General features: G+C 42.5%; 63 protein-coding genes and 3 pseudogenes (1 of these 66 cut by a window edge). 24 read left to right on the forward strand and 42 right to left on the reverse strand.

Features of this window, described 5'->3' with window-relative positions; genetic code table 11:
- From A3712_RS15220 to A3712_RS15230, 3 genes are all read right to left on the reverse strand, one after another.
- Nucleotides 1–1,175, reverse strand: a 1,175-nt coding sequence (locus A3712_RS15220; RefSeq protein WP_331710897.1) for an FUSC family membrane protein, incomplete at its 3' end; no start/stop codon positions are given.
- A 375-nt stretch (nt 1,176–1,550) separates the two neighbouring features.
- Nucleotides 1,551–2,249, reverse strand: a complete 699-nt coding sequence (locus tag A3712_RS15225; RefSeq protein ID WP_231891821.1) for a nitroreductase family protein — start codon at nt 2,247–2,249, stop codon at nt 1,551–1,553.
- Nucleotides 2,250–2,276: 27 nt separating this feature from the next.
- Nucleotides 2,277–3,260: a zinc-binding dehydrogenase gene (locus A3712_RS15230; RefSeq protein ID WP_063524119.1), complete on the reverse strand. Its 984-nt coding sequence runs from the start codon at nt 3,258–3,260 to the stop codon at nt 2,277–2,279.
- A 118-nt stretch (nt 3,261–3,378) separates the two neighbouring features.
- On the opposite strand from A3712_RS15230, the gene A3712_RS15235 reads away from it, so the two are divergent.
- The 4 genes from A3712_RS15235 (at nt 3,379) to A3712_RS15255 (ending at nt 7,675) form a co-directional block, all read left to right on the forward strand.
- Nucleotides 3,379–4,272, forward strand: a complete 894-nt coding sequence (locus A3712_RS15235; protein ID WP_063524120.1) for a LysR family transcriptional regulator — start codon at nt 3,379–3,381, stop codon at nt 4,270–4,272.
- Between the two features lie 564 nt (nt 4,273–4,836).
- Nucleotides 4,837–5,580 (forward strand): hypothetical protein, encoded by a 744-nt coding sequence (locus tag A3712_RS15245; RefSeq protein WP_063524122.1) that lies wholly within the window; start codon nt 4,837–4,839, stop codon nt 5,578–5,580.
- Between the two features lie 431 nt (nt 5,581–6,011).
- On the forward strand, nt 6,012–6,419 hold the full coding sequence (locus tag A3712_RS15250; RefSeq protein WP_063524123.1) for a LexA family protein: 408 nt from the start codon (nt 6,012–6,014) through the stop codon (nt 6,417–6,419).
- Nucleotides 6,419–7,675: a Y-family DNA polymerase gene (locus A3712_RS15255; RefSeq protein WP_063524124.1), complete on the forward strand. Its 1,257-nt coding sequence runs from the start codon at nt 6,419–6,421 to the stop codon at nt 7,673–7,675. Before A3712_RS15250 ends, A3712_RS15255 begins: the two co-directional genes overlap by 1 nt.
- Before the next feature lie 80 nt (nt 7,676–7,755).
- Here the strand turns inward: A3712_RS15255 and A3712_RS15260 are convergent, their stop codons facing one another.
- The 26 genes from A3712_RS15260 to A3712_RS15385 form a co-directional block, all read right to left on the reverse strand.
- A complete protein-coding gene (locus tag A3712_RS15260; RefSeq protein WP_063524125.1) occupies nt 7,756–8,709 on the reverse strand; it encodes a ParB family protein in 954 nt (317 codons plus the stop codon).
- Between the two features lies 1 nt (nt 8,710).
- Complete coding sequence (locus A3712_RS15265; RefSeq protein WP_063524126.1) at nt 8,711–9,958, reverse strand: ParA family protein; 1,248 nt, start codon at nt 9,956–9,958, stop codon at nt 8,711–8,713.
- Between the two features lie 367 nt (nt 9,959–10,325).
- Nucleotides 10,326–10,553 (reverse strand): hypothetical protein, encoded by a 228-nt coding sequence (locus A3712_RS15270; protein ID WP_063524127.1) that lies wholly within the window; start codon nt 10,551–10,553, stop codon nt 10,326–10,328.
- Nucleotides 10,554–10,871, reverse strand: a complete 318-nt coding sequence (locus tag A3712_RS15275) for a hypothetical protein (protein WP_063524128.1) — start codon at nt 10,869–10,871, stop codon at nt 10,554–10,556.
- Nucleotides 10,872–10,937: 66 nt separating this feature from the next.
- Complete coding sequence (locus A3712_RS15280; RefSeq protein WP_063524129.1) at nt 10,938–11,465, reverse strand: glycosyl hydrolase 108 family protein; 528 nt, start codon at nt 11,463–11,465, stop codon at nt 10,938–10,940.
- 17 nt (nt 11,466–11,482) lie between these two features.
- Nucleotides 11,483–12,448 carry a contractile injection system protein, VgrG/Pvc8 family gene (locus tag A3712_RS15285; RefSeq protein WP_063524130.1) on the reverse strand — a complete coding sequence of 322 codons (966 nt, stop codon included), beginning with the start codon at nt 12,446–12,448 and terminating at the stop codon, nt 11,483–11,485.
- Entirely contained in the window at nt 12,439–12,648 is a 210-nt protein-coding gene (locus A3712_RS15290; RefSeq protein ID WP_063524131.1) for a hypothetical protein, read from the reverse strand. The genes A3712_RS15285 and A3712_RS15290 overlap by 10 nt, the downstream gene beginning before the upstream one ends.
- A complete protein-coding gene (locus A3712_RS15295) occupies nt 12,623–13,042 on the reverse strand; it encodes a phage tail protein (protein WP_063524132.1) in 420 nt (139 codons plus the stop codon). Before A3712_RS15295 ends, A3712_RS15290 begins: the two co-directional genes overlap by 26 nt.
- Nucleotides 13,042–15,831, reverse strand: coding sequence for a phage tail tape measure protein (locus A3712_RS15300; RefSeq protein WP_063524133.1), 2,790 nt, complete (start codon nt 15,829–15,831; stop codon nt 13,042–13,044). Before A3712_RS15300 ends, A3712_RS15295 begins: the two co-directional genes overlap by 1 nt.
- A gap of 126 nt (nt 15,832–15,957) precedes the next feature.
- Nucleotides 15,958–16,488 (reverse strand): phage tail assembly protein, encoded by a 531-nt coding sequence (locus A3712_RS15305; protein ID WP_063524134.1) that lies wholly within the window; start codon nt 16,486–16,488, stop codon nt 15,958–15,960.
- Between the two features lie 59 nt (nt 16,489–16,547).
- Nucleotides 16,548–17,015: a phage major tail tube protein gene (locus A3712_RS15310; RefSeq protein WP_063524135.1), complete on the reverse strand. Its 468-nt coding sequence runs from the start codon at nt 17,013–17,015 to the stop codon at nt 16,548–16,550.
- Nucleotides 17,016–17,025: 10 nt separating this feature from the next.
- Nucleotides 17,026–18,171, reverse strand: coding sequence for a hypothetical protein (locus A3712_RS15315; protein WP_063524136.1), 1,146 nt, complete (start codon nt 18,169–18,171; stop codon nt 17,026–17,028).
- Nucleotides 18,171–18,371: a hypothetical protein gene (locus A3712_RS15320; protein WP_063524137.1), complete on the reverse strand. Its 201-nt coding sequence runs from the start codon at nt 18,369–18,371 to the stop codon at nt 18,171–18,173. The genes A3712_RS15315 and A3712_RS15320 overlap by 1 nt, the downstream gene beginning before the upstream one ends.
- Before the next feature lie 109 nt (nt 18,372–18,480).
- The gene (locus tag A3712_RS15325) at nt 18,481–18,714 is read right to left on the reverse strand and encodes a phage tail assembly chaperone (protein WP_063524138.1); all 234 of its coding nucleotides are present in this window, start codon (nt 18,712–18,714) and stop codon (nt 18,481–18,483) included.
- A 16-nt stretch (nt 18,715–18,730) separates the two neighbouring features.
- Entirely contained in the window at nt 18,731–19,501 is a 771-nt protein-coding gene (locus A3712_RS15330; RefSeq protein WP_063524139.1) for a hypothetical protein, read from the reverse strand.
- 98 nt (nt 19,502–19,599) lie between these two features.
- The gene (locus tag A3712_RS27850; protein WP_063524140.1) at nt 19,600–20,880 is read right to left on the reverse strand and encodes a hypothetical protein; all 1,281 of its coding nucleotides are present in this window, start codon (nt 20,878–20,880) and stop codon (nt 19,600–19,602) included.
- 366 nt (nt 20,881–21,246) lie between these two features.
- On the reverse strand, nt 21,247–21,567 hold the full coding sequence (locus tag A3712_RS15340; protein ID WP_063524141.1) for a hypothetical protein: 321 nt from the start codon (nt 21,565–21,567) through the stop codon (nt 21,247–21,249).
- A 7-nt stretch (nt 21,568–21,574) separates the two neighbouring features.
- Nucleotides 21,575–22,489 carry a hypothetical protein gene (locus A3712_RS15345; RefSeq protein WP_063524142.1) on the reverse strand — a complete coding sequence of 305 codons (915 nt, stop codon included), beginning with the start codon at nt 22,487–22,489 and terminating at the stop codon, nt 21,575–21,577.
- Complete coding sequence (locus tag A3712_RS15350; protein ID WP_063524143.1) at nt 22,489–23,232, reverse strand: hypothetical protein; 744 nt, start codon at nt 23,230–23,232, stop codon at nt 22,489–22,491. The genes A3712_RS15345 and A3712_RS15350 overlap by 1 nt, the downstream gene beginning before the upstream one ends.
- On the reverse strand, nt 23,229–23,975 hold the full coding sequence (locus tag A3712_RS15355; protein WP_063524144.1) for a phage tail protein I: 747 nt from the start codon (nt 23,973–23,975) through the stop codon (nt 23,229–23,231). The genes A3712_RS15350 and A3712_RS15355 overlap by 4 nt, the downstream gene beginning before the upstream one ends.
- Nucleotides 23,959–24,951, reverse strand: a complete 993-nt coding sequence (locus A3712_RS15360; protein ID WP_063524145.1) for a baseplate J/gp47 family protein — start codon at nt 24,949–24,951, stop codon at nt 23,959–23,961. The genes A3712_RS15355 and A3712_RS15360 overlap by 17 nt, the downstream gene beginning before the upstream one ends.
- On the reverse strand, nt 24,948–25,274 hold the full coding sequence (locus A3712_RS15365; RefSeq protein ID WP_063524146.1) for a hypothetical protein: 327 nt from the start codon (nt 25,272–25,274) through the stop codon (nt 24,948–24,950). Before A3712_RS15365 ends, A3712_RS15360 begins: the two co-directional genes overlap by 4 nt.
- 9 nt (nt 25,275–25,283) lie before the next feature.
- On the reverse strand, nt 25,284–26,012 hold the full coding sequence (locus tag A3712_RS15370) for a phage baseplate assembly protein V (RefSeq protein ID WP_082856248.1): 729 nt from the start codon (nt 26,010–26,012) through the stop codon (nt 25,284–25,286).
- Nucleotides 26,013–26,051: 39 nt separating this feature from the next.
- A complete protein-coding gene (locus tag A3712_RS15375; RefSeq protein ID WP_063524148.1) occupies nt 26,052–26,498 on the reverse strand; it encodes a hypothetical protein in 447 nt (148 codons plus the stop codon).
- A gap of 121 nt (nt 26,499–26,619) precedes the next feature.
- A complete protein-coding gene (locus tag A3712_RS15380; RefSeq protein WP_063524149.1) occupies nt 26,620–26,901 on the reverse strand; it encodes a hypothetical protein in 282 nt (93 codons plus the stop codon).
- A 245-nt stretch (nt 26,902–27,146) separates the two neighbouring features.
- Nucleotides 27,147–27,761: a hypothetical protein gene (locus A3712_RS15385; protein WP_063524150.1), complete on the reverse strand. Its 615-nt coding sequence runs from the start codon at nt 27,759–27,761 to the stop codon at nt 27,147–27,149.
- Between the two features lie 432 nt (nt 27,762–28,193).
- On the opposite strand from A3712_RS15385, the gene A3712_RS15390 reads away from it, so the two are divergent.
- On the forward strand, nt 28,194–28,763 hold the full coding sequence (locus A3712_RS15390; protein ID WP_063524151.1) for a helix-turn-helix domain-containing protein: 570 nt from the start codon (nt 28,194–28,196) through the stop codon (nt 28,761–28,763).
- A 472-nt stretch (nt 28,764–29,235) separates the two neighbouring features.
- On the opposite strand, the gene A3712_RS15395 is transcribed toward A3712_RS15390, so the two are convergent.
- Entirely contained in the window at nt 29,236–30,060 is an 825-nt protein-coding gene (locus A3712_RS15395) for a hypothetical protein (protein WP_063524152.1), read from the reverse strand.
- 387 nt (nt 30,061–30,447) lie between these two features.
- On the opposite strand from A3712_RS15395, the gene A3712_RS15400 reads away from it, so the two are divergent.
- Complete coding sequence (locus A3712_RS15400; protein ID WP_063524153.1) at nt 30,448–30,630, forward strand: hypothetical protein; 183 nt, start codon at nt 30,448–30,450, stop codon at nt 30,628–30,630.
- Between the two features lie 648 nt (nt 30,631–31,278).
- Here A3712_RS15400 and A3712_RS28720 read toward each other — a convergent pair.
- The 3 genes and pseudogenes from A3712_RS28720 to A3712_RS28350 form a co-directional block, all read right to left on the reverse strand.
- A pseudogene (locus A3712_RS28720) lies at nt 31,279–31,797 on the reverse strand (metal-dependent hydrolase).
- Entirely contained in the window at nt 31,794–32,537 is a 744-nt protein-coding gene (locus tag A3712_RS15410; RefSeq protein ID WP_063524154.1) for a hypothetical protein, read from the reverse strand. Before A3712_RS15410 ends, A3712_RS28720 begins: the two are co-directional and overlap by 4 nt.
- An 11-nt stretch (nt 32,538–32,548) precedes the next feature.
- Complete coding sequence (locus A3712_RS28350; RefSeq protein ID WP_231891822.1) at nt 32,549–32,776, reverse strand: hypothetical protein; 228 nt, start codon at nt 32,774–32,776, stop codon at nt 32,549–32,551.
- 1,767 nt (nt 32,777–34,543) lie between these two features.
- Here A3712_RS28350 and A3712_RS15420 point away from each other — a divergent pair.
- The 4 genes from A3712_RS15420 to A3712_RS27420 all read left to right on the forward strand — a co-directional run bounded on the left by A3712_RS15420 (nt 34,544) and on the right by A3712_RS27420 (nt 38,158).
- Nucleotides 34,544–35,590, forward strand: a complete 1,047-nt coding sequence (locus A3712_RS15420; RefSeq protein WP_063524155.1) for a replication initiation protein — start codon at nt 34,544–34,546, stop codon at nt 35,588–35,590.
- Between the two features lie 130 nt (nt 35,591–35,720).
- A complete protein-coding gene (locus A3712_RS15425; RefSeq protein ID WP_063524156.1) occupies nt 35,721–36,365 on the forward strand; it encodes a recombinase family protein in 645 nt (214 codons plus the stop codon).
- 521 nt (nt 36,366–36,886) lie between these two features.
- A complete protein-coding gene (locus A3712_RS15430) occupies nt 36,887–37,990 on the forward strand; it encodes a Fic family protein (RefSeq protein WP_063524157.1) in 1,104 nt (367 codons plus the stop codon).
- Between the two features lie 24 nt (nt 37,991–38,014).
- Nucleotides 38,015–38,158 carry a hypothetical protein gene (locus tag A3712_RS27420; RefSeq protein ID WP_157618773.1) on the forward strand — a complete coding sequence of 48 codons (144 nt, stop codon included), beginning with the start codon at nt 38,015–38,017 and terminating at the stop codon, nt 38,156–38,158.
- 1,628 nt (nt 38,159–39,786) lie between these two features.
- Here A3712_RS27420 and A3712_RS15435 read toward each other — a convergent pair.
- Nucleotides 39,787–40,065, reverse strand: a pseudogene (locus tag A3712_RS15435) (IS1-like element transposase); the annotation flags it as partial.
- A gap of 1,496 nt (nt 40,066–41,561) precedes the next feature.
- The gene (locus A3712_RS15440; RefSeq protein ID WP_063524183.1) at nt 41,562–41,831 is read right to left on the reverse strand and encodes a hypothetical protein; all 270 of its coding nucleotides are present in this window, start codon (nt 41,829–41,831) and stop codon (nt 41,562–41,564) included.
- Between the two features lie 208 nt (nt 41,832–42,039).
- Here A3712_RS15440 and A3712_RS15445 point away from each other — a divergent pair, with 208 nt between their 5' ends.
- Together A3712_RS15445 and A3712_RS28360 are read left to right on the forward strand one after the other, a co-directional pair.
- Nucleotides 42,040–42,675, forward strand: a complete 636-nt coding sequence (locus A3712_RS15445; protein WP_063524158.1) for a recombinase family protein — start codon at nt 42,040–42,042, stop codon at nt 42,673–42,675.
- Nucleotides 42,676–42,813: a hypothetical protein gene (locus A3712_RS28360; protein ID WP_231891825.1), complete on the forward strand. Its 138-nt coding sequence runs from the start codon at nt 42,676–42,678 to the stop codon at nt 42,811–42,813. It abuts the gene before it with no gap.
- On the opposite strand, the pseudogene A3712_RS28725 reads toward A3712_RS28360, so the two are convergent.
- Both A3712_RS28725 and A3712_RS15465 read right to left on the reverse strand, forming a co-directional pair.
- Nucleotides 42,814–42,999: pseudogene (locus A3712_RS28725) on the reverse strand (helix-turn-helix domain-containing protein); the annotation flags it as partial. It lies immediately after the preceding gene.
- Between the two features lie 988 nt (nt 43,000–43,987).
- A complete protein-coding gene (locus A3712_RS15465) occupies nt 43,988–44,857 on the reverse strand; it encodes a LysR substrate-binding domain-containing protein (RefSeq protein WP_063524162.1) in 870 nt (289 codons plus the stop codon).
- 106 nt (nt 44,858–44,963) lie between these two features.
- On the opposite strand from A3712_RS15465, the gene A3712_RS15470 reads away from it, so the two are divergent.
- From A3712_RS15470 to A3712_RS15480, 3 genes are read left to right on the forward strand one after another with little or no spacing between them, the layout of a single operon-like run.
- Nucleotides 44,964–45,290, forward strand: coding sequence for a carboxymuconolactone decarboxylase family protein (locus A3712_RS15470; RefSeq protein ID WP_063524163.1), 327 nt, complete (start codon nt 44,964–44,966; stop codon nt 45,288–45,290).
- Nucleotides 45,290–45,694: a tautomerase family protein gene (locus tag A3712_RS15475; RefSeq protein ID WP_004739426.1), complete on the forward strand. Its 405-nt coding sequence runs from the start codon at nt 45,290–45,292 to the stop codon at nt 45,692–45,694. Before A3712_RS15470 ends, A3712_RS15475 begins: the two co-directional genes overlap by 1 nt.
- A complete protein-coding gene (locus tag A3712_RS15480) occupies nt 45,691–46,188 on the forward strand; it encodes a DUF4865 family protein (RefSeq protein ID WP_063524164.1) in 498 nt (165 codons plus the stop codon). The genes A3712_RS15475 and A3712_RS15480 overlap by 4 nt, the downstream gene beginning before the upstream one ends.
- A gap of 163 nt (nt 46,189–46,351) precedes the next feature.
- On the opposite strand, the gene A3712_RS15485 is transcribed toward A3712_RS15480, so the two are convergent.
- Entirely contained in the window at nt 46,352–46,639 is a 288-nt protein-coding gene (locus tag A3712_RS15485) for a putative quinol monooxygenase (RefSeq protein ID WP_063524165.1), read from the reverse strand.
- Nucleotides 46,632–46,871: a DUF2798 domain-containing protein gene (locus A3712_RS15490; protein WP_063524166.1), complete on the reverse strand. Its 240-nt coding sequence runs from the start codon at nt 46,869–46,871 to the stop codon at nt 46,632–46,634. Before A3712_RS15490 ends, A3712_RS15485 begins: the two co-directional genes overlap by 8 nt.
- Before the next feature lie 86 nt (nt 46,872–46,957).
- Here A3712_RS15490 and A3712_RS15495 point away from each other — a divergent pair, with 86 nt between their 5' ends.
- The 4 genes from A3712_RS15495 (at nt 46,958) to A3712_RS15510 (ending at nt 49,540) form a co-directional block, all read left to right on the forward strand.
- Nucleotides 46,958–47,815, forward strand: a complete 858-nt coding sequence (locus A3712_RS15495; protein WP_063524167.1) for a LysR family transcriptional regulator — start codon at nt 46,958–46,960, stop codon at nt 47,813–47,815.
- Nucleotides 47,816–47,861: 46 nt separating this feature from the next.
- A complete protein-coding gene (yqfB, locus tag A3712_RS15500; RefSeq protein WP_063524168.1) occupies nt 47,862–48,176 on the forward strand; it encodes a N(4)-acetylcytidine aminohydrolase in 315 nt (104 codons plus the stop codon).
- A 65-nt stretch (nt 48,177–48,241) separates the two neighbouring features.
- Entirely contained in the window at nt 48,242–48,628 is a 387-nt protein-coding gene (locus tag A3712_RS15505) for a hypothetical protein (RefSeq protein WP_063524169.1), read from the forward strand.
- 354 nt (nt 48,629–48,982) lie between these two features.
- Nucleotides 48,983–49,540 (forward strand): nucleotidyltransferase family protein, encoded by a 558-nt coding sequence (locus tag A3712_RS15510; RefSeq protein WP_063524170.1) that lies wholly within the window; start codon nt 48,983–48,985, stop codon nt 49,538–49,540.
- A gap of 188 nt (nt 49,541–49,728) precedes the next feature.
- Here the strand turns inward: A3712_RS15510 and A3712_RS27425 are convergent, their stop codons facing one another.
- From A3712_RS27425 to A3712_RS15525, 3 genes are all read right to left on the reverse strand, one after another.
- Nucleotides 49,729–49,917 (reverse strand): hypothetical protein, encoded by a 189-nt coding sequence (locus tag A3712_RS27425; protein ID WP_157618774.1) that lies wholly within the window; start codon nt 49,915–49,917, stop codon nt 49,729–49,731.
- Between the two features lie 36 nt (nt 49,918–49,953).
- Entirely contained in the window at nt 49,954–50,547 is a 594-nt protein-coding gene (locus A3712_RS15520) for a cysteine dioxygenase (RefSeq protein WP_063524172.1), read from the reverse strand.
- 452 nt (nt 50,548–50,999) lie between these two features.
- The gene (locus A3712_RS15525; RefSeq protein WP_231891823.1) at nt 51,000–51,320 is read right to left on the reverse strand and encodes a helix-turn-helix domain-containing protein; all 321 of its coding nucleotides are present in this window, start codon (nt 51,318–51,320) and stop codon (nt 51,000–51,002) included.
- A 131-nt stretch (nt 51,321–51,451) separates the two neighbouring features.
- Here A3712_RS15525 and A3712_RS15530 point away from each other — a divergent pair, with 131 nt between their 5' ends.
- The 5 genes from A3712_RS15530 to A3712_RS15550 all read left to right on the forward strand — a co-directional run.
- Nucleotides 51,452–52,150, forward strand: a complete 699-nt coding sequence (locus A3712_RS15530) for a hypothetical protein (protein ID WP_063524173.1) — start codon at nt 51,452–51,454, stop codon at nt 52,148–52,150.
- An 861-nt stretch (nt 52,151–53,011) separates the two neighbouring features.
- On the forward strand, nt 53,012–54,130 hold the full coding sequence (locus A3712_RS15535) for a hypothetical protein (RefSeq protein WP_063524174.1): 1,119 nt from the start codon (nt 53,012–53,014) through the stop codon (nt 54,128–54,130).
- A 52-nt stretch (nt 54,131–54,182) separates the two neighbouring features.
- Nucleotides 54,183–55,262 (forward strand): HBL/NHE enterotoxin family protein, encoded by a 1,080-nt coding sequence (locus A3712_RS15540; RefSeq protein WP_063524175.1) that lies wholly within the window; start codon nt 54,183–54,185, stop codon nt 55,260–55,262.
- A 53-nt stretch (nt 55,263–55,315) separates the two neighbouring features.
- The gene (locus tag A3712_RS15545) at nt 55,316–56,134 is read left to right on the forward strand and encodes a hypothetical protein (RefSeq protein ID WP_063524176.1); all 819 of its coding nucleotides are present in this window, start codon (nt 55,316–55,318) and stop codon (nt 56,132–56,134) included.
- Nucleotides 56,135–56,477: 343 nt separating this feature from the next.
- Nucleotides 56,478–56,911, forward strand: the 5' portion of a protein-coding gene (locus tag A3712_RS15550; RefSeq protein ID WP_063524177.1) for a DUF2913 family protein. 148 nt of this gene lie beyond the right edge of the window; only the first 434 of its 582 coding nucleotides appear in the window; the start codon lies at nt 56,478–56,480; its stop codon lies off the right edge, out of view.

Genomic DNA, 56,911 nt, shown 5'->3' on the forward strand with positions numbered 1-56,911 from the left:
CACTTAAGCTCATTAGCGCAAGAAGCGAATTCATAGTACTCCGCAATCCCTGCGCCAAGCGCGAACATCAAACCTACACGGGTAATATGACGCCAAATCGGATTGCCTCGGCTTGGCAGACGAAAGGACAATTCGAACGGCTGCACTTCAAAAGAGCGTTCATAAGCGGGTTCATTAAGCTCAATACGACAGGAAATGAGCTTCACTGCGTATGCCCAATAACGAAATCGGGGTTGGTCTTCGAGCTTCACCGCTTCAATCAAGTCATTCGCTTCTTGCGCTAATGAGCTTAAGTGCTCCATCTCTTCATGCGTGTTATGCAAAAGCTGTTTGGCTTTGTGTCTTAATCTTTGCTGACAATGTTGACTCCAAACTAATAACAAGTCTCGTTTTTGCTTACTTGACTGAAATTGGCTTAATAGATCTGGATTATTTGTATGGCTGCTTAGTACTACTTCAAACGTATCGATAGCGAGAAACAAAGCTTGTCGGAGCGAGTTAGCATCTTCTTGTTTAGAGCGAAAAGATTCGGATTGAAGAGCCTGTTGGAACAACTCGATTAGTTGGTATTTTAGGCGCCTTTTTGGTGCTCCATTTTCGTTTCCTAACAAGAATTCTTGACGATATTGGATGTAGTCTGCCAACGTTTCGTAAATCGCGGATAGACACACGCGCAACGCATAGTGCCTCCATAAGGCAAACCAAAGCCAGCTAAATAATGCAAAAGCAAGAGGTCCAAGCACCAACATAGGGTACAAGCTTAAAGCTGAATTGGAATTATGAAGTGACAGGCTGACGACAGCGATCAGGAGGCTGGACATCCCTAGCCGTCCCCAAAATGGGCCATTTACCGCAGCGCTGGCAAGTAAGGCACCAATTGCGCCATAGGTCAACCATAAAGGTAGCCCGCTGATCAGCAGAACGTAACTGACGGCCAGAGTCACTCCCCAAGCGGTTGCTGTAATAGCAAAACGTGTCCAGCGCCTTGGACCGGCTGCGTCAAGACCACTAATTAAAGCTGCTGGCATAGTCATGAGAGCGGTCATTGCGATACTGATTTGATTAGACAACACCCCTAAACCGAGAAATAGCACAATGGCACTGGTGGCGCGAAGCCCTAGGTTAATGGAAGGGGAGTACCAGATTTTACGCAAAATGGCAGGAGAAAACGTCATAGACCCTCTTTACTTGTTATATCCTATTTATTGTAACGCCAAACCTCTTCATTGTGCTGGCTTCAATCACAGATTAAAAAATTGAAGCACTGCAAACCTCTAACTGAAGTTTTCTCTAAGCTGAGCAAACAGCCAATCACTAAATAGAGTGGCTTATCGCGCCTCTAAATTCAGATAACTTTTAATAAGACAAACGCATATTAATAGCATGTGAATGAGTATTTGACCTGTGTGATAAAGGGCACTTCTGAGCTTCGAAGTGCCATCTCTAAAGGCTCTGGACAGAATGAGTTTCAGCCCGAACAGTCGCAACACTAATTTATTCAATGACTCCTTAGAAGCTTACAAAGCCAATGGTCAATACAAAATAGCACGCTAGATGATGTCATGTACCTGTTCAATCGGAAGTCGAGGTTTTCGAGACCAATTCCCCTCTAGCGCATAACCAACGGGAATGATCATTGCTGGTACTGCGGCACTAGGGAGGTTAAATTCTTTTTTCACACCATCAGGGTCGAAACCAATCATAGGGCAAGAAGCCAGCCCCATCTCATCGGCAGCTAACATTAATGCCATACTTGCAAGAGAGGCAGAACGAATGGCTTCATCACGTTGAAATTCAAGATTATCAGCATACATATTGTTGACAGCACCAATCCATCCATCAACGACCTCCTGAGGTAACACCTCACTTTCAAGAGAAGGGCGCAACGCTCGCTCAATCAGCTTTTGAGGTTCTAGAAGTCCTGAAACAATGATGGAGACTGAAGCATCCTCGACTTTTTGTTGACCGTATGAGAGCTCTTTTAAGCTAGCTTTCTTATCACTATCCCTGACCACCGTAAAATGCCAGTTCTGCAAATTAAACGCAGTTGGTGCCAGAGTGGTATATTGAATAAGTTTCTTTATTTCATCAGAGCTCATCGGCTTATTTTTATCAAAGTTATTGATGGATAGGCGACTTTGAAGGGAGTCGGTCACACTTTTTTTCTTTCTAAAAAACAAACTTTTTACCTTTGCTATGTATCTTTTTAAAAAGGCCACCACAGAAGAACTAAAATGTGTGGTGGCCAAGTATCATGATCTTCTTCTGACCGTCAATTAAGACATCTTTACAACCAACTTTCCGTTTGCCTGGTTAGCATCCATCAACGAGTGTGCTTTTCTAATATCTTCATATTCAAAAATTTTAGAAATGATTGAAGGCATTTTTCCACTAGTGATTTGTTCTGCAACCCAATCGATCGGTGATTCTTCAAGAGGAAGTTCATTACCTAGCATCCCACTCTGGAAGAAGCTTAATTTTATTGAACTTGGAAGGTCTGACATTAAGCCAAAATTTTCTATTACAGGTGCGCCTCCAAGTAAGCCGATGACTGCAACCTCTCCCCACGGACGAATAGCCTTCATTGTATCCACAACCGTTGACGCTCCCACAACTTCAAGAGCTTTATCTACACCTTCTGGGCGAAGGCTTCTTACCGCTTCACCCACATTGCCATTGTCGATAATGACACTGTCAGCCCCCATTGAGTTCAGTAACTCAGTTTTCTCTTCACTACGTGTTGTCGCAAATACTGTGAGGCCTTTTGCTTTAGCATAAGTTACCGCTGCAAGACCAACAGCTGAAGTCGCACCTCTTACAAGAATTGTTTCGCCAGATTGAATATTGAGTGTTTTGTCTAATGCTCCCCAAACGGTCGAGTAAAGCTCAGGCAAAGAGGCCAACGTTGCGAAATCAATATCACTATGAATTTTCTTTACGTTGGTTTTATTGACTGAGATGATTTCCGCGTAGCCGCCGTGGCGAGAGAACATCATTCCTCCCATCGCCGTAACCACTTTATCGCCAACCTTATAAGTACCAGATGCATCAGAAATAACCTCACCAGCCGCTTCAATACCTAGCGCAAGTTCTGGATTTAGTTGCCCAAAATGTCCTGCTCGATAATACGTTTCTGCTTTATTGAGACCAAATGCCTTCACTCTAATTTTAACTTCGCCCTCTTGTGCCATTGGCTCATTGGTATCAACGATAGTAAGTACTTCTGGAGAGCCTGTTTTAGTTGCAATAATTGCTTTCATAATCTTATTCCTATTTAATTTTTTGTGTATCGTGTCGATGAAGGCAATATTAATTCACTCAAAAACAAAGACAATACGAGTAAAATTACATAAACTATCTCATATTTGGGATAATAAAATGAAAGAAATCAATCTCAATAGCGCTAGAATTTTCATTGCGGTTATTGACAAGGGGTCATTCACCGCTGCGGCGAAAGAGCTAAACTTGCCACTAACCACAGTCAGCAGGAAAGTCGCGGAGTTAGAAAAAGAGCTAAACATTCGTTTATTAGAGAGAACGACGAGAAAAATGAGGTCGACTGAAGCTGGCGATGTTCTCTATCACTCTTTTGTACGAGCTTACGAAGAAATCAATCTAGGGTTTGACACTCTAATGAATAATGAACAGGCTTTAAGGGGAAGGATAAAAATATCAATACCGCCTTGCTTTCAGATTTTGTGGCCTTTGCTTAAGGGCTTCAAAGAGGTCTACCCCAACATTGAAATTGATTCTCTAGTCACAACTGAAAAGTTAGATCTAGTTGCAAATGGTATTGATGTTGCTTTTCGAGTTGGTGATATAAATAACCTGTCCCACGTAGTTCGCCGCCTCACAAGTTATCGTCACAAACTCGTTGCTTCTAAAAATATGGAGAAAATCAGCGACACATCTGAGCTGTATCATCAACCTTGTATTGCCTGGGGAAACCCTGGCTCAAACATCCACTGGGTTCTTGGTGGAAAAAAGGTTCGAATTGAGCCTAAAGAGATATCAAATGACTATTCTCAACTCAAATATAATCTTTTAAATGGTAAATACATTACCGAATTACCTCCGTTCTTATGTGAGGAGGGTATTCGAAAAGGAGACCTAGTGGAGATATTGCCAGACTCACCACTGCCATTACTTGACGTGAGCTTGCTCTATCCCTCCAGAAAGCAACTACCTCGCTTAACTCGATTATTTATTGAATACACTGTTAGTTACTTCAATAAACTAAATCAAGAAACTCCACAATCAGGTACCTGTTAGGTATCTGTTCAGCTTAAGGAAACAGATTTAAGAGATTGAATATTCATCGTAATCATGGACGCCAGCACCCACTAAGTCACTTTGGGCAACTTTGAGTTAAAAAAGTACTACGGATTAATACAGCCTGTGAAGCTTTTGGGCAGAACTTTCTTGGTGTACCCAATTAAATTAGAAAAGTGCGTGCTTACCCTCACAGCTCGAAGTGGATCCCCTCCATGCCTCAAAGGTTTGCATTAACCGTAATGGACATAGAACGGGCAACCAACCCAATGTGCAGCCGTATAACGAGGGTTAGGTTTGTTGGTAAGTTCATGGAAATAATAAGATTTCAACTTCATCATTTACATGTTGTAGAGAATCTACATCTAGAATCACGACTAGCGACTTTTACATGGTTGGATACCGTTGAGTTTGACCTGTCAGGTTTTGAGCGGAATACAGACGGTAAAAGTATCTGGGCATATATAATTTAAACTTCCCGAAGGGTGGAAACTTTCTTTTTAGTGAGTGTCTTACAATGTCGTGAATATAAGTAAAGATGGTTATCATCAAGGAAAACCCGTTATGATAAAAAATTATATCTTGCTCTCAACCCTTGTTACTGGCTTTGCCAATGCCGATGTACCTACTTGGTCGTTTAAAACCGATGTCAAGTTTGAATCTTCAGATAAGTTCATGTCTGTAACAGTACCAATCAATGGCAGCCTTACCACTTTCGCTTATCTACAAGATGGTAAAGAAGTGAAGCGAGGCATTAGTGTTGAACTGTTAGATGCTAGTGATAAAACCACTGATTTAGAAGTGAAAGTTCAAGATGGTGCTGGGAGTTTAATCAGTTCTACTCAGTTACTAAATGCTGCGATATGCCAAGAAAATCAAGCTAAACACGATAGATATGAAATGAGATTTATTCCTTTCAATACTGATGCTTGTAAACAATATTTCGATGTAGAGCCGAAGAAACTAGAGTCGTCTAATATCAATTCAGTATCACTACATATACCTGAAACGAAAACTAAAACTGATTGGAATATCATCAACTTTAGTTACTCAAAAAGTGCAAAGCTAAAAGATAAGCCATCATTGATTCAAATTCGCCCGCTCTGTGGGGAAACAAAAGAGCTCTGTCACTATCACTCATCAGGGTCTCCTTCTTATATCCAAAATGAAGGTATGGGATTCTCGAAGTTTCGCATTCGTGAATCAGAAACACTCACTGGTTTGACTTACTCCATATCTACGGACAAAAAAGGTGCATACAAAGAGAGTGGAGTAATTGAATTGGAGCCGATAACGTTTAATCAATAGTAGTTCTCGAGTATACCCAAGTTACCTGGCTCTAAATCAAGTATCTCGGGGCCACTTGGGTATATATCAAAGGCAAAGAAGAGTTTCCCCCCATCTTTTTAGTGCAATCACTTTCATTGTATAAGTACATGCTCATTTTACTTTTTGAACAGCCCTTATCTTCAGTGAGCCAGCCCAAAAAAACTCATAACAAGTTGAACGACACATTCTGACATCCTAACGTATGCATTGGGTACTTATGATTTGTGGTAAGCGCTCCATAGCCCCATTCCGCCCACCTTTATAAATTCATAATAAAACAATTAAATCAGTATTTTATGGTGATTAATTTATAACTAAGACTTCTTGAACAGAAAACTGACTTCATCTGACACTTGCGCTTCTGAGCATTTTTACCCATAATAATACTGTATATATAAACAGTATTATTTATGAACGTTATTCCTATTTCTGCCCGCGCCGGCATCACTGGCTTTGAGTCACCGGCTGCGGAGTACCGCCAACTTTCACTTGATTTAGATGAGTTACTGGTCGAGCACCCAAGTGCGACTTTTTTAGGGCGCGCGAGCGGAGACTCGATGCAAGGGGTCGGTATCTTCGATGGGGATATTTTGATTGTCGATCGCCACGTCGCCTTGAGTAACATGGATGTGATTGTGGCCAACCTGAATGGCGAATTCGTGTGTAAATTGCTTGATATTCAGCATCGCCAGCTGCTTTCTGCTAACCCGAACCACTCACCAGTTTTGGTCCAAGATTGCGATACCTTCACTGTGGAAGGCGTCGTCATACGTTCGATACGCTGTCACCGGGCCAGTCATTTATTGGGGCAAGGGTAATGTTTGCCCTGGTTGATGCTAATGCGTTTTACTGCAGCGCCGAGCAAGTCTTTCGCCCCGAATGGCGTGGTAAGCCTGTTGTTGTTCTGTCCAATAATGATGGTTGCGTAGTCGCGGCAAACCGTCAAGCCAAAGAGTGCGGGGTCGAGAAGTTTAAGCCCTACTTCCAGATGAAAGCACTGTGCGAGCAACGCGGCGTTATCGCGCTCTCTTCTAACTATGAGCTTTACGGTGACTTATCGAGCAAGATGATGGAAGTCATCGGCCGATTTGCTCCTGAGCAGCACATCTACTCTATCGATGAATCTTTTCTCTCTTTCGAGCGAACGGCGCTCGCGATACCGTGTCTTCGTGAGCATGGGCAAACCCTCAGAAAATCGGTGTGGCGAGAATGTCGGTTACCTGTGTGTGTTGGCATTGGACCGACGTTAACTCTGGCCAAAATCGCCAATCATGCGGCAAAGAAAATCGCTGGGTTTGATGGGGTGTGCGTGCTCGATACTTTAGTGGAACGCGAACGCGTCCTCGCTCAGCTCTCAGTCAGTGATGTGTGGGGAGTAGGGAAACGGCTGACGACTCACCTAAAACACCTTGGTATCACCACCGCGTTACAACTGGCCAAGTACCCAGCGCCATTGGCCCGCAAGGTGTTTAATGTGGAGTTGGAACGCACCGTGCGTGAGCTCAATGGCCAAGTCTGTAAACAGTGGGATGAAGCAAGAGCCGATAAAAAACAGATCTTTTCTACACGCAGCTTTGGCGAACGCATTGAAGACGAAACCTTATTACGTCAGGCGTTGTGCCACCACGCGGGCATAGCATCGCGTAAAGCAAGAAAGCAGCAATCCTTATGTAAGGTGCTAATGTGCTTTGCCTCGAGTTCGCCCTTTGATGATGCGCCCTATAACCGGCGTGTCGTCCACCGGTTCCCCTACCCGACGGCGGATGTCACGCAGATCACTCAAGTGGTTTCTGAACTCACAGCGCAGCTCTTTTCAGAAGGCGTGCGCTTTTACAAAGTGGGCGTTGGGCTATTGGATTTGGTTGATGGGAGGCAAGAGCAAGCGGACTTGTTTAACCCAGCCCCAAACAATACACCGTTAATGTCGGTATTTGATGGACTGAATCAACGTTTTGGCCAGAATACGTTATTCCTTGGCGCTCAAGGCATTGAGCAAAAGTGGCAAATGAGGCGTCAGCTTCTAACACCGCAGTACACGACATCTTGGGCAGATTTGCCTCAGGTTAAGTGCTAACTCTTTGCCTAAAAATAGTTCATTGCGGGACAACCCCCGTTGTCCCCAAAAAAAGCTCCAACCTATTATGGCGCTAAGTATCAACTCTGATTAATTTTTTCCGCGACAAATTGAACGATTTCATCGTACATCTCAGCGGGTAACCGACTCAGTTCAATCTTCAAACCACGCTTATCGCTACTACGAGAAACCTTCGCGTACTGGTTTTTGTTCTCAAAGTTCGCAATAGCTTCGGTCTTCCAAGAAATCTTAGCTTCCTTCTTCGCGAGCTTAGCTTCTATCGCTGCGAGCACGATCTTCTGTTTGTCTTCGACGTTCTCTACATCATCAAGATTAAATTTAAGTGAGTTGATAAAGCGCGAAACAGCGGTATTCTCCTTTACTAATTGCTTTTCAGCTTTCGCAAGCTTGGCATAGTAGCCATTCGGAATACCTTCACAATCTGGGAAGACCTCGATCATGCGTTGGTCGATGGCCGCCGCCGCAAAGCGCTTGCGACACGTTTCGCGACCAATGTTGAGGTGTGCGGCAAGCTCATCAATCTTAGTAAAACCTTGCTCTTGCATAATGCTTGAGTAATCTGCTCCCAACTCGCGGTAAGACAGGCGTTTAACAGACTGAGTTGTACTAATGAAAGAGATTAGGTCGGCCTGCTCAACATCCCCTTCAATCACCCATAATGGTAGGTCTTTCTTAGCTTGGAGACAGGTGAAACGGCGCCGTGAGCTATCAAGGAGCTGATAAGTGCCCAGCTCATCTTTGGTGGCGACACCTTCAGTATGTACGCCCTCTTCTTGAATGCTTGGCAAAATGTCGCGTACGGAGTCTAAAGTAAGCGATTCTTGGCAACGTGGGTTCAACGGGTGAATCGATGTTCTACTTTCCAGCTCATTGGCTTTAACAATCACACGCTCAGCAGTTGTGGTTTTTCCGCTGGCGAAAGTGAAGACTTTTTTGGGGCTTTCGGACTTTGTACGTTTACCCAATTGATTGCCTTGGTTAAAACCGGTGCGTTTATCTTGTGGTCGTAACATGTTATAGCCCCTTCGTTGCTAGTTGCTTGATTTCAGTAATGAATTGGTGATAAACGGCATTAACAGACGTCATGGCCAGGTCAAACTGCTTACCGCTGCAAATTTGCTCCGATTTTCGAATATCAAGCACGGTTCGGTTGCTTTCTGCTGCCGCAACAAACGCTTCAGAGTGGCGAATAGCGGTAGACAGTAAATGCCCTTGCGCCGCACGTAGTAGCTTATCGAATACTTTCACCTCGTGAGCACTCTTCTCGTCAAAGTTTACGGGAAGAAGCTTTGCCCACTTTAGATTTTCGCCCTGCGATGGCAGAGCTCTGAAAGTGCCCGGCATGGTAGCCATGTAATTACTGGTAGACGCAAAGTCGAATTCTCGCGGCGTGACTGGAATGAGTACCGCGTCAGCAGCTTCATTCACAGCCCATAGGATTGGCGAATTCTGGGGAGGGGTATCAATGAAAATGAGGTCGTATTCTTGTTTAAGTATCGGTAGGATTTTTTCGCGTAGCTCGCTCACCAGCTTCTGTTGACCTGCTTCATCTTGTCCCCAGTAGCTGTCAACAAAACGTTCGTCTGATGGGAATGCTGGGATCACATCAAGGTTTGGCAGATGCGTTTTGAATGGAATCGCTTTAACCAGCTCCTCATAACCCAAGTCGTTAAGGTACTGCGAGAAGTCCCCTTCAGGTTCTAAATCGGCCAGTGCAATATCGACAGCCGTCATATACACCGACTCATCATCGGCTCGGTGAATGAGGTTTTGGCCCGTTGAGCCTTGTGGGTCTAAGTCGATAACCAAGCAACGCGCATTGAGGTTAAGGTCTAAGGCTGCTGCGGTCGCTAAGGTGACAGTTGTTGTCGATTTACCAGTACCACCTTTATGGTTTTCGACAACCACAGTGGTTGGTTCAAAGCGCTGGTTGTACTTTGGAAAATCCATAAAATCCATCATGCTTGCGACATCAAAACGATTATAGAGATGGGTGCGGCCTTGAATGATAGGCGCACCAATCACGCCCTGCTCTGTCGCTTCGTCGATTCGACTATTAAACGTCACACGCGATAGACCAAAAAGTTCTTGAAGTTCTTTTTTCTTCAACGAATGGTTGTAGATCAAACGGTCAACGCTTCCTTCAATTTCAGTGTCAGTTACTTTGATCTGCATGCGCTCTTTGATAACAGCCTTAAGGTCGGCCTGTTCTTGCTGCATGCGTTCGCATACGAGTTCCAATGAATCGATGATGGTGGTCATGAAATGTCCTTAGTGCCTAAATCGCTTACAAACACTATAAAGTACTAGAAGTAAAAATTAAACCCTAAAAGATACTTTTATCCCAGTAATGGTTTAATATCTGTTTTTAGTCGCTAGATGGACGAAGGTTAACTTGAATGAGTGCTCTTTATTAGCTCCATGAGACAAAATAGATCACAAATTCAAGGTAATACGGAAGGGGGAGGCTTGTGAAACTTACTTGAAGTTCGAGATTTACTGTAATGGCAACAACGTTTATGAATGACTAGCACACGTCTTAAGCGCAAAAATATAAGTTTGTAAATTTTTAAAGCTTCGAATAGGAATATAAACACCCTCACCCTTGTCGTTGTTTGCAAGGTACCATTCAAGGTTTATCGGTGTGGGTAGGCAATTGCTTTTTGGGGAGGGTGACACGCACGCAGCCAGAAGGATGGCCGAACTCATTAGCAAAAGTCTCGTGTGGTTTTTCATTGATCTGTTTAACCTGTGCTTGTTTGTACTCTTGTTGTCGGGTCTCTCGCCATTTTTGATAACAGCTTGTGATAAATGAAAAGGCTTTCAGTAGCCCCAGAAAAGCTTGGAGATATTGCATTTATTGCGTCCGCTTGAAATGAATAGGATTGTTACTTAGTTGATTCTTGGCATGCCCACGGTTAGCTGCAATTCCCTCTAATACAGTAATGAGCCACTCGGGGGCTTTTGCTAATGTTTGAGGTTTAATGAACTGTCTCACCTGTGCCCAAATAAATCCGAGAGCGAACAGGACAAGCACCACAGCACCGTAATATTCACCGGCTGACCATCTCAGTACGCCAAAGATCAGATCAGCTTCTTCAGGAGTCAGAGTGCTGACCTCTGCCGCCACACAATTTGGTATCATTACAAGCAGTAAAAAAATTATCTTTTTCATGTATTTATCCATTTTTAGATGATTGTGGTATTTGCCTCTATATTATTAAAGACTGCTGAAAATCCATTAGTTATCGGTTGCAGCTAAACGAAGGTTTTCCGCGATTCGTTGTGACCAACCTCGCGAGAACTTGCGCCACGCCTTTGTATCGTTCATGTAATCTAAACGGTCGGCTAAAAACTTTAAGAGCACATCATTATGATCTGCGGCTTTAACTGCAGCTTCAGTTTTCTTACCATAATAGCCATCGTCCTTAGTGCCGACGGCGCGCTGCAAAAAGCGCATTGCACGCCAACAACCATGATGAATTGATGCATCAAAAAGTTGATACATCAGCGCTTTATGCAGATTGTCCCCACCAAGTTTGAGCCAAAAATCATGATAGTAGACCTCTTTAGCTTGCTCGATGCTGAGCTGTTCTATATTTAGATGCGGGTAGCTCATGGCGGAGATACCAAACTTCGTACCTTTACATTCTCCCTGGCCGACGGTTCCAGTCGTCCAGTTACCACGGTCATCGTATAGGTTTTGGTACTTACCTTCGTGACCAATCACCCTTTCGAAAGCGATCAAATAGGCTTGTGGGTATTTCATAGGTCCTCTCTCAATAATTAAGCCGGGCGAGTGGCTTCTACTTGGATGGTATAGGTACTGCGGGTACCCGACAGAGTAACGCTTTTAATCGACCAGTTACCCTTGGAGTGGAGAGAGCAAAACCCCTCTAACTTCATAGCCGATTCAGCAAATAAGCCTGGCTTCCCTCTTAAAGTGGCGCTGAATCTTTGCACGCGCCGGTTAAACTCTGAAAGTTTAGCTTCGGCACGTTGCGTCGCTTCATCTGCACTTTTAAACACACTATCTTGAATTAGGTAATAAGGTTTGTGGCCGATCTTCGCTGTGCCACTTTCTCCCGTCTCAGTGGTTTGCCATTCAGCTTTAATGCCTTTGAATCGGATATTACTGGGGTGTGCAATCTTGGCTGAACCTTTTTGAACATCCTGAGCCGAAATAATGATGGAACGCTGGACGTTACCTGCTAACGTTTTTAGACTCCCTCGCTTGCCAAACACATACATACGATCGATGGGCTTGGCGATAGCGTCGTACATCGTTGCTAATCGAGTAATAAAAGCAGAGTCAGTCTCCTCATTTTGATTCAAGTGTCCGGTTAACAGGCATGCGAGTTCTGGGCTAACGCGCACATCGTAGCCATGCGGTTCCATTACGGCTTTCACCACATCCGAGACTGTAGCCGGTGGAAAGGAGCGTCGCCTAGGTTCCTTAAAACCACTCCTATCTTCTACACTAAATTTAGCTGGAGTAAGTTGCACAACTAGCTTTACTGGATGCAAGTGTTCAGTGACCGAAGAAACTTGAAAAGCTCCCCGATGTTCGCCATCAATCGTTACGCTCCACTCACAACCGCTTTTAGGAATGTACTCTTGTAACTGGCTACCACTGAAGTTAAGAGTAAGCCTATCCGCTTTTGTACCATCATCACTGTCTGTTAATGACCAGCTGATGAGAAATGGCTTAAGCTCTGTAGCCCCCTCCCCCTTGATGCTTATTACGTCCATACCGGTATTTCTCTTGTTGCGACTTCATTAGTTTTATCTTCAATAGTCGGTAATTCAACCACTTGGCCGGGTTCTAAAAAAGGTGTAGTTTGGTTTGGATTAAGTCGATAAAACGCCTCCTCAAGTTCGTCTGAGTCCACACCAAATACACGAAAAAGTAACCGGTTAACCGTTTCATTTGGCTTTACTTGTACTTTCATTTCTCTGTCGATATTCCTTTAGCGTGAGTGTTATTTTGACGATTTGCGCTTGTCCTGAATCAATGATTTTTGTATAGCTGGTCTTTACATTACGAATGGTAAATGTCCCCCAATTTTTACCTTTACTATCCGTCGCCTGAACGACCTTATGTGCTTTGGCCATCGCACGTAACGCTTCAGCTTCGGCCTCGCCACTCCCTTTGAACGCTACGAGATTAAGCGTCCAGTTATCGAGCGGGTTGGCAGTAGGGTCTTGCCTCGGGCAGTCAATCGCATCAAAATCTGACCAACCACTAGAAGTCTCATAGGAATGGCCTTCCAGCGGATTACTTTGTTTGACACTAAAAACATGCTCGTCTAGTGCCAAATGCTCGTTAAATGCTAAATACTCCATTAATTCACCAATGAATGTTCAAAATCTTGTGTGAGGTTTTCAGAGTCCAAACCATGCTCTTGAGCAAACTGAGTGAGCGCCTGCTGTATCGCCTCCATCGTTAACATTGCGGTTTGTTCTGGGGCTTGCGCTCCAGATATCTGCACAACAGGAGAAAAGGTCACACTCGGCCTCTGAGTTTGCTCTGCTTTATGAATTTGATTACTTCTAATCTCTTCCATTTTATTGGGTAAGGGGCTCTGGTTTATCCAATGCTCCGTGGCAAGTTCTGGACTTTTCGCTTGAGCAAACTCGGGGCTGGCCACTGCTTTTGCCCCCTCAGACGCCGGTTTCTCGCTTGGTGTGCTTCCATCACCTTTAAACCAACTAAAGATGGTTGAACCAATATCTTCACCAGTAACGTCGCCAAGCATTCCTCCAATACCTGCGCCAATCACAGTTCCGATACCAGGAAGGACCATTGAGCCAAGCGCAGCACCTGCTGCTGCACCACCTAAACCACCAAGCAACCCACCGCCACGTTTTGCCGCCGCGGCTTTATCTCCACTCATTAGGTGGTTAGTAAAGCTAACGGCATCAAAGGCCATGCTGAGAGGTCGCACAAAGGAAGTCACTTTAGCCAGTTTATGAATAGGCATGCCCCACCCTTTTGCCTTGGCACTTCTTGAATCCGGCGCATGCCCACCGGGAACGCTCGAAGGTGAATCCTGAATTACACCGCTGAACAACCTCATACCTAAACTGCGTTTGCCAGCACGTCGGCGTCGTGATGATGGCCTTGCTTTTTCTCTTGCCCTGCCAGATTCGCTCACGCGAGCGCCGCCTGTCGCTCTTGCTTGACGTTCCATTGCGGCAGTGTGACGATTGGCCGCAGCCGTCGCTTTGTCTGTAGCAGACTGTTGGCTCTTTAAGGCCAATGCCTCTTTAGCGATACTCGTAATGTTTGTCGCGAATTTGATACCTTGATAAACCTTATAAGCAGCAATACCGGCCACGACTGAAGCACCTAGCCCAAGTACAGCACTGCTCGCCATTCCGGATTCGGCAATCCAATCAGTTGTTGCTATCGTTAGGTCCGTGACACCATTGTAAAAACCTCTAAGTGCAGGCCACGCCTTATCACCCAAAACAATGGCTAATTGACTGAATGCATCATTAGAGCGCTCTATATCAGCAAGCCTTGTACTGGCATTTTCTTGGTACTCTTTATTCACCGAATTTGAGCTTGCAGAAGCCGCATTCTCCTGAATTTGAGTGAGTTGCTCTGTATCCTTGAGCATCTTTGTTATCAGTGGACTCGCCTTGTCACCAAATATGGACTTGATCGCAGCAGCTTGCTCCTGTGTGTCTAACCCTTTGATACCATCGAGTACACCCAGCAAAGTAGCTGTTGCGTCTTTTGTCATACCAAGTGAAACAGACTCTGCATCAGTACCAAGCTTTTTAAAGGTGTTTTTTTGGCCATCCGTCGCTAGGAGTCCAGCGCTTAAAGCTGCGGTAATGTCCTTGACAGCTATTGTCGCCTCTTTTTTACTAGCGCCATTTGCTAAAAGGGCTCCCGACAGTCCCAATGCTTGTGACTCACTGAAGCCTGCGTTCATCATGAACTCGCCTTGGCTAGCCATAACATGCACGAGATCGCTTGCATTAACGCCGCTATTTTTGCTGTCAACCTCATTGATCATATTAGCCATATGCATGAATTTTTTTTGACCGGATTCATCATGCCTATACCCAAGTGCATTGCGTAATTTCATTCCTTGTTGGGCAGCCTGCACTTTGTCTTTTATGCCCCAAGCAGATGAGGCCATAACAGTCTCACGGGTATAAGCAACAAGATCTTCCTTGCCAATCCCCGAGTTCGCGCCAGTACCAGCAATTGCCATTATCTGTGAGCTATCCACCCCTGCTAATTCGACCGCAAGACTATTTAGCTCACGACGTAGCGCTTGTGCTTCTTGTCCTTGAGCGCCTTGATTTCCAAAATCAAAATTTCGAGCAATGGTTAAAAATGACGCATCATTGACAGCCGATTTTTTCATCATGACTGCGCCGGTCGATAAAATGGCCCCAGCAGTGGCGTTACTGCTTGGCATTGATTGCAGTACATCTTTTTTACGTTGTTGAAGTTCATTAGAGCGGCTTAGCAAGCGATTTTCACGGTCGAGTAATTGCGCCGATTTTTCGACTCTACGGTCTGCGATATCTTTAGCTTTGGGTAAATCCGTCGGGTTAATACCGACTGCTTCCAACTTACTTTCCAGCTTAGAGATTTGGCGTGACTGGTTTTTCTCTTGTGCTTTTAAGCTCGATGCTTTTTGACGTAGCCTCTCTAATTCCGCTTGTTCCTTTTTGGTGTGCTTATATTGGGCGTTTTTTTTCTTAGTCAGCTTGTATACGACCGACTCAGAACGAACTAATTTTTGTTGCTCTTTATCAGTTAAATTAATACCTTGGGCTTTTTTCCTATTCAGCACTTCTAAAGCTTTCTGGTTATTTTTTAGCGAAACGGTCTCTGCGTCCGTAAGCTTTAGATGGAGTGTTTGTTTGGCAGACAACGCTGTCAGTACTGCGCTGTTATGTGATGCTTGCTTTTGAGTCATGCGAAGCGCCGACTCTAAAGACTCGAACTGCCTAACATCACCTGCAATATCCTGTGCTGATTTCAGTTCCTTTTGTGCCTTTTTTATGGCGCCAATAAAACCTTGCTGCGCCTTATCTGCTGTCTCAATTCCAGCGACCGCTTGCGTAGCACCTGTGGTGATGCCTAATTCTATTTTTTTATCCACGCTTTACCCCTAAGTGAGCTAAAGCTAGCTCGTAACGTCGCAATGCAATTTCCGTTGTCCACTCTTGTGCATCACCAGCGGAGTAACCCGCCAGTGGAATCACGTCTAGAATGACTTCAACGCTCTCTACTGAAAGTAAGCCGCTGGTCTGATTAAAAAATGCGTTACAGCGCTCACAAGGCTTCGGTAATCTGGTAATGGCAAAGCCATAATTTCATCTTCTTCAAGATCTGTAAGGTTCGCGATAATAAAACAGGCCCGTTTGATGTCATCATTGATTTTATTGGCCATTTTGGAAAGTTTAAGGGTAGGTAGCTCGAAGGTTACTTTGCGCTCACCACTAAAATGCAGCACCACTTCTTTCGCTGTTTCATCCTGCTCTAATTGAGCCAACTGGTAGCTGGTTTGGTGGTAGAAGTCATAAGACGACTCATAAAGCGTCAGCCAATCAGGGCTTGATAGCGCATCCAGTTCATCTTGGCAAAGCCCTGTTGAGGCCATCACCAAAGCTTCTTTCTCTTCTTGGGTGAATGTGTCACCTTTCGGCTCAATCGCCATGCTTGATTCACGGCTCATTGGCTTTACTGTGACTTTACTGAGTGTTTCAATGGATTTTAAAAGCGTGAATGAACGCTCTAGGTATTCGGTTTGAGTCATACTGCCTCCACAATAAATAAAAAGGTCGCCAATTGGCGACCTTAAATAAACACAATGCGTTAGTTATTGAATTTCTTGCCACCGATCGTGTATTGACCGTTATCAATATCCACTTCGGTGAGGGTCACACCGTTTTCTTTCCATGTATGCCTCGAGATCTGTCCCGTTAAGGTAAGGGTTTGTTGTTCGCGCATCTTGTGTGATGAATACTCCACGCTGACTTCACCCGTCATCTGGTGCTCAGCTGAAAACACCTGATCTTGATTCGTGCCATTTTCATTGAAAATAATGACCGTCTTATCACCATTTTTCAGGGCCGACTTGACCACCGAAGCCATTTCACCCTTAATGGTCACCGACCACTCAGCAGCTTCGTAACCCACACACACTTTTTTGCCCATGAATGCCCCAGGCACATCAGCATATACTTTGCTGTATTTGGGTGGTGTAAAGTCTTCAATGTTGTTCGTAATTTTAATGTCGCCTGGTAGTACTAGTTTTCTGGCGAGAGTAACTCGATTAGACATATTTCACCTATTAACTGAATGATTTAACTGCGCTGTCGATGTAAACCTGTAAAATTTCATCGCTTTGGTTGAGTTCAATGATGGAGTGCTCGTTAGGACGGTAAGCGCCCCAATCAACCACAAGTACCCACTCACCATTTTTATAACGCTGCAAGTTATTGCGAGTGGTGTGGAGGTAACATTTTGCACCAATGATCTCACCATCGGCTTGCAGACTGGCGAGCCAATTATTCAACTGCGCAACACGCTGATTAAAGAAATCAAAGTCCAAGTTAGATTTCATCGTGTCACGATGTGACTTGATAAGCTCTCGACACAATTGGTTTTCAATACCAATAATATTGCCAAAACTACCATCTGCCGTACGGGTGCCTAAGAACATTAAGCCGCCATTCGGATCTCGAACCGTAAGCGCGATGCCTTTTTTATTAAGGTCTACCGCTTCACTGTTTTTATCGTTAACACGGTACCCAACCAAACGGGCGATATCGTCCAGTGGTACCGGTGCACCATTGGGTGTTTGAGAAGGTTTCACACTGCAGCGCGCTGCCATGCCAACAACAGATGGTGGAATCGTATGTCTCCAACGCTCACCACTCACATCACAACACCATACGCGTTTATGGCTCTCACCTAATTTCCCAGCATATTCCTTAGCATCCTTGGTGATAAAATCCGGTGCGTCAGTCCAACCCTCACAGTAGGTTTGGTTAGCAAGTGCCGCTAATGCGTTAGCGATTTCAAGGCCATGGAAGCCTGGTGCGGCCACATTGGTAGGCGCTTCTTTGCATCCAGCAAACGCTGCAATACCTGTTAATCGACCAGAAGGCGACACGCCACCAACGATGTTTTGTAGCGTTTCATCGGCATCTGCACCTGGTTTTTCAATGATGACGTAACAAGGCACCTGAGCGACTTCTAGAAAGTACTTCGCACTACAATAAAGCACACCGGCTGGGTTCTCTGTTGTGTCAATTTTGGCTAGGTCAGCGGTCGTATAAAGCTTGATAGGTTCGCCATAAGGAACGTCTGGATGTTTGTTGGGTGCCAACCCAATCATGCCGCCCAGTTGGTTATCCACTCCGCCCATTGGGCCTAACGGCTCACCCACTTCAAGTGAGATGCCGTTATGGTTTTGTGTTGTTGTTAATGCCATTATTGTCTCTCTTCTTTTAATACGAGATTTTTATTTCTGAGATGATACTCAGCTTGAGATGGTTTCAAGGTGACCGTTTGACCCTCTTCACGCCAGTAATAAAGGATGCGCTTTTCTCTGAGCATCACATAGTCGCGCGGGTCATTCGTTGCCTGCGTTTGGGTTGGTGCGTCTAACGCAGACGCTTTCGTTTTTGCCATTGGTTAATCTCCAAATAAAAAGCCCCGCTCAAAGGCAGGGCTCTAGGTGAAATTTAGATACAAAAAAACCGCTTTACGCGGTGTCTTTATTTCGTGCTTCTTTAACACATTAAACCGTTGGTTTAACAGGCCAAACAACATCGTCTGGGTTATCATAAGTTTGCGGAATATCACGCAAGGCTTGGCGGTAAGACCGAAAAGGTAGTGGGTCTTGCCCTATATCCATTGCAATATTTACAAGCTTATCCGCTTCTACTAACTTAGCATTACGCGTTTCTATAACCTCTACCCAACTTTCACTTACTAAACCGCGAGCAGTCACTACAAACATTTCATTTTCCATTCGCTTTTCCTTCGTTTTAAATCATTTTTTCTACTTTTCTCAGAATATCGTTTTTAGGGTTATATAACTTTCCATGCTTTTTGTTTTTCGGGAACCTGCCCACACAAACTGTTGGTAAAGCTAAATAAATCTCATCGCCTTTTTTGAAATCACTAAAAAGAAGGTCAACATGAGTGTAAGTACCAGGGTTGGTGTGATTTTTTACAATGTTTATTTGTTTCCATTGCCCTTTAGTATCTTCACCTAACCATCGAACAGCACCTGAACCTTTAATTTTGGTATACGCAAGAAAAGTCGTTACCGGGCTTTGTTTCACGTGTTGATCAGGTATATAGAAATCGTAACCACTCAAAGATTGAAACTCTTCTGACAATATCGTCATTTTTAGGATATTAAATGTCCTAGAAAAGTTACGACTACCAGAGCCAACCCCCATAAAGTCCAGAAGCTCTTGCGCTTCTGGATGTCGAGAAGATGGTTCAACAGTACTTCTAACACCAATCATTTCGACTTTAAAAGCGTCATTTCGATTGGCACCAACGCCCATACCAACCGGATATCTATTTTTAAAGCCAGAAGTATTCTCAGTAACTTCACGTGTATCAAGAAAGTCATTGTTGTAATTTAGTGCTGTGAAACCAATCATATCTCCTAGAGCATCACCAAACTCTCGAAACTCAGTTTCTGCTTTGTCAACTTTGTCATCAATCTCTTTGACTTTCCCACTCACCGTTTTTGTTAACGCCCCCACCGCTTTAACAATTTCGGCACTTTCATTTGCTTTCATATTTAATCCTTATTTAAATGTAGAACGATTTAAAATACCTCAGGTGGGTTACCCACTTGGAAAACACACCCAAGAAACGCTGGCCATTCCCCTGACAATTAAGCATAAACAGGGTTGAGAACCGGAACCGTAAACCAAATTCTGGCTGAATTTACTTCCCCATACTTGTTGAGGGCAGAACGTGCATCGAGCTGAGGTGACATTATTGATATTGCCCCGTTATTATTTGCGATCACAGAAACAACTTGGGAAGATAAATCTTGAACGACGGGGCCGATTTTGTAATACCACTCCACAACACCAGTGGAATAGGCCTCACTGAAATGAGTGATACCCGCACCTCGCAGCGCTTCTGCAAGCGCAGCTTTTGACACCACAACCTCAATCCCCGAGTCATCGTTACCGCGTATTGAAAAACCGTGAATATAAATACAACCAGAAATGAACGCCATCGAGCCGCATCCCGCGACTTTAAAAGTCGTTTTTCCAACTGAAATGGGGCTTTTACCAATCATTGAACGTTCGTAATGAGCGTCAGAGGCATTGTCCGTTGAACTAAAACCTGATTTAAAATACTTGGTAAGTGCAAATCTATTGAGATCCGGCAATGGGTTTGAATCGTTCGACTGTTTATCTTCGAGTAATTCGATTTGATGCTCTAAATCACGTAAACGTAATTCCTGTTCAATATTGAGGTGAGCATTTTCAACAAGATTTGTTGCCAACTCAGTAACGACCTCATTTTGTGTATTCCTGGTGTCCCCCAAACCTCTTTCGACCTGCTTAACGGCCTGATTTTGACGTTGGAAATTGGCTTGCGTATTGGCTTCAAATGCGGCTTGATGCGTAGCTAAACCTTCAACATTTTGATCTAACTCTTGTAACTGAAAAGTATGGTCAACCAACAAACAGTGCGTTTCAATCACGCCTGCACTTAACGTTTCAAACTCTTCATCAATCATGATGTTTAAGTTTTCGGTTCCGACGACAACCGTTAATGAATCGCTTGGTAAGGCTTCAAAGTTCATCGTAAAAGGCACAATAACGTGCGCCCCTTTTGATTTATAGGTTAGTGTTTTATTTGGTTCAGAAATAACGCCAAGCAGTGTTCCCGACTCTAACCATAAAGCGATTTCGCCAATAGGGAACTCTTTATCCCCTGAAAACTTGGCCGCCATTTGTAGTGAGGTATCGCTAACGTTGACACATTGAATAATATCTTCAATTTGTCGCTCATTACGTAACGCCTGCTGAGAAGGGCTGGGCGTATAAGACTGGTCACCCACCGATATTTTGGCAATTTTGGCTTTTATGCCTGCATTCTTTGCGCTGATACACTCAGCTAAGCCATGATGCGTAATGGTTACCGCTAATGTCATATTGTTCTCGCTATTATTTCAATTGGGGTGATTGATATGGAATAAGGGCCCAAAGAAGCGCCAAAACCCAGAGGTCTGATGCCCTAACTGGCACAATGACGATCCAATCGATACCGGTTAAATACCGAGGTTGATGCTTCCCCCTTCCTTTTCTCATGCAGTCAAACGAAACAACGGCGAGACGCAGTAAGCCAGCATGGACCAATATTGCGCTCGCTCTGGCTATACAGGCTATAGAGGCTCTATTTATCGCTCAGTTCTTTCGCTTAAAATAAAGAGCCCTACGAAAAAGTAGGGCTCAAGGTGAGATTTAGGCACAAAAAAACCGCTTAACAATAGCGGCGTACTATCAGCTTTGAAACCTAATTACTTCATTACACTGCGATACATATTAAGGGCTTGCTGATCCACAACCTTGCCACGTGCAATTTGTCGTTGCGAAAGCAGTTCTTGATATTCTTCATCACTCATTGATGTGGTATTCCCAGAGTCAACTTGATCACGATGTCGAGTCACTTGCCAATCGGTTGTATTTAAGAACTCAATATTTTTTCTATCAATCTCGGATTGACTTTCCACGACTTCACAGTCAGCAACCGTTAGGCCAAAACTAGTGAGCACTGAGTCGAGTGAATCTGCATCACACATAGCAATCAAAGAGCCATCATTTTTGTCTAATATTTTCATAATTTATTTATCCTACTGTTGTATGCTCGGGAAAGTCGCACGGCGTGAATACTGGTTCTTTAGCTGTCTCGCCAGCAGCTGTTAACATAGCTTCAGGATACATAGGCAAAGATAGGTGCGGTTTAGCAATGTAAACCTCGCATTCTTGTTCATTATTAACACCAAAACAAAATGTATTGCCTCGTACCGTCGAAACCTCAGACATATTAATAACTTTGTCCACATACAACCAACCATCAGTTCCTGCGTCAGTATCTGCCTTGGTGATCGGATTTCGGTGAGATTGTTTATTACTCGTGGTGCTAAAATAGCCAGCATCTTGCCCCATATAAAACGTTCCCGTCACTACTTTAACCCAAAGTCGAACACGTACTCGTGAAAAATGACCTAATGTATCAACACCTAATCGAATACTTTTTGACTCCTGTTTTGGCGTTGAAGTTATTTTTAATATGTGTCCATCTTTGATGCCTCCCCAGCCATCAGCTAATCCACCACGCTTATTTCGATCACCTTTATTATATCGACCAAACCAGAACGGAGTTTCATCTGTTGCGGCGTCAACCGTTTGAGCTGCGTTGGCTGGCTTGTCTTTAACATAAGGTCCTTCAAAGCCTTTTGTAAAAGGGTGTACCGCCTCGATTACAACCGATCCCGTTGACGAGAACCCCACAGGCCGACCATCGGATTCAACTGCTCGCATCAATGAGTTCTTAAAAAGATTTAAGGGTGTAGGGATGATATTTTGGACACTGTCTTTAAATTTCTGGTGCTCTTTCCACACATTAGTGACGGCATCGTTTGTTTTTTTATCAATGGCTCCCATTTTTTGTGATACCTCGTCAGCCAACTGTTGCGACGCACTCGTTTGAGCTTGTGAGGCTTTTTTTAATTCCTGTAATTCTTCGGTTATGTTTGGCATTAATGACTCTCCAATTTTCGGATTGCTTCGTTAGATTTCATGGTGTTGTTTGCTTGTCGCACTAACACGGACTGAGTATGAAGGTGCGCTTGTGTGTTGCTCATCGCAACAGCACCGAACGTTTCTTGTGTCTGCTGTTTAACAAGAGACAACGCTTTTTCTAGCTGAGATGTTGACTCGATCAATAACCCATTGAGATTTTCGATAAGGGAATCAGCCGCTAAGAGCTGGTCGTTCACCTTTATCTGGTTATGCGCTTGTTTAATTTGAACCGTTTGGCTTCGAATGAATGCAAGCGCATCACTCATCATTTCAGGCTCAATCATGATGTTTAAATTTTCGGTCCCAACGACAACCGTTAATGAATCGCTTGGTAAAGCTTCAAAGTTCATCGTAAACGGCACGATTACGTGCGACCCTTTTGCCTTATAGGTCAACGTTCGGTTGGGTTCGGAAACAATGCCAAGTAACGTTCCCGATTCTAACCATAAGGCGATTTCACCGATTGGAAACTCTTCGTCCCCTGAAAACTTGGCCGCCATTTGCAGCGAGGTACTGCTGACATTGACGCATTGAACAATGTCTTCAATTTGTCGCTCATTGCGTAGCGCCACTTGAGAAGGACTTGGTTTATAGGATTTATCCCCCACCGATATTTTGGCAATTTTGGCTTTTATACCTGTATTTTTCGCGCTGATACATTCAGCTAAACCGCGATGCGTAATGGTTACCGCTAGTGTCATGTGATTCTCGCTATGGTTTCAATTGGTGTGATTGATATGGACTGCGGGCCAGTAGATGTACCCACACTAAGCGATGTTGCTGCCTTAACTTGCGCAAGTTTCGCTTGAATCGTTAAAGGTTGGATGCTGACAGCATGAGAGCTTGAACCTGCGGCCAAACTCAGCGATGTGGATGCTTTAACTTGTGCGAGTTCGGCTTGAATCGTTAAAGGTTGAATACTGACACTGGGTGCGCTCCCCGCTGTCACACGAAACGACTGTGAGACGCGATAAGCCATAGTTAAGTCAACACTGTCTCGTTCTGACTTTACATGGTTTAAGCGTTCGATAAGACGCTCGGCTCGCTCACGATCCACGCTACGTTCAGTCTTGTTCTCAGCGGTCACATAAACGGTATACGGCACCCCATTTTCAACGTGCTTCCAATGTTTTATTTGCGCTTGATAATCCACAGCGTCGAGCGCCATCTCAATACCGGCCTTGGTACCACTGGCTTGATGCACAGCATAAGACACCTTGGTGATGGCGCGCTTCTCAGCTTCACTATCACTGAAAAACCAATCATTCACACCACGCTCAGAGGCCATCAAAGGTAATAAGTTTTGTGGGATCGTGGTTGGTGAATTGATGGTAGCCAGTGTGTTTTCGCTTTGAACTAAGGCTTTAGTACTTTGTTCGTAGCTTCGTTCAAACGTGGTTCGGTTATCTGGCAGCAGTGTATCTTGATCAATGATTTCGGACATTCACCACCACCCCTTGACAATACGGCGCTTCAAACCAGTCGCACAACACATCGTTGCCAGGGCTAATGATGCTCAGTTTTTTTACGTTGTGGTTATGAGCAATTTGATCGATGCGTGAGCGTTGAACATGGCCGCCTAATTTATGCTGTTTCTTACCATAATCGTTTAAGGCTTGAGTTAAGCCTTCTCGGTCAATCAATTGAGTAGGCGTTGTTTCTTCCCACACATCAATGGCGATTGTGTACGGTTTTATCTCTGCGGAAGCGGTAGTGATATGGTCAGATTCTTGAGCAATATCAGCACGGCTACAATAATCCAATACTGCTTTTTTTAACGCCTGATCAGCCGTGCCATCCCCAACAGGAGAAAGAATACGTATTTCTACCTCACCCGAGTTTGGTCTCAGCATTCTTGGCTCAGCATCTTTTGGACGAATCACCTCTTTAGTAGAAGTAAACTCAAAGCGTTGAACAACGACGTTGTCAGACTCACGATGCACAGTAATGAATGGGCGTTCGCCCAGCGTCATCGCATGAAATTTATAACCCGTTCTTGTTCCTGTCGTCGCCAAACCATAAGGCGCTAGACTGTAACGAAGCAAGAGCGATGCATCAGATTCCATCACTGCAGCAACCGGTGGGAAAACCGTATTATCTTCAGGTTGTATGACTTGCCGTGTTACACCTAAGCGAGACACAACCAAATCAATCATTTCAGAATCGGTTGCGGTTTCTGAAAAATTTTGCAGGTATTTGTGGTTATCATTACGTGTCTCTTGCTGCCTAAACAAAATCATTGAATCAAGGAGCAGAGCGGCTGATTCATTTGGGCTCCGGAGGCCTCGAGTCATTAACTGTGCGACCTCTGTACCGACTTCTTTCTCTGCAAAAGGGAAAAAAAAATCATTAATGAAACGTTCACGCATCGTTTCAAATGGCTCAACAGTCAGAATGTCAGGGATTTTGGTCACACTCATATTACTAGCACCTCTCTTTTTCCTTCATACGTGTAATGAATCTGAATTCGAAACCCCGTTCCATGTATTCGAACATCAACAACGGGATCTGCAATATCAGCTAAGTCGTTGGCTGGGTTAGTAATAACTCTATGAATACGGTTAATCGCTCTCATACGGTTCTGTTCGTTCGCTAACCCCATGAGCATACGATACTGCCCACCGACCTTACGGCGTTTCTCTCTCGAACCTTCTTGCGTCGTGATCGCTTTGGCTAAACGACAAGCCGCTTGCTTAGCTCCCGTCACCGTCAAGCCCGTTTCTGGGTCTATTCCCATTTGCATACTGCCCCCTTAATTGGACGGGAGTTCGGTTGGCTCCCCTTCTTTGTTCACCATATGCTTGTGAGTACTGAAAGTGACACCGCTTATAGTAGCGGCAGACAATACGGCGCCATTGCTTGACATTGAGAAAGCACCAGGAGAGTAACTCACAAGCGTAGGAGTTTTAATTTGTGCACTTACATCCAACGAACCAGTGACTTTGACATCTCCGGTTTGTGAATGCGTGCCCTTGGTTTTCGAGGTGTTGGCGGTTCGAATATAATCATTGGTTTGCATGGAAATTATATCCGCCGCCTCTACCGTAAATGATGGGGTCACGAACTTGATTGAGTTATTAGCTTCGACCAAATAATTGCCATCAAAATCAGCGGTCACTTTGAAGACATCTAAAACACTTAAACTGGTTTTTCTGGGGTCCGTATCATCAGGCAAAAATTCGGAGCAATAGGTTGCGGGTAACGCGATAGCATGAGCCTCATCAACCCCACCCGACAAATTCAACACAACCACTTGCTCACCAATACTCGGAGCTCGCCACTTAATCACCTCCCCCGACTCGAAAGCGACCCATTGGATCGGAGGAGAGACATAGTCATCTGCTGAATTCGGGGCGTAATCGATCACTGCTTTTGCGCCTTCCACAGATTTAACACGTCCCAGTCGTATTAGGTTCCTTAGCTGACGTTCCATGCCACTTACACGATGCGTTAAGTTGAGAATGGCTTGCGTTATATTCATGTTTGGAGTCCACCTATTTCAGGAACTGTTGAACGAAGCTCAATCACAAGCTTCGCTGCAAAAGTAGGTTAATCTCATATATTCAACAATATCGAGGCTTCGCCACCACTTAGAGAATAAGTGCGCTCGATCTGCACGTTCGTTTGGAACTTTGTAGACATTCGCGAGGATCCAAGCCCCTGTAACAATGAGTGATAACGTCGGGTTATTCGCTAAATATTCAAACTTGATACTTTTTAGATCCATACCAAGCGCCGACAAAATTTGCTTTCGATGAGCATAAAATCGGTGATGATTTTGCATTAACTTAAACTGGTAATGTGATACAGAGCATACGCCACCGTATCGGCTTTTCTTTTGACCCGCTTTTGACTCAATAAGAGTAATTTCAAACAGCAAATGACCAAGGTTAGGTACACCAAACACTTGGCCAACAAGAAAACACGCATCTTTAAGATGCAAGGGAGAGAGAGCGCCATGTACCATTTACTAAGCTCCGTTATCGATAAAATACCTACAATGAAAGCTAGTAACACTCGTAGGGTTATTAAAAAAAGGGAATACGGAAGACGACAAACCCACTAAGGCGCGGTAACTTCCAAGTCAGCTATAAATCTCTCTTAAAGACTTGCTGCGTGATAAATTTAATTATGTGGATATGCCCAAGCGCTCCAAATACGCCATACACCACGGTTTGGCTATAGGACATACCTTGCATCAAGCCGAGATGCCAGGAGCCAAATGCCAACGCTAAAGCAATGAAAAGCTCTGCAATAAACACCTGAGGGGAAATTTTTTCTGCTTTTTTAAGAAAGACACCCAGCCTGGCGACAATAAACACGACGACAAATAACAAAAAGCCGTCCGTCTCTTTGTTATAAGAAAACATAAATTGAAACCTGTTTAAGCTACTGTTGGAGATGAAATTTTAAAGTTTTAATCGTTCACATAATCAGCTAAATCAATTTTAACGCTGGTAAGGAACAGACCATCGTGCATAAAAAAACCCCTTTGCTAATGCGAAGGGGTTTTGTCAATTTACGAATAAAATAAGGAGTTTTTCGACCGTGGAAAAATCATACTACAACCAGTCAGGTTATTGCAAGCAAAAAGCTCATATTTGAGCTAAAAAAATTAACCAGCAACTTTATTGATACACTTTTGAGCCATGTAACACTCGTAAAACTCGCACAATGCTAGCCTATCGAAAGAGTCAAATAGAAGCGTAATGTTGTCATTATGCTTTGCATAACACTCATAGTATGTTTGTTTTTTAATCCCTACCGCCTCGAAATATGTACGATGAAGGCAATCCAAAAAATCCCGCTTGACTAGACGTAAAACCAAAATAGACAGCACTTTTTTCTGCGTTGGTTTACGGCACTTTTCTAATGGTAGGCGCTCCATAAGCGCGTTCAGTAAGGCTGGGACATGATTTAATGATGGGCTATCAGCATATCGATACAGCAACCAATTGTTCATATCGATTGGTAAGTTATTAATAACTCGTTGTATCTTCAAGTGCTCGAACACATCGTCTGAACAATTTAGCTTTGAAATGGCAGCATTTCGAGTTCCCTTAATTACCGAAGATTGATGGTGACCCTTCTTTTGGGGCTCTTTGCCATTCCTTACAAGATTGAATATCGACTTTTCTGAAAAATCAGAATTTATCTCCGGTTGATAAGTCGCAAGCGCTTCCATGATCCGTATACGTGTCGCCTCAAAAAAATCTTTTTCATCATTCATTTATCGCAAAACCCTATTTAAATGGTTAATTATCCAAAAACAAAAACTGAAAAAATGAGCACAATAGGAAAAATAAAACCTAAAAGCATCAAATTTGAGTCAAAACACTAACATCAAAAAATAAAAATGGCCATTCTTTATGCCTACGATTGCTTACTTTTGTCGATAGCTTACTAATTACGGCTAAAAAAAAGAGATAAAACACAATTTCTTTGGAAAAAAAGTACTAAAAGTCTCTTCTATGAAAACTTTTTGTCACTTTTATACCAAAAAAACTCAAAGTTAGTACTTGTAACTATCGGATGCTTTATAATTGGGAGATTGAAAAAAGTAAAAACACAACGCATTTTTTACTGCGTTGGACACATGACCTCGAGGGTCTGATTCATTAGGGTAAGGACAAGTGCCCGTTGTATTTTAATAGGAGTCAACATGCCAGAAGCACATCAGGTTTTTGCAGCAATCCGAAAGTCAAAAAAATTAAAACAGAAGGATTTCGTTGGTATTGCTAGTCGTGCAACCATTGGAAGGTTTGAACAGGGCGAAGGTGATTTACCAACCCAAGTACTTATCAAGGCTTTAGAAAAAATGAACATGTCGTTCGGTGAGTTTGTCACTCGCATGGAAATGGAAGAGACGCTTGGTTATCACACTAAAAATGTAAGTATTCGTAGCTGGACGGATATAGGAAGAGAAAATTCAGCAGAACATGGAACTATTTTTTACCCAAACGGAGCTAAATTTGAGAGTTATGCTTTAAAAGTACGGGACGCAGCGATGATATCCCCTGATTTCACTACCAATTATCCTATTGGTTGCTTCATCATCGTTGAACCCATGAGATCTGTTAATGATGATATTTTAGTTATCGTTAAAGCAGGGGGGACGTTCCATTTTAGACGTAAGTATCGTGGAAAATTTGTTCCAGCTAACAGTGAATTCGAAACCATTGATAATGGTGAAATAGTCGGTCGTGTTGTTGGCTGGGCAGGTCATGGCTAACCCTTTTTTCTTCATGTCGAACCAAGATAAATATTAACCACCGCCAAGTTTCTGATATTTTTACCAGTCGTGGTCAACTGACATTGACCACAGTTTCATCTCTCATTTTTCCTACCTCACATAAATACCCACTTGGTCAAAATAGTTCAACAATAACAAGAATTATCGGCGAGTTCTTCTTCAAGTAGTCTTCAGCTTGAGTGATTACCTCACCCCTTCTTTCTTTGGTAAGCAATTAATATATATATTAAGTATTAATTTTTTGTATTTATTGTAGATGCTTGACTTGTTGTCATTTCATGCTTGATTTATTTTAGAATAAATCAAGTATTCAACAACTTACCCACAGCTGGTATTGCCTTTAAGACTTGTTGATCTCAAATTTCCAAGGGTTTTTAATGACTAAAGAGTCAATAACGAGAGGTGGATGCACATAATCACCACCAACTAAGGTGGTAGAAAGTAGTCGACGTTAATGTGAAGTGGGAGCCTGGAGTCTACCTATACGATGGAGTTCGTTTTCGGTTATCTCATGTCGAGGACAGAAAGAGTCGTCTCTGTCTAAGCGACTTTTCAAAGACGGCGCAGAGCTGGAAGTTCGCTTTGATTGGGCGTGGCTAAAACGGCGCTGGTTTTCGCCCCCGTACCCATAATCTTGAAAACCTCGCCCAGTTCTGATTTCTTGCTTCTTCCTTTGAACTGAAGCTGCGATTTTCTTATCACGATAGTGTTTGTATTGAACAGCACTTTTTATTGATTCTCTTACCTTCTTACCCGTACCAAGAAGATCATACAATCCAATGAACACACGTTTGACTGAATTTTTTCCGTAATAACGCTTTCCGTTACCGCACTGATAATAGCCGTATCGAATATTAGAGATATACCAACCTAAGCGCTTGGCGCTCGCAATGATACCGTCTAGTGTACTACGTTCAATCCCTAGCTTTTTCATAAAGAATGCGTTTCCTGCCGGCACGACATGCCATTGGCCATCAGGTGTCCGAGACTTAGATACGATTACATTTTGAGCCTGATCGGTATAAAGCATAGCAACGCTAATAAATCTTAGGAGATTAAAATAATGGTCTGAACGTATCGATTCACAATTCGGTAGACGATCACCTCTGAAATGACTTTGTATTAGACGTTCGACAGAGCGTAAGATTCGAAAATCTCGATGCTCATCAAGCTGAACATTAAAATAGGTTTCGATAAGATTTTTATCTTCTAGCGCTTCAAATTTTGGATCGAATTTAACCGTATTTAGACTTTTTCTGAGGGACATTTTGTTCATCAATTCCTAATATTAAAAAGTATGACGGCCGGTAGATGTGCGTAAAACTATATCTGAAAATATTAAAAACGATCAAGCTAAAACTAAAACAAAGAAATGTTTAGCTGAAGTAAAACCAATAAGAAACAACAAGATAAGTCGATATCTTGTAGCTTATGGATCATTACAGCCCTACCCCATTACGCACTCCACAATCACCCACCTCAGAGACAGCCCTTCAGCAATACCTGAAAAGTTATTTTCAAAATAAAACCCCAAAAATATGTGTTATATAAATACAAAAAGCCGAATTTTAGATCTAAAGTCATTTTTTATGACGTTAGCTATAGTAAAAACACATAAACACTGTTTAAATATACAGTAATTCAATCAGGTAGGGGGGAGTAAATGAATAACGGCATAATTGAGCATTTAGAAAGTGTGGAAATCAAAGTACAACAGCTGACTGCAATTGCAACTGTCACTGGGGAAGCGGCAGAAAAAGTAGAACACGGAACATTGGCTCTTTGCTTTCAAGTTATTGAACGCTTAGGAAGAGAGTGCCTCCTCCATATAGAGCAAACAGAATAAATACGTCAACACACAATAATACGAGCCTTATACATCAAGTTTACATCATCCAAAAACGTCATGTTTTGAGATTATCTTTTAGGTACTACAATTAAAAATCAAGTGACGCCGTCACAAAAACACTAAAGCCGACTTAGTCTGTTAAACGAAACACTTCATCAAAAAATGAAAGAATTCTCGCTAAACATCAAATTTAAATGCGTTTTTATGCTCATAAACTCTGTTTTTATCATCCGAAAATCGGTTGGGGGAATAGTTAGGATAAATCTCAGCTCATATTTTGGCTCATGGCCATCAATGAAATACCTCATCATTACACTTACTGCCACTTACTAAAAATTTGGCGAATAATTACAAACGCACAGAGCTGATGTCAAAAATAACCATCAAAGAGTACGCAAGTTCAGGGAGCGTAAGTTTTGTCTTCCCCTCCGCTCCCGAAAAGCAAATATATGATAGTAAAATCATTTTTCTTTTAAGCGGTTTGGGGACAATGGGGGTTGTTTTGATTAAACATAGAATGGTGTTCTATCCAACTCTAACTCAGTAAAAATTCTTTACCCACCCTATCTTTTGACTCGATTACACGAGCGAAAATTAGCAAAACATCTGGGGACAATGGGGGTTGTTTTTTTGAAACCAACGGACTTAAATCAACCTAAATCGGTTGGTCTTCCACTCTAAAGCATCGATCAAGCCTTGCTCATACATGCCAGCCCAATCGTAAAAGAACGGCGCAAAACCTTGACCGCCCGTGATATGAGAAAGCGCAATGCAAGCAATCACTACGCCTGCAGAGATAGCGTATTCCACAGGGTCACCCGTTCTAAAGCGACCACCAAATAGATGAAATCGTCGATCACTGTAGGGAGAAAAAGGCACACCCGAAACGGTCATTGCATCGGTCAGTATATGGATGACACCTCCCTAGGCAAACGCCATCCCTAACCCGTGATAATCCCAAACTAAGGTAAAGGCGAGGGCGACCATTAACCAATGGGTGAAGACATGAGTGGGGCCTCGATGTTTAATTGGCCTGCCCGTCAGTTTATATACATACTCCATCCAATCTGGTGCGGTTGCGCCTGCAACACAAGCCGCGACATGAGGTGGCGAAAACACGGCACACAAGGCACCCGCAATTAAGGTGTGGTTGAGCCATTTCATTTGTTCACCGCCTGTGCGGTGCGCTGCGGCAACACGGCTATTTTTTGTAGATAAGTGTTTATCGTCTGACTTTGGTCCTCTTCACACATAGCCACTAACGCCAGGCGTTGCTCAACCAATGTGGCTTCATGCGTTAATACATCACGGTGGGCCGTGGCGACTTTCTCGAGCAAGGTTATCTGCTCATCAACGTTAGCAACCCCTTTGCTTACTCTTGCTTGGGATCGCGCCTCGAGAGCCAAGTAGAGCCCCATCGTTCGATAGGAATAATTGCGGCTGGCAAGCGCTTTGGTAAAAGCAGCGACCGCGCTAGCGGTCGCGGTTCTGCGCTGATATTCCCATTGGCGTTCACGCGATTGTTCGGTGGTAGAATAGAGAGGCATTTTCCCGACAATGCCAATATAGTGCTCGGAGATATCTGGCCAATCGTCATTGTCGTACTCGTCCATGTTAGCGCGCATACCAGCTACAATATCGATGTCGATCTTGAATTTACTCTTCTCTGGGTAGCAATGCAGTACCGACTCAAAGATGGTGTCTGGGTCTATCTTCGGCGCAGGTAATAGGGCAGGGACGGGGGTATTAAAATGCGGGGCATCACCGTGTAACGTCGGTAATTCGAACGGCTTAACCTCGGGTGGTAAAACGGTAGGTTCGTTCCATGGTGAGCTGATCCCCCAATCATTGGCGCTCACCATGGAAGCTCCCCCAAATAGCAGCAAAGCAAAGGCTATTTTCATTTGGATTTAGCTTAATCGGCCCGGGCTGACCTGCGGCCAGAACCCAGCATTTGTAACCCACCGACAACAGCGCCCGCTTCCCAAGCACCGGCAACCACACACATTGCGACAATAAACCAAATTAAGGCTTTGGTAGTGTCGTAGCTTGCATCGGTTAACAGGTTGGTACGTTGCGGATTTCTGCGTTCAATCACAGGGCGAACAGAAGGGGGCAATCGCCCTTCTTCGCTGGCCGTCATGATCCATGATATTACTCGAGAGCAAACATGAGCGAGCCACTTGAGCTTTTCTTCCTGTCAGTTTGTGCGCGTCGTCCACGAACAGCAATGCACCGGTGCCCAACAAATATTCAGCGAGTGCATCAGCTTTCATTTGCAAGTTGAGCCTGCGCCACTCGGTTTTGAGGTCTCGATTTTCAGTGGTTTTACGGCGCTTTTCATACCACTTAGCAACAGCTTCGTTTTCCACCCAGCTGGTCATGGGTAACAAAGTCTCAAGCAACACTGGTTGATGTTGGTTACTCCAAATCCCATCGTGCTTTTCAATGAGGCGGCTGAGCCAACGGCTTTTTCCTGAATCGTGTGCGCCGGTTATAAGTTGGCACTGGGTACGTTTGAAAGTGGACTCTTTGCGATCTTTGGACGGAGCAAACCGACGCGGAGAGTCGACGATCAGCGGTGTTATGTACGGGCTGCCGTTCTTTCTAACTCGTTTGCGATCGGTCCAAATTTTTTCATGTAACTTTGGGTTTCATCAGTAGTAATCGCGCGGGATCGACTTCAAATAAAACGTCCGAGACTCACGTGAGTTTTTCTGCACGTAGAAAAAAATTTAGATCGAAGTAAGGGGTAAACGATAGATTTGATGGATGACAGTGATATCTAGGATAATTAGTACGATTAAAACCGTCATTAAATTCGTATTTTCTTTAGACACAAAAAAGTCCTATGACGGGCTGGGTAATGACACACAGATACGTGAACATCCACCTAAAATTCATCCCATCGATAAGACCGATTTAAGTTGTAGCTTTTCAATTCTGTTTTTTTATCAAGCGCGTAGTTAGTCAGTGTATTAGTTAGGGCTGGGCATAACTGATGGCTCGCCACACCATTTGTCGGTTGGGACGTTACCCCCTTCCATTTACCCGCTGTGTTAGTTGGTTAAATCACCCTATATGATTTATCGCATCCTCATGCTCTACCACAACATAACGAATCATTACCGTTAACTTGTTTATCTCTGCAACCGCAGAACGTCTCCGTCGAGGACGAAAAGAGAATTGTCATTCATTTTTTATCACCCAATTATTTATTGTCGTTGGCGTAAGTGATCCGCATCGACCTAGGTATGAATCCTAGTAAATGAGTATTACGACTAGAAACGGCATATCTCGCTAATGACTTATCTAAATTACTCGTGTTTAGCCATATCATCGAATAAGTGTAAGGGGATCGTTTTAGGTAGTGTTGTGCGATCATCAAAGAGTGATCTACGTGCTTTGTTACATTCGGTACATGTTTGTTTGTCGTGCTGCTCGAAGATAAATCACAGCGTTTTTATGTGGATAAGTGATTGAAAGTCTGACAAATACCGGTTATTCACATTATCCACAGTATCTATAACAGTATATAACCTCTATAGGATCTATAAGGTATATAAGATCTATAGAGAGATAAAAATCCTTTATAATCATGTATATAAATACTTTCAGGTAACATGTTTTTAGTGTTATTGATCTTATTTTTAGTCTGATTGATCGTTTAATTAGTACATCGGTAACAGATTTTTAGTGTACACGATCGTTTTATTAGTGTTGGGGTCACATATTTTTAGTGTCTAAAACGTTTTTATCCCCTAAACGGGAATATTGGTCAAACAATGTTAGCATTTCTTTGAAGGTAACAGGAATTTAGTTAATTAATGCGATCTTTCTCCTTGAGGTTACGGAGATTTAGTCTTACTCTTATTTGAGACTAAAAAACTGTTACCTGAAGCTAATTACTATGACAGACCACCGCCAACTGATAACCACAGAAGACTACAGAGAGTTGCCGAACGACTTTTTTAAGAAAAGTCATGCACTTGTATTTAGTCAGCTCGGTTTGACGGCTCGTGAACACGATACATTTGCACTATTCTTATCGCGTTTGCATGAAGATCATTGGGTCGCCTATCAAGAAGGCCGTCATGTTTATGCGCCTGAATACACCTTCCAGTCTGAAGTATTGAAAGAGTGGTTTGGCTTATCTGCAAAGCAGCTATACCCAACATTAAAACCAATGGCTAAGCGCCTTTCATCCCGTAAAGTCGGTCTTATGAACGACGCTGAGCAAGAGTTTGATTTTATGCCACTCTTTAGCCGCGTTGCTTATAAGAAAGGGGCCTTGATCATGGTGCCAAACGCAGAGCTTATGGATGCATATTTGGCTCAATCGGCGGGTCATGCTCAGATCAATCATCTCTCTTTTAGAAGCTTGAAGTCAGAGCATTCTAAGCGTCTGTATAGTATTTTGTCTCGCTTTAAGAAATCTGGAATGAAACTGCATGAGCAGTCTATTGAGCAACTGCATGGATTGTTCGGCTTATTAGATGAGAAGGGTACTCTAACGAAGTCGAGCTATGGCAATAATAAGGTTTTCCTAGAGCGCTGTATCCGTAAGCCAATTGAAGAACTCTCCTCTAATGAAGAGGTAAAGAAGGAGCTCGCGTTTCTTGTCGACGAAGAATCTGGCTCATATGGCTACAAATCGCGTTATCGAGGTAAGAGTATTGTTGCTCTTGAGTTTCTGTTTGAGTGGAAGCAAAAAAGCGACAACAAAGGCGAAGCACAAGAGCGTGCTAAACTTGCTGCAGAAACGGTGCCAGACAACCCAATGTTGCTGTTGGCAAAAGAAGCATTCAACATTGTTCTATCGTATCCGGTGAATGGTGAGCTGACTGATCAACATAAATTGGCAATAGAGAGCGTGCGCATGGGGATTATCACTATGCCTTCAGACATGCAGTTTGATTCGGTCTTCTACCATCGCATGGAGCTTATGGAAAAGTAATTTCAGGTAACAAATTTTTAGTGTTTCGCTTCGAACACTAAAAATCTGTTACCTTCAGTGACACAGATCTTAAGTTTTATATACATCACCTTTGTTATGACGTCTAAGGTAATCAACCAAGGAAAGGTTCATGACAACCTATGCTTATCTACGTGTTTCCACCGACGCACAAGATACTCAAAATCAAAAGCACGGCATTCTCGAGTATGCGAACCAGATGGGGATCGCCGACATTCAATTTATCGAAGATACGGCTTCCGGGACCAAAAAGTGGCATAAGCGTAAACTGGGTCACTTGCTTCAGGAACTGACGGTTGGCGACACTATCATCTTTGCAGAGATAAGCCGAATAGCACGTTCAACATTACAGGTGCTCGAAGTACTTGAATTGTGCTCCTCCAAAAAAATCCACGTTTTCATTGCTAAGCAAAATATGCGTCTTGATGGCACTATGCAGGCAACCATCACCGCAACCGTTCTTGGATTGGCGGCAGAGATAGAACGCACCTTTATCTCCACTCGGACCAAAGAAGCGCTAGATGCTAAACGCAAGCTCGGGATTATTGGCGGAAGGCCAAAAGGCCCCGCGAAGCATCTTAAGCTCGATAAGCAAAGAGACAAAATTATCGAGTACCTGCAAATGGGTCTTACCCAAGCCGCTATCGCCAAGTTGCTTGATATCTCGCCAAGTACCTTGAGCGACTACATTCGACGTCATGATTTGCGAAATGTTGTTTCCACTAAAGGCCGTAAAGAGCCTGCGATCCCATTGTAGGTGTTCAAAAAGGTGTACTTTAAGGACACCTATCAAAAGGATCGTTTTCAGTGTTCATAAACGCCTGCTCATTGGTTGTGTGCTTGCAAAGAAAGGCGCGGCCTTGGTCTCTCACTACCTGGACAATGGCGACATTAAAGCGCTGTCTGTCGCATATTCGATACCACGATATCGGCGTTCGCAAAGATGGAAAAAAACGAAGCCCTAAAGCACTGTAACGAGGGCAGGGAGCGAGATCTAGAAGGAGGGAAGGCACCCCGACCGATTTTCTAGTAAGCAGCTTTATGAGCGTATTCAGGAGCTTGCAGAGCAGGGGATGAATAAGAACGCGATCAGTAAAGAGCAGTGGGCAGCTTAACGACTGTGTATAAGGTATTACAACCATATCATCTCTAAAAATTTATCACTTATGTTTAAGGTAACATCACTACAAAATGATTTGATTATCCCGCACATTCAAATCATAATCTGATTCGAATATGTGCATTTATCGAATCAGTTCATAATAATAAGAGGTCAATATGTGGATCTGGCAACAACGTGATTGGCCAAACTTTACTTGGGATCACATGATTATCGAACCTCGTTTACGCGATGTTCGCTTAAAGCAGGGGATATTGCTCGGTAAAATGACCACTCAATCCCAAGATGCGAATGAAACCATGCTCGACACTTTATTGGCCAACATTATCCACTCGAGTGCGATTGAAGGTGAAACGTTAAATGCATTTTCAGTGCGCTCTTCTCTGGCAAATCGACTCGGGATCAAAGAAGAACGGCCATTTCCCATCACCGAGCAGTCGGACGGGTTGGCCGAAATCATGCTTGATGCGGTGGAGAACCGAGATATCCCGCTGACGTTAGAGCGTATTTTACATTGGCATGATCGTTTGTTTCCCGCAGGCTATACTCTGCTTAATCCCGTAGTAGGAGGTCAGCTACGTGGTGAGGCGCCGATGCAAGTGGTGTCTGGACGCATCGATCGCCCGGTGGTGCATTTTGAAGCGCCAGAACGGGCAAGGTTAGATGTTGAACTCGCGCAATTTATCGAATGGTTTAATGCATCAAAACATGATGCCTCTTTTGATCCATTATTACGTGCTGCTATTACCCATTTATGGTTTGTCACGCTACACCCACTTGATGATGGTAATGGACGGATCACTCGTCTTCTGACCGATTTAGCGCTGGCACAAGCTGAACAGCAATCAGTGCGCTTCTATGCCATGTCAGTGTGTATTTTGGCTAACCGTAAAAGCTACTACGAGATCTTAGAGCATACACAAAGAGGAGATATGGACATTACGTCCTGGTTAGAGTGGTTCTTTAATACACTTGAAGCAACGTTTGCCGATGCGCTTAAAGAGATCGATCAAACTATCTATAAAACCAACTTCTGGCGTAGTATAGACCAAACCAAGCTATCGAAAGAGCAAGTAAAGGTGTTAAATCGAATGTTGGATGGTGATTTTAAAGAAGGCATTAATACCGATCGGTACCACAAAGTGGCGAAAGTGAGTAAGCCTACAGCAACGCGTCACTTAGCAGCATTGGTAGAAATGAAGTGTTTGGTCAAATCAGAGGCTGGCGGTCGCAGCACGCGTTACCATTTGCCAAAAACTTAGCGTACACCTATAAAGAACGTGGCCTTGCTCATCATTCTAGCCCTGTCTGGCCACAACCTACCCATTGCCACAAAAAGCATGTCATGGCCTAAGCGCGTGCCACTTCGTGACACAGGCCATCACATTAATATCACAACGGGCTGGGCGGCACAGCCAGGCCTTCCATAGCAAGGCCCCTTAAAAGCTCTGTGACCAACCCCAACCCCCAAGCTTAGGGCTATTAGTTCAAATTGAACATAATGTGGAATAATACAAAATAGCACGTGCCGGTTCGCCAGCAAGCTGTCGGGCACTGGGCTACTTCAAGTATTATTGGACATTATGTGTAAATTTTCACAACCGCATAAAAAGCATGCTTTAAGGCGGCCAGGCAAGCTGGCAATTGTTTATCTGCCTTGCCCAAAAACACGGGCAAAGCAGGGCAATTGGCTAACGCATCAAAACACAAACAACGTGTTTTCAAGCGGTCACGTTCAGTGGTTCGTTTGAATCTTGACTCGTGGCAAGTTTTTATGTTGCCCGTTCCGGCCAATCTATAAAAGGCGCAAGCTGTTTTATGGCGTCCCACCACATCCCCCGCCCACCCAATGCTGCGCCCCGTTCTTTGGTTTTGGAAGTTCTACGTTTGCGGTGGGCTTGGTGCTACGCGGTTTTATATTCACTTGTAATTTAATGGCGCAGCGGTGGTCGTGTCGTGGTTTGGTTTGGGGGATAAATCACGAAAATGCCCTAAGAGGTGTTTGGTAGTAATTAAACCTTCGTGAGGTCTATTTGGGGAACAAGCAAGAGGTCAACGGCGGCGCGCCCAGTTTCGTAAATTAGGGCTGTTCAAGCTACCCTAGGTGTCGTGATACATGCGATTGCTAATGTGCACGTTGTGAGAGAGCGCTTCATATATACCCCCAAATTTAAGGTAAAAAAATGCCACCTCAAGAGGTGGCCAAGTAGTCCTACTGATTTAGGTAATGCAACTATGTGCACATGTAATGCTAGTGCAAATTTTTTAAAGCGCAACTATCTAAAGGAGTAATGTTGAAGCTACTCGAAGGGGAAACAAATAAGCAGGGTATTTGCCCTGTTTCAGGGCTGGCTGAAATATGAGGTCATTCATCTGATTTGAGTGTGGTGAACTTTCGTGAGGGAGGAACGAATAGTTATCCATCGCCCAAATCCGTCACAGGAGCGCCCTGGAACTCCCCGTCAGAACATTGCTTTTGTTTTTCTTGGATAAAAAAAAAGCCACCTCATGAGAAGTGGCGAAGGTTGCGGCCAGTGTGTTAGCCTCGGAGTCGATATAAGCTTAGTTGCATATTTTCAAGATTCCAGATTTTCACTTCCTCATAATTTGAAGTGGGTCGTAAATGGAGTAGGGCAGTACGAAAACTTTCACAACGAGAAAGTTTTCGTACTGCTAAACCAAATAATTTTTAGGGCTGTCAGCAAAGCGACCTGCTGCGTAGATACTGACTACGCGCTTAAGCGAGTTACAGTACTTAAGTTAATTCACACCTTGCTAAGTTAGAAAAAACTCGACTAGAAATTGTCCAAAAACTTCTCAGGGTGATTTTTACCCGTGGCACTTTCTAACTCGAAAGTGCTCCAAAACTTGTTAGATAAAATGCTTTACACATTCTAGGGGAGTGCGTTTTCCCTACAAAACTTAATATCAAGTTCATTGATAATTTACTTACCAGCTTTGCTTTCTCTTCTGTATAGATACAGCTTATTAATTTTGAATATGGAAAGTAACATGTTTATTTCTCGCTTGTTCTCGTTTCCCATACGTACTAGAGCTAACGTTGATTTTCAAAGGCCAATTGCTCGTCCACTTCGCAAATCATTTCAATATTGGCGAGGTCGGAAGCTATCGTTGTGACTTGGTTTGGTGTGAGCTTTTTGTAGGTGCGCAGTACCGTGTTGTAGCCCACCTTTAGTAAACGCTTTGTTTCTCTAAGACTAGGGCTTTTCATAGCCACATCAGCGTTTTGTTCTTTAACCATTGGCTTGTCGGCTCCTTAAGCATAGTCGAGTTGAAATGAACGCTCGCAATCAAGGTAATAAAACAGATGAAAGCCAACAGCCCCTTAATCATGTTGTCGTATAGACTCAGATTGTTTATAAAGAGCTGGATCTTTTTTTAGGTCTTTTACTCTATGATGTGGCGTAAATAGTTCTTTTTAAAGTTATCCACTTCTACTTAGCATTAAAGATTTTATAAAATTAGATCTGCCATTAAAAAATAAAAAAAAATTGATCTGAACCATATTTAGTTTTTTTATTATTTTAATTAATGGTTGATTGTTAGGTCAATAGTTCTAATTGTGATTAAATCATGGTCGAAATAATATTTATAAATTCTAATGGTTACCTCTATGATCAATGTTTTCATTATTATTATCAGAAAATTTAATGTCTTATTATTAAGTAAGAATTCCTTATAAAAAGATGAATAGTTTATATTATCCATTAGTAATATTTGATATATCCATTCCAACTCCCTTCTAGGGAAGAGTTGGTTTTCCTCATTTTCTCATGTAATACGTATGTTGTAATCAATGGATTGATGATGAAAGAAGTCTCAGTCAAGTTATTAAACTAACAGTTACTGAATCTGAAGGAAATTTAATGATAGATATGATTTTATTTAGGGGCATCATTCATTAAATTTTTATTAAATAACCGAGGTGGGGATTAATAAATATTTCTATTAATAGTTTTTACAACCAGGATTAATGATGATAAAATTTATATTTTTCGCGCTGTGCGTTTCTAGCATTTCATATGCTAGCACTTTGGATGGGTCTGGCTCATCGATGGGATATTTAAGTAATAAATGTAAAGCTTCTCCCTCACATGATGTATGTAAAATCAAGAGATAGAATTTTTTTTATACTATTGATTTATCTAAATTTAAATTCGAATAAAATTATCATAGGTGTTTATCGAAAGTTTAGCTAGAGCTGTGACCTATGCACCCAGTATGTTCGGAAATTAAATAAGATTTTTGTAAGTTATTAACCTTTCAATAAGGAGCTGCCCAAATATAAGTTTATGTGTATATAACGATTTCTGTACAAACTCTGCTTACTCTGTTTTATTTTTTGCCCATTTTCTCAACCTCTGGAAGTGGGCCTTTTCACTTTGCTATACCGAAATTTATTCATGTTTATCTTATGCTGAAATTTTGATACTATTTTTTTTGAAAATTAACAAGCTAAAATTTCACCTATGGCAGTTATTTAGCTTTTATATCAAATTATTAGTCAGTGAAGTCTGGCAAAAAGAAAGTAGCCAGTAAAAAATGACTGATACAACGATATTACCGCTATTCATTGTTTCCACAATGTTCTTAGCAATTTCTCTATGGCCAGATTTAGTACTCATATTACATATTCTTCGACTAGTGGCTTTAAAGCTGGAGTAAGATACCAAAACTTATCTTAGGAGTAGATCGCTGCCGAAGCTCCAAACACATTTCTATCCAGTAATGAGTTTTGTGTACTTGAACGTCGGTGTTTTAAATTCTGAATGCGCACACCAAATATACCAGCACAGTAAAGCTCCACCTTTTTCAGTCTAACCAAGACAGCGCCTTCTCAAATCCCTTGGGCGTAATGTTGATATACCAATCCAAGTCCACCTTCTTACGCATGATTAGCCCACGCTCCTCTAGTGTTTTGCATGAGACTCGAAAATTGTTCGGGTGGATATCTTTTTGCAGTAAATGATTCACGGCCTGGTTGATGACCGTTGATTTACCTTCTTTCACACCTTTGGTGAACGCTCTGGCCAAACAACTCAACACAGCTTTTTGAATTTGGCTCATTCTAACTTCCGCCATCACCGCTCCCTTAATCATTGCAGCAATGATTAGATAATACCATCCTTATCCATTGTTGCAATGAATAAGGATGTGGTTATGATAATTAGCTGTGCCACTTAAGTATACTTAAATGACACTAGTAATTTATGGTAATAAAACACCATATGTCATAATATAAATGTCACACCCTATAAAGTCATAACTTAAACGTCATAGAAGGGGCATTATGTACATATTTGGATACCTAAGAGCATCAACAAGTGAGCAGGATGCAGAAAGAGCAAAAAGCATTCTTTCTGATTTTGTGGAACAAAAAGGTATGCGTGTTGCTGCTTGGTATGTTGAGCAAGAATCTGGTGCTTCACTGCAAAGACCTAAATTACTTCAATTACTCAATGATGCTAAAAAAGGGGATGTCATCATCATTGAGCAGATTGATAGACTCTCACGTTTAAATGAAGCAAGTTGGTCTAAATTGAAGGAAATGCTGTACAAAAAGGAATTGAAAGTCATCAGCCTAGACTTACCGACCAGTCACATTGCACTGGCCCCGGAAATTTCAGATGAGTTCACGAACTCAATGATCAAAGCCATCAATAACATGATGATGGACATGTTGGCTGCAATTTCTCGAAAAGATTATGAAGACAGACGCAGACGCCAAAAGCAAGGTATCGAGAAGGCTAAGAAAGAAGGGAAGTATCAAGGAAGAAAGCCAGATTTAGAGCTGCATGAAAAAATCTACAAGCTTAGAGTGGGTAACCAGATGAGCATCAACGAGACAGCCAAAATGATAGGCGTCTCAGCGAGAACCGTTGTACGTGTCGTTAAGAAGATGAATGCTCAGCGCGAAGGTGGGTAGGTGAGTATATCCTACTTAGGTTTAGGCTCTGTGATGGCAGACCAAGTGAATTGGAATAGTGAAGCTTCACCTACCTTGTCGTTGAGAGGTTGTGTCTTTGATTTTTACAGCGAAGTTACTACGACTAATGCCCAATAACTTCGCGGCTTTTGTTTGATTGCCACGAGTATGCACAATTACGGCTTTAAAAATTTCATCTTTGACCATCGCCATGACCCAAGAAACATCGGTATTTTGGGCCTTATCGAGCAACATCGGTTCAAGGTAGATTTGTAAGTGTTTCTGGATAGCCTTGTGGCTAATGATTTTATTATCTTTGTTCATTAAGTGGGAGTGGGGCTGTTGAAAGATTAAATTATCCCTCCTGACTATTGATAAATCAATTATCAAGTGGCGACCGAACAGGTGTCGTTAAATTGATTATGTGAGTGGTTGCATATATGATTTGGTAAGAGTTGCCAAATTGGAGTATGTATATGCATATATCTAATCGACCTGGGCTCATGTTTATAAAACAAGCATTAGCCCTAGAAATGTTACTTTCTAATGAAGCACTTGAGGGAGTTCACCTTGTCTGCGATTTCAAAATTCATGAGTTAGACAGTGAAATGTTGAACAAGCTAGAAGTGAGTAATTTAGAATCTATAAGCTTTTGTGATGATAAGGTTATCTACCCCATAGCGTCACAATCGAGAGGTGACTAAGTTGTGCCGATAAAGGTTTTAACTGATTTCTTCGAATAGAAAGTTCGCACAATTCCATCAGGTATGTTTTGTAATTCGTCCGCGGTGGTGGCTATCAAATTTTGCATGCAAAATTTGGAGGGGAGGGTTAGTAAAATTAGTTTGGGGCAAGACCATGATATGTTCTCCTTTAAGTTTCCATCCAAACAACGATTGCTTGAAGCTCTTCGAGGCTGCACTCTCCATCAAGAGTGACAGTTGAATTACCTTTCTCAATTTCAACGTAAGGGTTAAGAGATTTAATCTCTTCTTCATTAACATTGGAGAAGAATTTTTTTTAATATCTAGTGCATTGTTTTTATGCATAATTTCCCTCGTTAATTAGGCTAACGACAAAGTCACTTGGTAGTTAAGGTACGACAGAATCGCTTGGTGATCACACTTCACAGGTTGAATTTTTACCTGTGGCACTTTCTAGCTCGAAAATGCCCCAAAGCTTGTTAGAGCAAATACTCATTCACATCGAATTAATGTGATTTTGGATTAGTTTACCTATTGATTCAATCTGACTCAGGCTTGCTCATAATGTGGACTTTTATGTCCACAATTCTGGCAGCAATTCAATCACTTTACTTTTTGATATAGAGTGTAAGCTGTTGTTTTAATTCGTCATACAACTGTTCCTGTACTTTTTCTAACTTATATTGATTACGATCGAGGCACAACCTAAGTTTTCCAAGGTCCGGCAAACCATCCAACTTACTAATAGTATCCGGGTGACTGAAAGAAGAGCGAACCGTAACTCCTAAGCCGGCATCAACAGCGCTCCATAAGTTACTCAGACTTCGGCCAACAAAGGTAATTTTCCATGGAATCCCCTCGCGATCTAATGCTGCTATGGCTTGTTGTCTGATAATGCAAGAACCATCAAGCATGACTAGTGGTACAGGTTTAGAAATATTAATGGATTCTTTAAGATATTTATTTGCTGGCCCATACCAGTACAGTGGTAATTCTGCCAGAAGTTCACTATATGGCGCCGATTTTTCACCTCTCCATCCCAATGAAAAGTCTAACTCACCAGATTGAATGCCATCCATCAACTCCTGATGGCGCCCAACAATGGATTGCAATTGTAAATTTGGATGTGAACGAGAGAATACACCTAGCAACTGAGGCAATAGTACGTCACTAAAATCTTCTTGTAGGCCAAAAACCACTTTCCCCGTCAATGAATTTTCCACTAACTGGTTTAGAGCTTCGTCATTTAACTGAAGCATGCGACGGGCATAAGCCAGAATAATTTCACCTGCTTCTGTCGGCTCTAGATGGCGGCCGATTTTGGTCACTAATGACGTGTTGCACTGCTGTTCGAGCTTTTTTAACTGGGCACTGGCCGCAGAGGGTGAACGATTAAGTCGTTCAGCTGCAGCTGCAAAGCTTCCTAACTCAATTCCTAAGACAAAACATCGTAAGGCATCTAAATCCAGACTCCGCATGTTCAACTATCCCGAAAATTAAAACTGTATATCAAAATAGTTTTGATTTTTTATATTAAAAAATCAACTTATTCTTTTCCAGTAGACGAAAAAACAGGGGAAATATATGGATACAAAAGAACAATACTTAATGAAACTGTTTGCTGAAATTGCTCCACAATTTCATGAAGTTACGGAAGATATCTTATTTGGACAGATATGGCGTGATGAGAGTCTGAGCACTCGTGATAGAAGTCTGATAACCATCACCGCATTAGTGGTTTTAAATCGTGTGGAACAACTACCGGGTCATTTAGCTCGGGCATTAAGTAACGGACTGACAGTAAAAGAACTGAGCGCAACAATGACTCACCTTGCTTTTTATGCCGGTTGGCCTGTAACGGCTTCTGCACTTGAGCGGTTAGATGAGATGGACCACGAGGGGAATGACTAATGCCAATGACACGAATTTCTATAGGTAATGAGTTATTTGAAAACTATAAGCATCAAATATCACATATTCTTCAGCAATGTTTAGAAGCTTATTTTGCAGTACCGAATGGAGACTGTTTTCAAATATTCGACATTCACGCCCCACAGCAAAAGGTTTTTAATTCGAATTATCCAAATCTGGCTCAAAGTCGTAGTGAATCTGGAATTTTGTTTCACATATTCGCTGGAAAATCACGTGACCATGAACAAAAGCGAGCCTTGTACAAAGCGTTGTGTGAGCAACTTCAAGCCCAAACCCCCATTCGTAAAGAAGATATCATGATCATTGTTCAATTCAATGGCCCAGAAGACTGGTCTTTTTCCTCTGGTCAGTCATGGAAAGATGAAATGGAGATAATACAATGATAGCAATGCAATATAAAATCGTTCTCCCGTCTGATTATCCTATGGAAAAAATAGAAGCTCGTATCAAGGAAAAAGGTCACTTATTAGATGGGTTCCCAGGGTTAATTTTTAAAGCCTATCTTTATTCGCGTAAAGACGCGAAAAATTATGAAAATCAGATGAATAGCTACGCCCCGTTTTATGTTTGGAGAGATCATCACGCAATGGTCTTATTTCTTCAAAGTGATGGATTCAAAGCTCTTTGCGAACAATTCGGTCGCCCAAAGGTTGATATTTGGTTCGTTGACGACGAGCCAACAGTTCCTGATTCGCACCATTCTCTTGCGTGTATTCATAATAAAGTCAGTCAACATACAGATGTACACGGCTTAGATTATATCTCGTGGGAAACGCTCGGTTTAACGTGGTTGAGTAGCTCAGAAGGTATTGATGATAGTAGCGGTGAAGTTTACCATGTGGGGTATGTTGCTCATGGTCAAAATGATATTGAGTAATGAGATGCATTAGGTTCACTAACATAATTAAGTGTGTTTTGACCTAAGCCAAAACACACTTTTGTCCAAAAGTAAGTTATAGGACGGAGCTCGAGCAGCTTTTAAATGATAGGTAGGTGAGGACACTACCTATCTAGTGACGTACTCAGATATATCTAAGAGTTTAACCCTCCACATTGATCATTTTGTGTATTTGTGGCTCTTGAGTTAATGCGGTTTTATAAAACTCAAATATCGGTGTGATATATGGCTGGGAATAGTGTTCGTCTAGGGCAGCTTGGTCGACCCAGTTTTCAACCAAGATAAGCTGATCTTTAGCTTTGTTTTCATATAGCTCAAAACGCAAGCACCCCGCTTCTCCTCGAGTAGCAGTCAGAATGCCTTCAGCTTTTTGTTTGCACTCCGCATAAAATTCACTTTTTGGGGTAATAAAAGCCACGACACTAAGCATTGTTTTTCTCTTTTTGGGGTGTAAATTGACACATCAATTTTTGGGTCAATACCATGATTGGTTTATTCAACAAGTAGGCAGCTGCAAACGAAGCTGGCCAAGCATTAATAAAGGCAAAGCCCCATCGACTGATGAAATCCTCTGGTAAACCGAGATTGATGTAAGTAACCCACGCGGACACCATACTTGACATCGCACATGAGAACAGAGCAGTGAAAAGAAGTTTTGTCATAGCGCTTCCTCCTGTCTGTATACTCTATGGATTTATTGTATCCTCAGCCATACGAGCTTTAGAACACTAAGATTGCGGAAAACCTTATGCTGGATGATTTTTTATTATTTGTTGAAGTAGCCCGTCGAGGTAGTTATTCAAAAGCGGCAAGAGACTTAGCAACTACCGCGCCTACCTTGTCCAAACGTATCTTATTGTTAGAAGAGAGATTAGGTGAGTCACTCTTTATTCGCTCCTCTCGGGGAGTCAAACTCACCAGTTTTGGTAAAGGGTTATTTGAACAGCTTGGCGAGACCACCTTAAATCTTCATAAGGCTGTAACTGAGAGCTCGAAAAGTGAAGCGGTTTCCTTCGTCTTACATTGCCCACAAAACTTAATCATTGGCCAACTATACCCAGCGCTTGAAGCCTTTTTGCTGGAGAAAAGGCATGTGGATGTCGTTATTGAGCCTGCCAATACAAATGTGCTGCTTAGCCAAACTTCTTTTGATTTAGCCATACGTGGTGGAGAGCAAAGAGACTCGTCTTTTTACCAGAAAAAGTTAGCCAGCATTGCCGTATGCCTTGTCTCAAGACGAGACTGCAAAAGCCGGGAACGACTCATTATGCCGTATTCTAAGACGCAAATTTCAGGGCAAGACTTGCTAAGTATCGAGCGGCAATACTCCAAGGTTTCTCGGGTCAACGACATTACCTTGGTACGTAAACTGGTCGCGTCAGGCATGGGTGTAGGCCTATTGCCTATGACAGAGATCGCCGATTTGAATAGTGAGATGTTTGGGCACATTCAATACGACTCTGAAATACTTTTTACTCGGCCTATGTATGCCTTGTGGGCGAATAAACCAAAACCTTCGTCACTGTCCCAAGATCTGATCACATGTATCGAGAGTTGTGTTCAAAACACTCCCGCTTTACAAGGGCGCAAGGTTGATTTGACGTGATTGGGCGGTATATCTTTGGAAGAATCGGTAAGGAAGTATGTGTTCAATGGTGGATAAAATTACATTTTTCACAAGGCTAGAGCGCCAGATTCTTTCTGGTAAAAAGACTGCAACGATTAGGGATAAATCTGAAAGCCATTATTACCCGGGGCAGGTTGTTGAAGCGCTTACTCACGAAGATGGGCGAAAAATCTGTAGACTAGAAATTGTCGGTGTTGAGCATGTGAACATTGATAAACTCAACAGAAAGCATGCAAAAGCAGAAAACCTTCCATTTGTCTTCATGCTCAAATGGATCTTGCGAAAGATATATCCATCAGACAAGAGCTTGTGTTTTATAAGCTTCAAAGTCGTTGATTAACAAGTCTGCAAGTTATGAAGTACATAGAAGCACGCGCATAACAGGGCGTTTTTAGTTGGGAAACTATGAGAGCAATTTTAAAAAAAACGGAAGGTGACTATCTTGAGGCAATCATCGAATTAGATGGTGTCAATGTTGTTGTAATGGACGACTTTGGGGGCGATAGATATCAGGCTGGAGAAAATATCGATATCTGTTTATCAGTCGGCCTCCATTATGAAGACGAAGAATGGGAGTCAATGTTTTCAGGTAATCCTGAAGCCAAGAAAGAGCTAAACCACCAGTGGGGCTGGCGCTATCGTGCATATGGTATCGTGACAGAAATAGGTCCTGAGGTAATAGTTGATGTGGGTATTACACATCTATCAGCACCAATCGAGACTAGTGATCCAAGATTAGCAGGAGAAAGTGTCGCATTTACTATCTATAGACTGGATGCTCACAGCAGCTAACAAGGCGCAGCTTTCGGACAACTTTTTCATACTCCAATTAATCCGTGACATTCTAGGTTAGCTATGTCGAAGCCAAGCTTTTGTCCAGAGACGTGCCAGCACGATCACTGCTAGAACGTTTATGCCCCATTCCTTCTCAGCACGAATATCTACTCAAAATCTGCGGCTGTACGTTTGCCTTACCTGTAGTTATTCGAACCAAGCTTTTTCTAAGTTATGCTTTATCATTTGCGGTCTAATATCTCATACACCTAGTTAACATACTGATTATCAATTGAACTACGGTAAGAAAGCTCGCATTATAGGACGATGAAGGACGGTTAAAACCCGCATAAAAAGTGTTAGTAGGTCAGGATGAATAAACAAAAACTGAAGCATCTAATTCAGCAAGTTCCAGAGTTAATCGAAACGGCTGAAGTGTGTCAGGAAGTAGGGCTGCCAAACTTCTATATTGCAGGCGGTGCTATTACCCAAATCATCTGGAATAGTATCGACAGGAAACCGCTTCTTGCTCAAGTTAAAGACTTTGATGTTGTCTACTTCGATAGATCTAACCTTGTAACTGAAGACGAGTTCAAAAATCGCATTGGCTCGCGGTTGAGTCATAGTGTTGACGTTGACGTTAAAAACCAAGCATTAATACATGAGCGCTATTCTAAGAAGTTTGGTTGTTCCATTCAGGCATATGAGCGAGTTGAACAAGGTATTGAGTCTTGGCTTTCTGCCTTTGCTATTGGTTTCACTATAGGTAGTGCAGGAAACATTAAATTGTTCACCCCCTATGGCTTAGATGATGCATTTAATATGGTGATCAAACCTAACAAAAAGGCAATGACAGAAACTAACTACAACAAAATGACCGATGGCTATAAGGCTAGGTGGCAGAAAGTACAGGTGCTCCCTTGGAGTTGACCTACTAACAAGAGACTATGGTTTCAAGATACTTTTTCATACCTGATCTTGATGCAACTAAGTCATTTAAGCTAACAAGGTTTGTCCAAAGACGTGTTGACACCGTCCTCGGCAAACTGTTTTCGGCAAACACGTCTTTTGCCCTGTTTCCGTTTAGAGAAAAAGCGGACTCACATTCTTTTAATCCCTTAACTTTCTCTACCATGTTTAAATCCAACGTTGTAAGCAACACGGATTGCTTCATGCGGGTTTCTGTAGACTTGTTCAACTTTTGCGTCAAAACCACACAGACAATTTTCATAGCCTTGGTCATAAGCTCCATAAAGAACATTAAAGTCGCTGATTCCCATTTCTGTTTCACCAGGGATAGCTTGCAATATTTCTATCCAAATTTTTTAGTAGGCTTACGCACTTTAAATCTCGTAGGCCCAGCACTCTTGTTGTACGTCGAGTAGCTCCGACTTACCGCTCTCTAGCTGATAGAGGTGGAATTGGCTCAAAGGGGGCGAATACACGTGCAACGTAATGAGCGGCTCATCACCAGCTTGTAGATTCGATATCTGATGAATATCATTATCTTTACTGACGGTCACACTACCCTCTTGGAAGTGGGTCGACCGAGAAGCAAAAATATGACCATTAGCCGCTGTTTCAAACAAGGTTTCCGTTGCTTGCCCGTGTAAAACTTTTACTCCACAAGACGTATTCAAATGATCGTGTATTTTACTTCTTTGCCCATTTAGCCAACTCAAAATTAAAACTTCGCAGTGGTCATTCTTGAAAAGTCTTTGTCGGCAGTATGTTTCTTTATCAAAACTCGCCAGCGAATTGATCTCTTCTTTACTTAGATCGATGTTATCCAATATGAACCGAATGGAAGCCAGAGACAAAGGTTTATCCGCCAGCTGTATTTGGTCCATAAACTCTTGGAAATTAAGCTCATAATCGTTATTAATTAACGCGGCTAATGCGGAGGATTGCGTTGGGGTGATATCAGTACGTTGCAAAATAATTACCTCTGACTATGTTTTCGCTCTTCCGAACTCGAAGTTAAAAGGTCTCTTCGAAAGATGAAATATAGCTGATTCAATTCAGCAAAAGTTGGAGTGATGTTAACACTGTTTGGCTAAAAATTAACAAGTAATTACAAGAATTTACGATTGTATAACAAAAGCATCTAACAACCCATTTGAATTCAGACTTGGTCATAACGCATTGTTCAGTGATGAATCATAGTTAAAGTCTGGCGGGTTATGAGGTTTATGCGGCTTTGTTGCGTAATTCGATGGAACTGAATCAGGAAGTGACGATCTGATCGGCTACATCAGTTAATCATCGTAGCCTTATGCCGAAACCTTGTTACAAAACAACTAACTGGAGACAGTACAACAAAGCCAGTTTATTCAACTTAGGTCTAGGACCTGTGATACCAGACCAAATGAATTGGAATAGTGAAGCTTCACCTACCTTGTCGTTGAGAGGCTGTGTCTTTGATTTTTACAGCGAAGTTACTACGACTAATGCCCAATAACTTCGCAGCTTTTGTTTGATTGCCACGAGTATGCACAATTACGGCTTTAAAAACTTCATCTTTGACCATCGCCATGATCCAGGAAACGTCGGTATTTTGGGCTTTATCGAGCAACATCGGTTCAAGATAAATTTGTAAGTGTTTCTGGATAGCCTTGTGGCTAATGATTTTATTATCTTTGTCCATCGAGTGGGAGTGAGGCTGTTGAAAGATTAAATTATCCCTCCCATTTATTGGTAGATCAATCATCAATATTCGAGTGACTGCCGAACAGGTGTCGTTAAATTGATTGTGCATATTGTTGCGTATATGATTCGGTAGCAGTTACCAAATCGGAGTATGTATATGAACATTTCTAATCGACCTGTAGGAATTAAATAATGAAGAAAGTCATCACTTTAGCAGCCCTAGTATTTTCTAATTCAACGTTTTCGATGGGGGTTGATACCATGCTTTTAGTCAGCGATGAATATGGAAATGGTGTGTTTACTGTATCCAATGAAAAAACGATTCCTGAATTCATACAAACAAAAATTATTCAAGTAGAAGTCCAAGACAACCAGCTAGTGAGAACGCCTTATACCGAAGACAACGTCGATGATTGGAGAGTTACCCTTACTCATCCCAAAATGATTGTCGAGCCTGGTCGAGAAAAAAACGTAGGTGTTCGCTCTCTTTGCGGATCCAAATGCGACTTTAGTCATGACCAATATTTTTTTGTAAGATTCGAACCCTCGCCCTATGATCCTGAAGTTAACAAAAAATCGGAAGTGAGTAATAACTTCGGCTATCGTCCTATATTTGTTATACCGGCCAACAAGCAAAAAATAGATTTTTCTATAGTAGTGAAAAATGACGAATTAGTTGTAGAAAATAACGGGAACACCTTTATTAAAGCGCACATAGACCAATGTAATGACAAAGTTAACTCAGAATGCCAGCTAACTGCCCTCTCGCTCGCGGGGCGAAAACGAGGCTACAAGTTACCTAAACATATCGACACAAAAAACCTAATGGTCGAGGTTGTCAATCATGACCAAAGCTACAGAAAGAAAGTTTATCTTGACGACGAAAAATAATGAGATATCGAGTTATTCTCATCCCTGATCTTTGCTTCAACGTCGAGTTATGCCGAAACTCTAAAAGTACAAATTGAAGGTAATCAAGTTTATTAGATAATGTCTTAAATCGGGTTTGTTGCAAAAACTGAAGTGTTGTTGAGGTAGGCACCTCAGACATATCTTTATTTTTTGCGACAAGCTTTTTTTATTCTGCTTATTATGTTGATTTAATGCACAATTTTTATTTTACTCAAGATTACGTTGCTACAAATAATATGACACCAATCACATATTGGCTTGAAATGGTACGAATAAGGTAGCGTTTGTAAAAAACTCTGTTTATAAACTGTCTCGTATACCAATTTAGCTGACCTTCGGGGCCAGTTACTGCGGAGCAATTCCTAATAAAAATCTCTCCCAACTTTTTTTGCAGACCCATTGGTGACGCTACTATAGTGCACTGGTGTCGTTGCTACTGCTAACAAACAATCATTGACATAAAAACGCTAGATATTATTCGTTCTGCTTAATATTCAAGGCACACACGTACGGCCCTAAACTAGTATTGCATTTGCATTTGCATTTAGCCATGTCCGTGGTTTCTTAATGAATAATTTTATTCCAGATAAAAAGACGCTCTCGGGCGTCTTTTTTTGTAATGAGTACCTTAGGTATTTCACTGTCATTTTCATTTGTTTCATCTGTTTAGGGCGAGATACATGCGGTGTATCGCTGTTCGCCCACTTTTTATTTTTTCTCATCAAAAAGGAGCAAAGAAACAGAGTGAATAAGCCGTAATGCCTCTTTTAAATATTGTATCAAGGATACAAATATCTTTATTTCAGTTACTCAAAAAATCACAAAAGGACGGTTACGAATATGAATACAACCCATATTACGACGGGGGAACTGTATCTTGGCTGCTCAGATTTACTCACGGATTACCTGAGTTCTTCTGAGCGCGCTTTGTTGAACCAGAAATACGCCAACTTACTGCAGTATCAAGAGGATCTTTACTCTGATCACCTCAGCTCAGATCTTGCGGTCAAGTCAGCAGCTTTTCAAGAACAACTGAAGATGCAAGCCCACGTTTATACAAACGCTAACATGTCAGAACTGATCTCTGACTTGACTCTCGGATCGAGTTTCTCCGCTCTTGCAAGTGCACTAAGAAGTATCTTACGCGAGCAAGGGACGGATGGGTTTCTGCCTAATGCTTCCATGATTGCTCAAGAGTTCAACACCCTAAAAGGTGAAGCCGAGTCTAATGCGATACAAAGCAAACTTCTTTTTCAAAAGCTTGGCGTTATGAATACAGAAGTGAGCGATATCGACGCTCGATACACTGAGGTTATCAATGATATCGAACAGGCGTTGAATCAAGAAATCAAGCAAAAAGTTGAAGAGATTACGCAGCTCAACCAAGAAATTTCAGCCAACATTCAAGCGATTATCGACGGCGGTAAAGAGGTTGGCGAAGGGATTGGGAAAATTGGCGTAGCCATTATTGCTTCGATCAACGTTGATCACACCGGCAAGCCAAAAGGGGAGTCTTCGGAGGATGGTGAACTTGAATCCGACCACTCCAAGCCTTCTACGCAGTACATCATCTCAGGCATCAATAGCATCATGGATGGTACTACAGAGACGAGTGAGGCCGTTCGTCAATTGGCAAGAAACAATGAGAGATTGGCCGAGCTGTATCAAGAGCTAGCGGAAGAAAATAGCTTATTGAGCGCAGCAAAATCCATTCAAGCTCAGAACGATTTATTCATAGATCAGGTAGCACTAACTTACGGTGCCTGGACCAATGTTGAGACGCATTGGAACAACGTTGCTGATCAATTTGCGGCGGCGGCCACCATTGTCGCCAGTGCGAGCACTGAACAAGAAATCCAGAATGTGATTCATGCTCTGGAACTCGGAGATATCGAGTGGAACGCGCTTGACGATCAAATTGACAACATCAAAGCGGTATATGCCGGAATAACCAATTAATCCCCACACGACAAATCTTAATCACCCTAAATAACTCTCAAAGGAAACTAATATGCTTACAGAAACAACCGTTGCCATTGACCAAGGTATGGTCGCTCAAAATTCACAGGCTCTTCAAATTCAAAACTACTGCAACAGTGTGCTGCAGCAAGTGCCAGTTGATTTTGGCAAATTCCCTGACCTGCATGATGACCAAACGCAAATTAATGCGGGTTTGGTCACTGCAAAAGGCCACGCCAATCAATACCTCAATACCATTCAACCAGAGATCATCACCAACATTACCAATATTTCTAACTACTATTCGCTATATCAGACGATTCCAGTTGTGTGCCCTGAAGGCGCAACAAAAAAGCAGTGGCTTGATGCACTAGCCGTGCTTCGAGATGAAGCGAGAAAATACCAAGAAGTATCAAGTAACACACGCCTTGTGATCCTGGGTCTGCATGACTCGCTGGTTGTGGACTCGGGTAACTTCCAAACGGTAGTGACAAACCTAAACAACAAAGTAGGCGGTGATAATGGTGTCCTAAATAAACTAAGTGGCGAAATTGATTCACTGAATGCCGCTGTTAGTGGTGCTATTGCCGGCATTGTAGCAGGCGGATTTTTAGTTGTCGGCGGTGCGTTCGTTACTGCGATCGGCGCAGTGGCTGACCTTGTTACTGCTGGGACATCAACGCCTGTGGTTATTGGTGGTGTTGCTATGATGGTTGCAGGTGGCGCAGGCATTGCGGCTGGTGCTACGATTTTGAAAAACTCACTAAAATCGCGCCAAGAGATTTATCAACAACGCTCAACGCTAACAGCAGAAGTCAACATTGCTTCTGCAATTAGTAGTGGTTTTTCGGGCCTTCAAAACCAAGCTCAGCACGCCGTTACGGCTGCCTCTCAAATGAGCAACTCTTGGGATGCACTTTCCTCTGATTTAGACATGCTGAGCAAAGACATTAGTACTGGTATCAAATCTACCGATGCTGTTCGCAAGATGTGGCTAACGGCCGCTAACTCGGTTGTAAAAGATGTCATCACTGACATCAACCTTACCAAGGCACAAATGGCCGGTGTCAGCCCAATTACTGTACCGAACAATACGACTCTCGCTGATTATGTCGATGGATTAGCCGCTTAATCTTTTGTTAATAGACCCCAAGACAGACGTTTTGGGGTCGTTCGGAGAATTTTATGGGTACCAATACTGATGGCGTTTTGTCACAAGCTATTACCAACATGCAGGCTTCTGAAAAAGTGATTGCTCAATTCAGTGGTTTGCCTAGTAATGCCGTTACCATCCAACAAAGTATGGAAACGACCGTTAATCATCTTGTCCCCCAAATACAAAGTATGCAAGCTGATGCCTTATCGTTTGCCGACTCGATAGATGATGAGATCAATAACCAACTGGCGATACTAGATACGGAAACGGATGTAGAGCTACAAAGCTTTGTTGACCACGTGCAACAAGAGGCAAAGTCGACGCAGGTGGCTGTGGATGATTGTTTGGAGCAAGTGAGACAAGCAAATAAGACTATCGCTGAGAACAGCCAAGCGTTACAAACCATTACCGTAGATTTGAAAGCCACTATTGCTGGGCTTCAATCGAACCTTGATGGTGAACAGCGGGAACTGGATGCACTGAATAAGCAGAAATACTACCTAATAGGCCTCGGTATCTTTGGCATACCTGGTCTAATTGCGTTAGCAGTGCTCATTTCGAATGCTCAGGATAAAGTCCACCATTTAGAGTCGCAGGTTAGGGCAACACAGAATCAAATCAATCAGCAAGAGTCCTTTTTATTACAAACGCAGTACTTCACCCAAGATTTGAGTGATGTGATGGATAAAGTAGGCAAGGTGGCTAACTCTATAAGTTTTATCGTAGGAGACATCGACAATATTGCTAGCGATATTCAACATGGCGACATTACGAACCGTGACCAGATAAGACTTTACTTTATGGCCGCAAACCAGGAGTTGAAAACTCTGATCCACGATGTTTCTTAACCCCATACTTAGCGTCGACCACGTAACGGGTTAAACAATATCTAAACTGAATATTACCGATTTTAAAATAACAACGGCTGAGTGGCGCCACCATCCGTATTAATGATGATTTAAGAGGTAATTGTCTTATCGAATTAAGGTACTGTTGTTTCGCCAAACAACTCTTACCGCACCATTTAACATAATGTAAATAATGCGCATTATCATGTGGCTGATGTATTACTGTGTCTGTAATCGCAAAGTACAAAAATAGTATAAGTGCGTCTCATTCGAACTTGAAAATAGACTAAATAGGTTCTAGTTCTCTATAGTGTAATATCCAACGAGAGTAAATAATAACAACATGACCATTCAGAAAGATTTTGGCTACTATCACCAATTATGTGACACCATCACTCATTCTTTACTGCATTTACTTTGTAAGGTTTCTGAGCAGCAACGATTTGTCCCAGTTTCTAGGCGTAACGAGATACTGGTTAAATACCTTAAACCAAAGCTCAATAATAAGCAGTTCTCAATTGTTAAAAAAGACATTAAATTAATGATCCAAACTGCGAGAGCGAAAGGCTCTAATTTGGAAGAGAAGCTTTATTTATTGAATGAGAAAGCAAAAGAAACCAAAATCGGTGGCTTAGAACCATTGTATTCACTGCTCGAGTACCTATCCGATAAACAAGGCCTAGACTCGGAACTGTACCGCAGTGATGCCACGATGGAGTCTGATGTGCTCTACCTTAGTGAGGAGCACCTGAAACAGGATGACACCTCCACAACTTC

It is taken from the genome of Vibrio sp. HI00D65, from assembly GCF_001635455.1.
GTDB lineage: Bacteria > Pseudomonadota > Gammaproteobacteria > Enterobacterales > Vibrionaceae > Vibrio.

Coding starts and splice junctions, on each gene's coding strand:
- A3712_RS15230 (WP_063524119.1), bottom strand. CDS start 3,260: ATGAAAGCAATTATTGCAACTAAAACAGGCTCTCCAGAAGTACTTACT.
- A3712_RS15235 (WP_063524120.1), top strand. CDS start 3,379: ATGAAAGAAATCAATCTCAATAGCGCTAGAATTTTCATTGCGGTTATT.
- A3712_RS15245 (WP_063524122.1), top strand. CDS start 4,837: ATGATAAAAAATTATATCTTGCTCTCAACCCTTGTTACTGGCTTTGCC.
- A3712_RS15250 (WP_063524123.1), top strand. CDS start 6,012: ATGAACGTTATTCCTATTTCTGCCCGCGCCGGCATCACTGGCTTTGAG.
- A3712_RS15255 (WP_063524124.1), top strand. CDS start 6,419: ATGTTTGCCCTGGTTGATGCTAATGCGTTTTACTGCAGCGCCGAGCAA.
- A3712_RS15260 (WP_063524125.1), bottom strand. CDS start 8,709: ATGTTACGACCACAAGATAAACGCACCGGTTTTAACCAAGGCAATCAA.
- A3712_RS15265 (WP_063524126.1), bottom strand. CDS start 9,958: ATGACCACCATCATCGATTCATTGGAACTCGTATGCGAACGCATGCAG.
- A3712_RS15270 (WP_063524127.1), bottom strand. CDS start 10,553: ATGCAATATCTCCAAGCTTTTCTGGGGCTACTGAAAGCCTTTTCATTT.
- A3712_RS15275 (WP_063524128.1), bottom strand. CDS start 10,871: ATGAAAAAGATAATTTTTTTACTGCTTGTAATGATACCAAATTGTGTG.
- A3712_RS15280 (WP_063524129.1), bottom strand. CDS start 11,465: ATGAAATACCCACAAGCCTATTTGATCGCTTTCGAAAGGGTGATTGGT.
- A3712_RS15285 (WP_063524130.1), bottom strand. CDS start 12,448: ATGGACGTAATAAGCATCAAGGGGGAGGGGGCTACAGAGCTTAAGCCA.
- A3712_RS15290 (WP_063524131.1), bottom strand. CDS start 12,648: ATGAAAGTACAAGTAAAGCCAAATGAAACGGTTAACCGGTTACTTTTT.
- A3712_RS15295 (WP_063524132.1), bottom strand. CDS start 13,042: ATGGAGTATTTAGCATTTAACGAGCATTTGGCACTAGACGAGCATGTT.
- A3712_RS15305 (WP_063524134.1), bottom strand. CDS start 16,488: ATGACTCAAACCGAATACCTAGAGCGTTCATTCACGCTTTTAAAATCC.
- A3712_RS15310 (WP_063524135.1), bottom strand. CDS start 17,015: ATGTCTAATCGAGTTACTCTCGCCAGAAAACTAGTACTACCAGGCGAC.
- A3712_RS15315 (WP_063524136.1), bottom strand. CDS start 18,171: ATGGCATTAACAACAACACAAAACCATAACGGCATCTCACTTGAAGTG.
- A3712_RS15320 (WP_063524137.1), bottom strand. CDS start 18,371: ATGGCAAAAACGAAAGCGTCTGCGTTAGACGCACCAACCCAAACGCAG.
- A3712_RS15325 (WP_063524138.1), bottom strand. CDS start 18,714: ATGGAAAATGAAATGTTTGTAGTGACTGCTCGCGGTTTAGTAAGTGAA.
- A3712_RS15330 (WP_063524139.1), bottom strand. CDS start 19,501: ATGAAAGCAAATGAAAGTGCCGAAATTGTTAAAGCGGTGGGGGCGTTA.
- A3712_RS27850 (WP_063524140.1), bottom strand. CDS start 20,880: ATGACATTAGCGGTAACCATTACGCATCATGGCTTAGCTGAGTGTATC.
- A3712_RS15340 (WP_063524141.1), bottom strand. CDS start 21,567: ATGAAAATATTAGACAAAAATGATGGCTCTTTGATTGCTATGTGTGAT.
- A3712_RS15345 (WP_063524142.1), bottom strand. CDS start 22,489: ATGCCAAACATAACCGAAGAATTACAGGAATTAAAAAAAGCCTCACAA.
- A3712_RS15350 (WP_063524143.1), bottom strand. CDS start 23,232: ATGACACTAGCGGTAACCATTACGCATCGCGGTTTAGCTGAATGTATC.
- A3712_RS15355 (WP_063524144.1), bottom strand. CDS start 23,975: ATGTCCGAAATCATTGATCAAGATACACTGCTGCCAGATAACCGAACC.
- A3712_RS15360 (WP_063524145.1), bottom strand. CDS start 24,951: ATGAGTGTGACCAAAATCCCTGACATTCTGACTGTTGAGCCATTTGAA.
- A3712_RS15365 (WP_063524146.1), bottom strand. CDS start 25,274: ATGCAAATGGGAATAGACCCAGAAACGGGCTTGACGGTGACGGGAGCT.
- A3712_RS15370 (WP_082856248.1), bottom strand. CDS start 26,012: ATGAATATAACGCAAGCCATTCTCAACTTAACGCATCGTGTAAGTGGC.
- A3712_RS15375 (WP_063524148.1), bottom strand. CDS start 26,498: ATGGTACATGGCGCTCTCTCTCCCTTGCATCTTAAAGATGCGTGTTTT.
- A3712_RS15380 (WP_063524149.1), bottom strand. CDS start 26,901: ATGTTTTCTTATAACAAAGAGACGGACGGCTTTTTGTTATTTGTCGTC.
- A3712_RS15385 (WP_063524150.1), bottom strand. CDS start 27,761: ATGAATGATGAAAAAGATTTTTTTGAGGCGACACGTATACGGATCATG.
- A3712_RS15390 (WP_063524151.1), top strand. CDS start 28,194: ATGCCAGAAGCACATCAGGTTTTTGCAGCAATCCGAAAGTCAAAAAAA.
- A3712_RS15395 (WP_063524152.1), bottom strand. CDS start 30,060: ATGAACAAAATGTCCCTCAGAAAAAGTCTAAATACGGTTAAATTCGAT.
- A3712_RS15400 (WP_063524153.1), top strand. CDS start 30,448: ATGAATAACGGCATAATTGAGCATTTAGAAAGTGTGGAAATCAAAGTA.
- A3712_RS15410 (WP_063524154.1), bottom strand. CDS start 32,537: ATGAAAATAGCCTTTGCTTTGCTGCTATTTGGGGGAGCTTCCATGGTG.
- A3712_RS28350 (WP_231891822.1), bottom strand. CDS start 32,776: ATGACGGCCAGCGAAGAAGGGCGATTGCCCCCTTCTGTTCGCCCTGTG.
- A3712_RS15420 (WP_063524155.1), top strand. CDS start 34,544: ATGACAGACCACCGCCAACTGATAACCACAGAAGACTACAGAGAGTTG.
- A3712_RS15425 (WP_063524156.1), top strand. CDS start 35,721: ATGACAACCTATGCTTATCTACGTGTTTCCACCGACGCACAAGATACT.
- A3712_RS15430 (WP_063524157.1), top strand. CDS start 36,887: ATGTGGATCTGGCAACAACGTGATTGGCCAAACTTTACTTGGGATCAC.
- A3712_RS15440 (WP_063524183.1), bottom strand. CDS start 41,831: ATGGCGGAAGTTAGAATGAGCCAAATTCAAAAAGCTGTGTTGAGTTGT.
- A3712_RS15445 (WP_063524158.1), top strand. CDS start 42,040: ATGTACATATTTGGATACCTAAGAGCATCAACAAGTGAGCAGGATGCA.
- A3712_RS15465 (WP_063524162.1), bottom strand. CDS start 44,857: ATGCGGAGTCTGGATTTAGATGCCTTACGATGTTTTGTCTTAGGAATT.
- A3712_RS15470 (WP_063524163.1), top strand. CDS start 44,964: ATGGATACAAAAGAACAATACTTAATGAAACTGTTTGCTGAAATTGCT.
- A3712_RS15475 (WP_004739426.1), top strand. CDS start 45,290: ATGCCAATGACACGAATTTCTATAGGTAATGAGTTATTTGAAAACTAT.
- A3712_RS15480 (WP_063524164.1), top strand. CDS start 45,691: ATGATAGCAATGCAATATAAAATCGTTCTCCCGTCTGATTATCCTATG.
- A3712_RS15485 (WP_063524165.1), bottom strand. CDS start 46,639: ATGCTTAGTGTCGTGGCTTTTATTACCCCAAAAAGTGAATTTTATGCG.
- A3712_RS15490 (WP_063524166.1), bottom strand. CDS start 46,871: ATGACAAAACTTCTTTTCACTGCTCTGTTCTCATGTGCGATGTCAAGT.
- A3712_RS15495 (WP_063524167.1), top strand. CDS start 46,958: ATGCTGGATGATTTTTTATTATTTGTTGAAGTAGCCCGTCGAGGTAGT.
- yqfB (WP_063524168.1), top strand. CDS start 47,862: ATGGTGGATAAAATTACATTTTTCACAAGGCTAGAGCGCCAGATTCTT.
- A3712_RS15505 (WP_063524169.1), top strand. CDS start 48,242: ATGAGAGCAATTTTAAAAAAAACGGAAGGTGACTATCTTGAGGCAATC.
- A3712_RS15510 (WP_063524170.1), top strand. CDS start 48,983: ATGAATAAACAAAAACTGAAGCATCTAATTCAGCAAGTTCCAGAGTTA.
- A3712_RS15525 (WP_231891823.1), bottom strand. CDS start 51,320: ATGATTGATCTACCAATAAATGGGAGGGATAATTTAATCTTTCAACAG.
- A3712_RS15530 (WP_063524173.1), top strand. CDS start 51,452: ATGAAGAAAGTCATCACTTTAGCAGCCCTAGTATTTTCTAATTCAACG.
- A3712_RS15535 (WP_063524174.1), top strand. CDS start 53,012: ATGAATACAACCCATATTACGACGGGGGAACTGTATCTTGGCTGCTCA.
- A3712_RS15540 (WP_063524175.1), top strand. CDS start 54,183: ATGCTTACAGAAACAACCGTTGCCATTGACCAAGGTATGGTCGCTCAA.
- A3712_RS15545 (WP_063524176.1), top strand. CDS start 55,316: ATGGGTACCAATACTGATGGCGTTTTGTCACAAGCTATTACCAACATG.